Raw genomic sequence first — 57,115 nt, 5'->3', positions numbered from 1 at the left:
GCGTTGCAAGGCCTGACCGACGACCGTGCGGATCGCCGCATCATCGTCGACGACCAGGATCCGGCCCGTCCGGTTCATGCCCGACCGCGCGGGAGCATGATACGAAACACGGTCATCGGTGGTGTTCCTTCCCGCGCATATTGGACGATCCCGCCCATGTCGCGCACCAGCTTGTCGACGAGCGCGAGGCCAAGTCCCTGCCCCTCCGGCTTCCCCGAGATGAACGGGTCGAACAGATGGTCGGCGATGTCCGGTGGCGCGCCGGGGCCATTGTCGATCACGCAGATCTCGATCGGCAGCGGCCGCCGCGGGCGACCCGGCGCGGGCGCGATCGCCATGCCGTGGCGGTATGCGGTCGCCAGCGTGATGCGGGCATCGGCCTGTTCCCGCATCGCCTCGCTCGCATTCTTGAGCAGGTTGAGCACCACCTGCAGGATCGAATCGCGGTCCAGCTGCGCGGGCGGCAGCGATGGGTCGAACCGTTCCTCGATCTTCACATGCTGCGCAAAGCCGGCGAGCGCGACGCGACGCGCATGGTCGAGCAACGGGTAGACGTTCTCGGATATCAGGTTGAGCGGACGCGTATCGGTGAAGTCCTGCATCCGGTCGATCAACGCGGCGACCCGATCGACTTCGGTGGTGATCAGCGTCGTCAGCTCGGCGGCGCCCTTGGCCTTGGACAAGAGTTGCGCCGCCCCCCGGATCCCCGACAACGGGTTCTTGATCTCGTGCGCGAGCATTGCCGCCGCGCCGATCGCCGCGCGCGCGGCGGCGGCGCGGTCCGCACTGTGCCCCATGCGTCGCGTCGCGGCGGCGTGATGAAGCGTGATCGTCCGCCAGCCTGGATGATCCGCGATCAGCGTCTCGACATAATCGACGCGCACGCTGCCCCCGCGTGCCAACAGGATCTCGGTGTCGAACGCCGACAGGCCATGATCTTCGCGCGGGTTGTCGACGTCGGGCCGCTGCAGCACCGACGCCAAGGGCTGCCCCTCCATCGTGCGCTCGGACAGATTGAGCAACGTCTCGGATTCGGCATTGGCATGCATGATCCGCGACCCCGGGTCGACGACCAGCACCGCGACCGGCAGCGCCGCGAAAAGCTCGGCGAAGCCCGGCCCTGGCTCCTGCCCCGCGCGGGTCACGCGGCGGCGCGGCTGCGCCACGGGGCGTAGAACTCGGCAAGCATCGCCTGTACGACCTTGGGGTCCGGGATCTGGTTGACCTTGTTTCGAAACTCGGCCGAGCCGTGGAGGCCGCGGGTGTACCAGCCGATATGCTTGCGCGCCATGTTGACGCCCGTCTCGGTCCCATAGTGCGTCAGCATCGCATCGTAATGCTCTGCAATAACGGTATATTGTTCGTCCAGCGACGGATCGTCGCGACGCCGTCCGTGCGCGAACCATTCCATCACCTGCCCGAGCAACCACGGCCGGCCATAGGCCCCGCGTCCGATCATGATCCCGTCCGCGCACGATTGCTCCAGCGCGGCCTCGGCATCCTCGATCGAGCAGATGTCGCCATTGGCGATGACCGGAATCGACACGGCGTCCTTGACCGAGCGAATGAACGCCCAATCGGCGCTGCCCTTGTACATCTGGTTGCGCGTCCGACCGTGGACCGTCACCAGCTTGCAGCCGAGGTCCTGCGCGATTCGCGCGAGTTGCGGCGCGTTGAGCGTATCGTGGTCCCACCCCATCCGCATCTTGAGCGTGACGGGCACGGTGACCGCGTCGACCACGCCCCGGATGATCGCGGCGGCATTATCGAGGTCGCGCATCAGCGCAGAACCCGCGTCGCCATTGGTCACCTTGCGCACCGGGCAGCCCATGTTGATGTCGACGATCGCGGCACCGCGGTCCTCGCTCAGCTTGGCGGCCTCCCCCATCTCATAAGGCGTGCAACCGACCAGCTGCATCGACACCGGATCCTCGATCGGATGCCAAGCCGCCTTCTGGATCGACTGGCGCGTCTCGCGGATCGCGGCCTGGCTCGCGACCATCTCGGTGACGTTCAGGCCCGAGCCGTAGCGACGGACCAGCGTGCGGAACGGCATGTCGGTGACGCCGGTCATGGGCGCCAGGATGACCGGGGAGGCGATCGTCACGGGGCCGATCTGCAAGGGGGTAAGCGTGCGCGGGGTCACGGGAGCCTAATCTGCGAGGGGGGAGCGGCGTCTGCCTCAAAAACAGGCAGTCTATAGCCGGGACAGGCGCTTGCGGCAAGGCTGGCGGGACGGCGCGGCATGGTCTAGGCGCGCCGCATGCCATCGACCAAGACCGCCGCCATCATCGTCGCCGCCGGAACCGGCGTACGCTCGGGAAGCGCCGTCCCCAAACAATATGCGCCGCTTGGCGGGCGCGCGATCCTCGCGCACAGTTACGAAGCATTGCAGCGCCATCCGGCAATCGGTCGCGTCATCGTGGTGATCGGTGCCGGACAGGAAGCGGCGCTCGCCGACGCTCTGGGCGATGTCGAGTTCGTGATTGGCGGGGCCACCCGTCGGCGTTCGGTGCTGGCCGGTCTTGAGGCGCTCATCCGTCTTCCCGGCCCGGCCGTAACCGTCCCGCAGCCCGATGCGTTGTCGAATTCCGATCTGGTCGAGGGCCGTGCGACGGCCGAGGTCGAACGCGTGCTGATCCATGATGCCGCCCGCCCGTTCCTCGGCGCGACCGTCATCGACGCGCTGATCGCTGCGCTGGATACGCGGGACGGCGCGGTCCCTGCCCTTCCCGTTGCTGACACGCTCGCGCGCGATACCGCGCTCAGCGGCACGCTGCTCGGCGGAACGGTTGCGCGTGACGGACTGCACCGGATCCAGACACCACAGGCTTTTCGCTTTCCCGTCGTGCTCGCCGCGCATCGCGGCTGGCGCGGCGACGAACCCACCGACGATGCCCAGATGGTCCGCTTGGCCGGTGGCACAGTGGCGCTTGTCCCAGGAGATCCCATGCTCGAGAAGATTACCCATCCCGCCGATTTCGCCGCCGCCGAGGCGCGCCTCGAGACCACGCTGCGCACGCGCATGGCGACCGGGTTCGACGTCCACCGGCTCGAGGTCGGCGAGGAATTGTGGCTCGGCGGCGTCCTGATCCCGCACGACAAGGGCCTGTCGGGGCATAGCGACGCCGATGTCGCGCTTCATGCCATCACCGACGCGCTGCTCGGCACGATCGCCGCGGGCGACATCGGCACGCATTTCCCGCCGAGCGACCCGCAGTGGCGCGGCGCCGAATCGGCGCAGTTCCTGCAGCATGCCGCCGGCCTCATCACCGAGCGCGGCGGGATCATCGACTTCATCGACCTCACGCTGATCTGCGAGGAACCCAAGGTCGGCCCGCACCGCGTGGCGATGCGCGACCGGATCGCTGATCTGTTGCAGCTCCGCCCGGGACAGGTCAGTATCAAGGCGACCACGACCGAGCGACTTGGCTTCACCGGGCGCGGCGAAGGGATTGCGGCGCAGGCGGCCGCGACGGTACGGGTTCCGGAGGATCAGGCGCGATGATGAAGCGGGTGATCGCGGCAACGTGGCTGGCGCTGGCCGCTACGGCGTCCCAAGCGGCGCAACCGCAACAGGGCGCGTGCCTGACCTCGTCGGAGGTGTCGGATCTGGCGCAGGTGGTTCTGCCCGAGGCGATCGGGGCGGCGGGTGTCGCCTGCGCCTCGGTCCTCCCGGCAAGCGCAGCGATCCGCCAGACCAATGGCGTGATGCTCACCCGCTACCGCAGCGAGGCGGACCGCGCCTGGCCGCAGGCGAAACGCGCGATCGGCAAGATCGGCGGGGTCGAGGGCACCGCGATGCTCGATTCGGAACTTGTTCGCCCGTTGCTGACCACGATGCTGGTTGCCGAAGTGACCAAGACTATCCACATTCGGGATTGCGCATCGATCGAACGGATCGTCACCGCGCTCGCCCCGCTGCCGCCCCGCAACACCGCGGACGTGGCCGCGCAGATTTTAATGCTCACGATCCAGGCCAAGACGCGCAAGGGCGAAAAGATCGACCTGCCCGTCTGTTTTGAAACGGCACAATGACGATGGACACGATCCTTCCTACCGAACTGGTCGAGGCAGCGCGCAAAGTGGTCGAAGCCAATCTTGCCGCAGGGCGCCGCGTGGCGCTGGCCGAAAGCTGCACCGGCGGCCTCGTCGCGGCGGCGCTGACCGAGATCCCGGGATCGTCCGAGATGTTCGAATGCGGGTTCGTGACCTATTCCAACGACGCCAAGCTCTCAATGCTGCGAGTCAGCGCCGATGTGATCGAGACGTTCGGCGCGGTCTCGGTCGCGACCGCGTGGAGCATGGCGCAAGGCGCGCTCGAAGCGAGCGGCGCGGATATCGCGGTGGCGATCACCGGCGTTGCCGGTCCGGGCGGCGGATCCGAGAAGAAACCGGTCGGCACGGTCGTGTTCGCCCGCGCGGAGCGCGGGGCCGATCCCGGCCATGTCGTCGCCGACCGCAAGGACTTCGGTGATCTCGGTCGCGGTGGCGTCCGCCTTCAGGCGGCGCTGTGCGCGCTCGAACTGCTGCTGCCGCCCAGCGACGGCGACGACGCGCCGTAAAGCACCTTGGCGCGATCCTCGAACGCGCCGATCATCTTGCGCAACGCGGTACCGAACACCTGCCCCGCGAGCATCTCGAACACCCGGTTCTTGAACGCGAAGTCGACCGTGAAATCGACCGCACAGCCCTGCGGCTCCGGCCGGAAAACCCAGTCGTTGCGGAGATACTTCAGCGGCCCGTCCAGATAATCGACATGGATATGTCCGGGACGTTCCATCTCGACCTTCGAGGTGAACGTCTCGCGCAGGCCCTTGAACCCGACGATCATGTCCGCGACCAGCTGCGTCTCGCTACGCGAACGCACGCGGATCTGCGAGACCCACGGCAGGAACTCGGCATAGCGGCCGACGTCCGCAACCATGTCGAACATCTGCTCGGGCGTGTAAGGCAAATGCCGTGTTTCGGAATGACGGGGCATGTCAGGCGCGCGCCAGCTTCAGCTCCCGCGCAGCGCGCAGGCGGGCAAAGTCGTCCCCGGCATGGTAACTCGACCGGGTCAGCGGCGAACTCGCAACGAGCAGGAACCCCTTCGCGCGCGCGATCGCGGCGAATGCGTCGAACGCCTGCGGCTTGACGAAGTCCATCACCTTGGCATGGCGCGGGGTCGGCTGAAGATATTGCCCCATCGTCAGGAAATCGATGTCGGCCGAGCGCATGTCGTCCATCACCTGATGCACTTCGAGCCGCTCCTCACCAAGCCCAAGCATCACGCCCGACTTGGTGAAGATCGACGGATCGTGCCGCTTGACCGATTCGAGCAGCCGCAACGATGCATAATAGCGCGCGCCCGGACGGATCGTCGGATACAGCCGCGGGACCGTCTCGAGATTGTGGTTGTAGACGTCCGGCCGCGCCGCGACGATCGACTCGACCGCCGCCTGCGTCTTGTTGCGGAAGTCGGGGGTAAGAATCTCGATCGTCGTGTTGGGCGTGGTGCGGCGCAACGCCTCGATCACCTTGACGAATTGCGAGGCACCACCGTCCGGAAGGTCGTCACGATCGACCGAGGTGATGACGATATGCTCGAGGCCCAGCTCGGCGGCGGCATCTGCGGTATGCTGCGGTTCCAGCGCGTCGACCGCGCGCGGCATTCCGGTCTTGACGTTGCAGAAGGCGCACGCCCGCGTGCAGGTGTCACCGAGGATCATCACGGTCGCGTGTTTCTTTGTCCAGCACTCGCCGATGTTGGGGCAGGCCGCCTCTTCGCAGACGGTGGCGAGGTTGAGGCGGCGCATCAGCGCCTTGGTCTCGGCGAAGGCGGTACCGCCGGGCGCCTTGACGCGGATCCAGTCGGGCTTGCGTTCACGTGCGGGACGGACCGGCGCCTGGACCGAGGGCGCTATCGTTAGCGGCAATGCGAGCGGGGACTTCTCGTTCATGGGTGGCAGATAGCGACTGCACCGCGCGCTTGCCACCCCCTGCATGATCGCTTTACAGAAGCGCCATGGCTGATTTTTCCGAGCTCGTCAGCGGCTATCACCGCTTCCGCACCACCGACTGGACTCGCCAGCGCGATCGCTGGTCGGAACTGTCCAGAGGCCAGAGCCCGCAAGTGATGGTGATCGCCTGCTCCGACAGCCGGGTCGATCCGGCACAGGTGTTCGATACGTCGCCCGGCGAGATCTTCGTGGTTCGCAACGTCGCCAATCTTGTCCCCCCGTTCGAGAATGACAGCGCGCGCCACGGCGTTTCGGCGGCGCTCGAATTCGCGGTGACGCAGCTGAAGGTGTCCGAAATCGTCGTCATGGGGCATGGCTCGTGCGGCGGCGTCAGTGCTGCGCTGACCAACGCGTTCGAGGGCAAGGCTCCCGGTGAAGGCGGGTTCATCGCGCACTGGGTCGACATGCTTGATGCGGCGCGTGACCGGATCGTCGCCGAACATGGCACCGGGCCTGCCGCCGTGCGCGTGATGGAGCACGAAACCGTCCGGGTCAGCCTCGCGAATCTGCGGACCTTTCCGTTCGTCCAGGCGGCAGAGGCGGACGGCACGCTCAAGCTGCGCGGTGCCTATTTCGCGATTGCCGACGGCGTGCTGCACGTCATGGGCGACGACGGCGCGTTCGCGGCCGCGTAAGCGCCCGGCGTTGCTTGCACACCGTTCCGGTCGTACGCTCGGATGATGAGACCGAACACCCTGCGCGCCCTGCGGCGATACCATAGCTATATCGGGCTGTTCTTCGCGCCGATGATCATAGTGTTCGCGGTCAGTGGCGCGTTGCAGACTTTTCGGTTGCAGGAAACCAACGGGTATGGCGGTCCGCCGCCCACCTGGATCGTCTGGCTTGCCAGCGTCCACAAGGATCAGGCGCCACCCCGCGCGCCGCGTGCGGAGCGACCGAAGGCCGCCGCACCGGCGGTCGCTGGGGAAAGGCCTGAACGGCGGCCGATGGGCGAGGCGAAACGGCCCTCGCCGCTGCCGCTCAAGATCTTCGTCGCGCTGCTTTCGATCGCTCTTGCGGGATCGACCGTGCTCGGCGTGGTGATCGCCTTGTCGAACAGGAGCGCGGGGCGGGTGTCGCTCGCCCTGCTGGCGCTCGGGGCGGTGGTGCCGATCGTGCTGTTGTGGATTTGAGGGGGCGACGGGCGGCAGCGACGCCGAACGAAGCTGCCCTTCTTCTTCCTTTTGCTTCCCCGGCGAAGGCCGGGGCCCAGAAGCGCGGACGGATGTAACGACGCGCACCGCCCGAGAAACTTCTGTTCCTCGCTTGGGCCCCGGCCTTCGCCGGGGAAGGGAAAGTGGGGGGGCGGGATCCCGGCTACTTCCCCAGCGCCTCGCGCGCGACCTTTTCGATCTCCGGGTCGAGCGCGGGCGGGGTCATGTCGACATTCGCCTCGAGCGCCTTGATGATCGCGGTCAGCGCGGCGATCCGTCCTGCCTTCTTGTCGTTGCCGTCGATGATCGTCCACGGCGCCGCCTTGGTATCGGTCCGCTTGAACATGTCGTGCATCGCGTCGAGATAGGCGTCGCGCTTGTCGCGGTTGCGATAATCCTCGATCCCGGTCTTCCAGCGTTTCCACGGATGGTCCAGCCGGTCTTCGAGCCGCTTGTCCTGTTCCTTCTGGGAGACATGGACGAACAGCTTGACGATCGTCGTGCCCGCATCGACCTGTTGCGCCTCGAATGCGTTGATCTCGTCGAAGCCCTTCTTCCACTCGGGCTTTTCGGCATAGCCCTCGACTCGCTCGACCAGCACGCGACCGTACCAGCTGCGGTCGAACACCGCGATGTTCCCGCAGGCGGGCAGCTTCTTCCAGAAGCGCCACAGGAAGTGATGGTCGAGTTCGTCGGGGGTCGGGCTCTTGATCGGCCAGACCTGGAAATTGCGGGGGTCCCATTCGGCGCACAGCCGCTTTATGATCCCGCCCTTGCCGGCGGCATCCCAGCCTTCGAACAGCACGATCGCGCGCTGCTTGTGGACGATGTGCGCTACCTGGATATGCGCGAGCCGCTCCTGCAGCGCGTCCAGATCGTCGCCGTAATCGCCGTGATATTTCTTGCCGGCTTCGTAATCAGCAAGGTGTAGCGTCATCGGATCTGGCCCTCGGGGTTGGAACGCGGCGGGGGATGCCGCCAAATCATACGCGCCATCCCCCCGTTCGATCCTCCGAGCGGCCTCAGTTCGCGGCTTCCGCCGCCTTCGCGCCGTCGCCGACGACCTTGAGGTTGAGTTCCTTGAGCTGCTTGGGCGTCGCGAAGTTGGGCGCGCCCATCATCAGATCCTCGGCCTTCTGCGTCATCGGGAAGGTGATGACCTCGCGGATGTTGGGCTCGTCGGCGAGCAGCATCACGATCCGGTCGACGCCCGGTGCGGAGCCGCCGTGCGGCGGGGCACCGCACTTGAACGCGTTGATCATGCCGGCGAAGTTCGTGTCGACGTCGTCCTGCGTATAGCCGGCGATCTCGAACGCCTTGTACATGATCTCGGGCTTGTGGTTCCGGATCGCGCCCGACGACAGCTCGATCCCGTTGCAGACGATGTCATACTGGAACGCGAGGATATCGAGCGGGTCCATCGTCTCGAGCGCTTCCATCTCGCCCTGCGGCATCGAGAAGGGGTTGTGGCTGAAGTCGACCTTCTTCGCGTCCTCGTCATATTCAAACATCGGGAAATCGACGATCCAGCAGAATTCGAACTTCTTGTCGTCGATCAGCCCGAGCTGGTCGGCAACCCGCGTCCGCGCGAGCCCCGCCAGCTTGGCCGCTGAGGCTTCCTTGCCCGCCGAGAAGAAGATGCCGTCGTTCGGGCCCAGACCGAGCGCCTCGGCGATCGCCTTCATCCCGTCCTGCCCGTGGTTGTTGGCGATCGGCCCGCCGAACACGCCGTCCTTCTGCGTCGCATAGCCGAGACCCGGGAAGCCTTCGCTCTGTGCCCAGCTGTTCATCTCGTCGAAAAATTTCCGCGACTTCTCGTGCGTGTTGGGTGCCGCCAGCGCGCGGACGACGTCGCCGCCCTCGACCATCGACGCGAAGCGCCCGAAGCCCGAGCCGCGGAAATGCTTGGACACGTCGGTGATGACGATCGGGTTGCGCAGATCGGGCTTGTCGTTGCCGTATTTGAGCATCGATTCGCGGTACGGGATCCGCTTGAACGGCAGCGGCGAGACGGTGCGGCCCTTGCCCTGCCAGTCGGCGAACTGCTCGAACACGCCGTGCAGCACCGGCTCGATCGCCGCGAACACGTCGTCCTGCGTCACGAAGCTCATCTCGAAATCGAGCTGGTAGAATTCGCCCGGCGAACGATCGGCGCGCGCATCCTCGTCGCGGAAGCACGGCGCGATCTGGAAATAGCGGTCGAACCCCGCCACCATCAGCAGCTGCTTGAACATCTGCGGCGCCTGCGGCAGCGCGTAGAACTTGCCCGGATGCACCCGGCTCGGCACCAGATAATCGCGCGCGCCCTCGGGCGACGAGGCGGTCAGGATCGGGGTCTGGAATTCGGTGAACCCCTGGTCGATCATCCGCTTGCGCAGCGATGCGATGACGTTCGAGCGCAGCAGGATATTCGCGTGCAACCGCTCGCGCCGGAGATCGAGGAAGCGATAGCGCAGGCGGATATCCTCGGGATATTCGTTCTCGCCGAACACCGGCATCGGCAGTTCGTGCGCCGAGGACTGCACCGTCACTTCGCGCGCGCGCAGCTCGATCTCGCCCGAGGGGAGACCCGCGTTCACCGTCTCGGGCGAGCGCGCGACGACGTCGCCCACGACGGTGACGACCGACTCGGGCCGCGCCTTGTCTAGCATCGCATGCGTCGGGCTGTCGCTGTCGGTAACGATCTGAGTGATGCCGTAATGGTCGCGCAGGTCGACGAACAGCAGATTGCCGTGGTCGCGCTTGCGGTGAACCCAGCCCGACAGCTTGACCGAGGTGCCGACGTCGGCGGCGCGCAGCTGGGCGCAGGTGTGCGTGCGATAAGCGTGCATGGCTTTTCTTCTTGCTTCGTCATCCCGGCGGAGGCCGGAGCCGCTGTCCGTCGAGCGGACGCCCGTCGTTCAGCGGTCCCGGCCTGCGCCGGGACGACGGTGAATTGATGGTCCGCGCTTCCCTTTCCAGCCCGCCTTTGTCAAGCCGCCGTCACATGGCTATGGGGGGATGATGCATATCCATCCGCTCATCACCGACACCGCTACGCTCGCGAATCTGTGTACCCGACTGGCCGAGGCCGACTTCGTCTGCATCGATACCGAGTTCATGCGCGAGAACACGTTCTGGCCGGAACTCTGCCTGATCCAGATCGCCGACACCAACGAGGCCGCCGCGATCGACCCGATGGCGCCGGGGCTCGACCTGGCCCCCCTCCTCCAGCTGATGGTCAACAATGACGACGTGCTGAAGGTCTTCCACGCGGGCGGGCAGGATCTGGAGATCATCTACAACCTGACCGGCAAGACCCCCTACCCATTGTTCGACACGCAGGTCGCCGCGATGGCGCTCGGGCAGGGCGAGCAGATCGGCTATTCCAATCTCGTCGACGCCTGGCTCGGCCTGACGATCGACAAGGGCGCGCGGTTCACCGACTGGAGCCGTCGGCCGCTCGATTCGCGGCAGATCGAATATGCGATTGGCGACGTGACGCATCTTGCCGAAATCTTTCCGAAGATGCTGGCGCGGCTGCGCAAGACCGGTCGCGGCGCGTGGCTGGACCAGGAAATGGAACGCATCGGCGATCCGGCGAATTACGCCAACGATCCCGAAGAGGCATGGCGTCGCATCCGCATCCCCAGCCGCAAGCCGGAGGTGCTCGGTCGCCTGAAGGCGCTCGCCCGGTGGCGCGAGATCGAAGCGCGCGCGAAGGATCTGCCGCGCGGCCGCATCGTCAAGGACGAGACGATCGCCGACCTGGCCGGACACGCCCCGCGCAAGCAGGCGGATCTCGCAAAGGTTCGGGGCCTGTCGACGACCTGGGCGCAGAACGACATCGGTGCCCGCCTGATGTCGGCGATCGAGGCGGCCACGCCGATGTCGGCCGATGACATGCCCGCGCGCGACGATCGCAAGCCGGGTCTTGGCAAGGATGGCGCGCTCGTCGCCGACCTGCTCAAACTGCTGCTCAAGATCCGCTCGAAGGAAATCGACGTCGCGGCCCGCTTGCTTGCGCGGACCGATGATCTCGATGCCCTGGCAGCGGGGCAACGGGAAAACCTGTCGATCCTCCAGGGCTGGCGGTTCGACCAGTTCGGCCGGGACGCGCTCGACCTGGTCGAGGGGCGGCTTGCCTTCGCCGTCGTCGGCGGAAAGCTGAAAATGACGCGCACCGAAGACGTTACCTGAAGTTCCCGACCGTCATTGCGAGGTCGGAGCAAGGCCGGCGGCCCGATCGGGAGGCACCTGCCCGGTGCTCCCTCGCCGGGTCGCCGGCGAACCGGCCCGCCGCCCGCGCGGCCGTCGTTACCGACGCTTCCGCCACGTGAAGATCGACGACATGGAGTAATTCCATACCGTCGTGACGGCGATCCCCGCCAGCGCCGACAGGATCAGGTAATTGTGGCGCTGGTACAGCCACCGCGCGATGCCGACATTGGCGAACAGCCCGACTCCGCAGACGAGGTTGAACGTCACCCAGCCCCACGCCAACCGGCGCCCCTTGAGACGTTGATCGCTGTAGGTCAGGATATTGTTCAGGAAAAAATTGCTGGACGTCGCGACCAGCGTGGCGACGGCCTGCGCGATCGCGAACCAGCGGGACTCCCCCCGCGCGCCGAACGCCGCGAGCAGACCTTCCAGCACGGCGGTCAGCACGACGAAGTGCACGACCACCCCCGACCCGCCGACCAGCGCAAAGCTGACGAGCCGGATCGGGACCAGATGCCCCAGCGTCTTGTCGAGCAGGAGCTGCACGTACTCCCACAACACCAGCCCATCGAGCTTGCTTTCGCCGTGCTGGCGGGTGCGGAAGGTAAAGGGCACCTCGGCCACACGCAGCGGGATCGGCGATGACGCGGCAATATCGAGCAGGATCTTGAACCCGACCGACGACAGCCCAGGCAAGGAGGCCATGAACGCGTCTCGGGTAAGCATGAAGAACCCGCTCATCGGATCGCCGATCGCGGTCTTGGTCAACGTGTTGGCCAGCAGCGTCGCGAACCGGCTCATCGCGATGCGTCGCTTGGTCCAGTCCCCCATGCCGCCACCCGCGACATAGCGGCTGCCGACCACGAGATCGACGTCCCCGCGTCGTAGCCGTCCCAGCATGTCGAGCAGAATGGTTTCATCATGCTGCATGTCCCCGTCCATGACCGCGACATAGGGAGATGAGGACGCAAGGATCCCCTCGACGCACGCCGACGCAAGCCCGCGCCGATCGTAGCGGTGGACCACGCGGACGCGGGGATCCTGCAGGGCGAGCGACCGCACGCGGTCGGCCGTGCCGTCCCGCGAATTGTCATCGACGAAGATGACCTCCCATCGCGTCTCGCCGAGCGCGCTGCGCAACGCCTCGACCAGCAAGGGGACGTTGCGGGCCTCGTTGAACGTGGGAACGATGATCGTCAGTTCTGCCGGTAGCTGCCAACTGTCTCCGCGAACGATGTCGGCGACCAGGACGGGTGCCGCACGTTCCGGGATCGATGGGATCATCGATAACCTCCTGGGTGGCGATACAAGCGGCCACCAGAGACAGCGTTAGCCGACTTTCCGATCAAAACAATCTCGGCGATAGGAGGAAAACGGGCAAATGGAATCCGTGTGCCGGTGACGTCAGGACGACGCGATCCGGCTTACCCCCGCCTTGCGCGCCAAGGCGGTCGCCAGCGCGGCGTGACGCCGCTCGACCGTCTCGCTGTACAGGGCGCGGTCGGCGTCCGCCACGCACAAGGTCAGCACGGCTCCGTCGTCGAGCAGCCGGGTTCGCTGCAACGGTCCTTCCAGTCCGCCGCTCATCCGCTGCCCCAATCGCATCGCGAGGCCCCACAACACCGCCCGCTTGAGGTCGGCGGCCGGCGCAAGCATGGCGAGCGGTGCGGGCGTATCAGTGCCACCGCCAAGGCTCGTGAACAGCGCTTGCGCCATCAGCGCGCGCCCGCGTGCGTCGACGGCGATCCAGTTGCCGTGCAGTGCGATTTCGACCCCGCGTTCCGCGCGGAATTCCGGATTGGCGCGCCATCCGACGTCGGCGAGCAGACAAGCCGCCAGCCGCAGTCGGGCCAGGTCGGCCGTATCGCGTGCGAAGAGCGGCCGGATCCAGCTATCGAGCAAGTCCCCGTGTTCGGGGAAACGCCCGTGTCGCTGCCCCTCGTCGCGCGTCGCGACGATGAGCGGGTCCTGCGCGCGGATGACGGGATCCAGCGCGCCATAGAGCAGCCCCTCGCGCAGCCCGAACGCCGATACGATCGTCGTCTCGGTGCCCAGATGCTTGAGCAACACCCCCAGCAACGCCCCGGCATCGCCGAGCGTCGCGGCACGCCCGGCCGACAGACCGGGAACGGCGCGTAGCCATGCCTTGTTGACGTGGCTAATCGTGCGGCCCAGCCGCTCGATCGCACTGCGCGACATGGCGTATTGATGGATGACCGGCAGTGGGTAGCTGTTGATGTGCATGTCGAGCCGGGCCAGCGCCCGCCAAGATCCGCCAACGAGATAGAGCGGCAAGCCGGCCCCCTTCCCCGACCAGCCCGACGTCCGCAAGGCCTGCTCCACCACCCGTTGCAGCGCGCCCGGCCCCTTTGCGCGGATTGCCGCGATCCGCAGGACGCCGAGGGGAAAGGATATGCGGTCGAGGACCTCGCCCCGCGCGACGCGGATCAGTTCGAGGCTGCCGCCGCCGAGGTCGCCGACGATGCCGTCGGCGTCGGGAATGGCGGACAGGACGCCGTATCCGGCGCCGGACGCTTCCTGCTCGCCCGACAGCAGTTCCACCTCCAGCCCCAGCGCCGCCGCGGTGCCGAGCAGTTCGGCCCCGTTGCTGGCGTCGCGGACCGCGGCAGTGGCGACAGTCCGCAACCGAGTCACTTCCATCTCGCGTGCGACGGCGGCGAAGCGGGCAAGCGCCACCGATCCCGTCGCGAGCGCCTCGCGCGCGATCGCGCCGGTCTCGGCCAGGCCGCGCCCCAAGCCGGCCATCACCTTTTCATTGAACAGCGTCGCGGGAAGCCGGTCGGGCCCCTGGTACACGACCAGCCGGATCGAGTTGGACCCGATATCGATGATGCCGGTCCGCTCCGCGCCATTGGCGGCGGGGGGCGGAACAGGGCCGCCGACGGGCTTCGGCTTGCGAAAGATGATGGTGGCCATGATGCGATCAACGCCGCCGACGCAGCGAGAGTTTCGGGACCGACCCGCTTGCCGCGAGCGCGGCTCCGCGGCCGGAAAGCGAGGGGTTGGTCATGAAATACCGGTGCAGGTTGAACGGACGGTCACCCGGCACCACCCGGACGTAGCTTCCATCCGCCTGCAATTCCCAGCTTTGCTCGTCGTCGATCAGATTGGCGACCATGACCTGGCCAAGGATTTGGTCATGCACGGTCCGGTTCTCGATCGGCAGCATATATTCGATCCGGCGATCGAAATTGCGCTGCATCCAGTCCGCCGACGTGATGAACACCTTGGCATCGGGATTGGGAAGATCCTTGCCGTTGCCGAACGCCCAGATCCGGCTATGCTCGAGGAACCGGCCGACCACCGACTTGACGCGGATATTTTCGGACAGGCCCGCAACCCCAGGCTTGAGGCAGCAGATGCCGCGGATGATCAGGTCGATCTGCACGCCGGCATCACTGGCTTCGTACAATTTGTCGATCGTCTCGGGGTCGACGACCGAGTTCATCTTGGCCCAGATCGCGGCAGGCTTGCCGTCGCGGGCATTCGCGATCTCGGCGTCGATCAACGCCATCAGCCGGGGCCGCATGTCCCGTGGTGACAGGCTCACCAACGCCATGTTTTCGGGCTCGACATAGCCCGTTACGTAATTGAACATTTGCGCCGCATCGCGGCCCAGCCGCGGATCGGCGGTGAAGAAGCTGAGGTCGGTATAGATCTTGGCGGTGATCGGGTGGTAATTGCCCGTGCCGAAGTGGCAATAGGTGCGATATTGCCCGGTCTCGCGGCGGACCACCATCGATACCTTCGCGTGCGTCTTCCAGTCGATGAAACCATAGACCACCTGCACGCCCGCGCGCTCCAGGGCCGATGCCCAGAGCAGATTCTGCTCCTCGTCGAACCGCGCCTTGAGCTCGACCACGGCGGTGACCGACTTGCCCGCCTCGGCCGCGGCGATCAGCGCGTTGATGACGGCGGATTGCTTGCCCGCGCGATACAGCGTCTGCTTGATCGCGACGACGTCGGGGTCGGCGGCGGCCTGCTTGAGGAACGCCAGCACCACGTCGAAGGTCTCGTAGGGGTGGTGGACGACGATGTCCTTCGCGCTGATCGCCGCAAAGCAGTCCCCGCCATATTCCCGGATCCGTTCCGGAAACCGCGGCGAGAACGGCGGAAACTTCAGGTCGGGCCGGTCCTCGTCGACGATCGCCTCGAGGTCCCCGACACCGAGGAACGCGCCGCTCTCCGTGACGAAACAGTCCGGCCCGCCCAGCTCGTCGCGCAACACCGCGCCGAGCCGCTCCGGCATGCCGCTCTCCAGTTCGAGCCGGATCACGCGCCCGCGCCGGCGCCGCTTGATCGCATTCGCGAAGTAGCGGACCAGATCCTCGGCCTCCTCCTCGATCTCGATGTCGCTGTCGCGCAGTACCCGGAATTCGGCGGCGCCCAGAACACGGTAGCCGGGAAAGATCAGCGGCGCGAACCGCTTCACCAGCGATTCGACCGCGACGTAGCGCGCCTGAGTCCCCGGCAAGCGTACGAACCGTGGCATCGGCGCCGGCAATAGGACGAGCTCGCGGATCGGCTGGTCGTCCGAGATCCGGACGAGGTCGAACATCACCGCGAGGCCCTTGTTCGAAATGAACGGAAACGGATGCGCGGGGTCGAGGGCCTGGGGGGTCAGGATCGGGAAGATCTGTTCGCGGAACTGCGTTTCGAGCCAGAAAAGCTCCTCCCCACTCAACGCCTCGTCGATCGTGCGCGAGCTGAGCACGCCGATCCCGGTCTCGGCAAGGAGACGCCGCAATTCGCGCCAGACGGTGCGCTGGCTGTCGATCAGCGCATCGGCCTCCGCGACGATCGCGGTCAATTGCTGGCCCGACGTAAGGCCATCGGTCGACCGCCGATCGACGTCCTGCAGTTGCTGCCCCTTCAGGCCGGCCACGCGGACCATGAAGAATTCGTCGAGGTTGGATCCCGAGATCGACAGGAAGCGGAGCCGTTCCAGCAACGGGTGCGCGGCGTTGGTTGCTTCCTCCAGCACGCGCCGGTTGAACGCGAGCCAGGACAGCTCGCGATTGAAGTAGCGATCGCTGCCCTCGCTGCCGGCGAACGGATCGTCGTCGCGACCGAGGATCGCGATATGGGCGGGTCTCGTCATGATGGCTCTGCCGGGTCTGGAGCGCGGCCGCCGATCAGCCCCGCCTCTTGCAATGTTGCCCGCGCGAGCGGGATCGACAAGCGTTTGCGGCGCTCTAGCACGACCTGGTCGAGCAGGTCGACCGCGCGCAGCAGCGCGACGTGCGTCCGCTCGACTCGCATCACCAGCCACTGGATGAGGTCGGGCCGCGCGTCCATGCCGCGCCGCAGGAACTGGCGTTCGAACAGCGCCGCCATCAGCGCTTCGTCCGGATCGCCGATCCGCACGGTGGGGCTGGCCATCAGGCGGGACCGCAGGTCCGGCAGCTTGATGTCCCATTCGGGCGGCGGCGCATCGGCGACGACGACGACCGGACGACGCTCTTCCTGCGCGCGGTTCCAAGCGTGGAAAATCGCCACCTCGTTCTGACGTTCGGCGTCGTCGATCAGCCCGCCACCGGTCTTCGCGGCAAAGATCCGCGCGATCAGGCTTCGGCCCGACTTGCGCGGACCGGTCACCACGACCGCCATTACGGGCCAGGTGCTCCAGTGTTCCAGCTGCTGCACCGCGCGGGCATTGGAGGTCCCGATCAGGAATTCGTCATCGCGCGGGTCGGCCGGCCAATCGAACGGCAGCGCCATTTGCGCGGAGGGGCTCATGGGTGCCGCGTCTGACATCGGTGAATCACCCGGTCGTGTTGTCGGCGGACCCGACCTGGCTGTTCGCGCCGGCCGGCGCCGCGCGACGGATCCGCAAGGTCGTGCCGCTGCCCACGACGGTCCATCCGCGCGACTCCAGTGCGGTTCTGAGCCCGGCGGGCTCCCCCTCCAGCTGTACGCGCACGACCGACACGCCCCCTAGTGCGAGACTGGTGGTGACGGCCGACTGGACGCCGGGGATCGCCTGCAAGGCGGATTCAGTGCTGGTGACGGACGCGGCGTTCGGCGTGTCCACCTGAACCGTGACGACCGAACCGGCGGTCGCCCCCGTTCCTCCGGCGATCCCGTCCAGCCCGGGGCTCGCCAGATCGGTTGGCTGCTCCAGCGGAGTCGGCGTCGCGACGGGTGCGACATAGGCAAGACCGGCATCCCCCATCAGCGCGCCATTACGCAACGCGGCCTGATAGGCATCGTCCAGCCGCTTGACGCCGGCATCGAGCAGCACCGGCAAGGCGTCGCCATTATCGACGCGCAGCGTGAATTGCGCGATCAAGCGATTGTCCGGGCCGTGGCGCGCCTGGAAGGTCCCGATGATCGGACCGCCTGGCCACTCGCGCCGCAGCGTTACGGTCGGGATCAGCACGTCGGTCGCGCCATATTGGTCGAGGACGACTCGCCACCACCCGCGTCCCCGCCGCTCGGTCTGGCCAAAGTTCAACAGCAAGGGATCGGTGCCCGTCCCCGTCGGACGGATATAGTCGATCAGGCTGTTACCGGTGCGATAGCGGAGCCACGCGTCCTGCCACGCCGTCTTCTGTTCGAATCCGACCGCCGCACCGCCGCTGATTTCGATCGGAATCGTCAGCATCGGGGGGGACCGCGTCGCTTCGGCCGCAACGCCCAGGATCGATCCGGCGCGCGCGCGGCTGAACAGGACGCCCAGCCGTGCGACGTAGCGGTTCGGACCGATCTGTTCGTTTTCGACGACGATGCCCGATACCATCCCGTCGAGCGTTCCATCCGACAGCAGCGCGCCGCCGCCGCCGAGCCGCCGCGACAGGATCTGCCAACCCTTGCGCTGGGCGACCCGCCAGCCGGCATAGCGCGCCTGGTCGGCCGACTTCCCGGTGACGTCAACTTCGACGCCGCTCACTTCGTAGCTGCCGGACCCATCTGCCGGGGCCAGCCCCTGAGTCGGATTGTCGCCCTGCGCGAGCACGAACCCGCCCGTCGCCGCCAGCCCCAGAACGGCGGCAAGCCCCAGCGGGCGAAAAATGCGATGGATCGACATGTCGGCGCCCTTTTGGCGAAGGAGGCGTGGAAATCCAAGCGCGATATGGCTAGGCGGGCAGGATGAGCGAAAACGAAGCGGACACGGCGTCCTACACATATGCCCAGGCGGGCGTCTCGATTGCGGCCGGTAATGCGCTGGTCCGTGCGATTGGTCCGATGGCCAAGGCCACGCGCCGCGCGGGCGCCGACGCGGATCTGGGCGGTTTCGGCGGCTTCTTCGACCTGAAGGCGGCGGGTTTTGTCGATCCGCTGCTCGTCGCGGCCAATGACGGGGTCGGCACCAAGCTGAAGCTCGCGATCGAACAGGACGCGCATGACGGGGTCGGGATCGATCTGGTTGCGATGTGCGCCAACGATCTGATCGTCCAGGGTGCCGAGCCGCTCTTCTTCCTCGATTATTATGCGACGGCGAAAATCGACCCGGCGGTCGCCGAGCGGGTGATCGCGTCGATCGCCGAGGGGTGCCTCCAGGCCGGCTGCGCGCTGATCGGTGGCGAAACCGCCGAGATGCCGGGCATGTATGCGCCGGACGATTACGATCTCGCGGGCTTCTGCGTCGGCGCAGTCGAGCGGGACCGGGTGCTGACCGGACGCGAGATCGCGGCCGGGGACGTCCTGCTCGGCCTGGCGTCGTCGGGCGTCCATTCCAACGGTTTCTCGCTCGTGCGCAGGCTTGCCGCCGACAAGGGCTGGAAGCTCGACCGCCCGGCCTTGTTCGACAATGAGGTGCGGCTGATCGACGCGCTGATGGCGCCGACCCGCATCTATGTGAAGTCGCTGCTCCCCCTGCTCCGCGAGCAGCGAATCAAGGGGCTCGCGCACATCACCGGTGGCGGGTTGCTCGAAAACATCCCGCGCGTCCTGCCGGAGGGCGTACATGCGCACGTCGACGCCGATGCGTGGCAGCAGCCACGGCTGATGGCGTTCCTCCAGGCGCAGGGCAACATCGAGCCGGAGGAAATGGCACGGACCTTCAACTGCGGCGTCGGCATGGCGGTGATCGTCGCGGCCGACCAGGTCGGACCAGTGACGGCCGCCCTGCAGGCGGCTGGCGAGACGGTCCTGTCGATCGGGACGCTCGAAGCCGGGCAGCGCGGGTGCACCGTGTCGGGCTCGACCGAGACCTGGGGCGGCAAGGCCGACTGGACCGCCACGCACAATCATGAGTGAGCGGATGACGGCCTCGACCAGCCACGCAAACGTCCGCGCCCGAGCGGGAGCCGCCTAGATGGCGCCGCGAAAGGTCAGGGTCGGCATCCTGCTATCGGGTCGTGGGTCGAACATGACCGCGCTGGTCGAGGCATCCCGCGACCCCGCCTGCCCCTATGAGGTCGTCCTCGTCGCATCCGACAAACCCGCGGCACCGGGCCTTGCCTGGGCGATGGACCAGGGCATCGCCACCTGGAGCCTTTCGCCGAAGGGCATCGGCAAGCCCGCATACGAAGCCGCGCTCCAGACGGCGCTGCGCGATGCGCAGGTCGAGACGATCGCGCTGGCCGGGTACATGCGGCTGATTTCGGACACGTTCGTGGCGGCATGGCGGGGCGGCATCCTCAACATCCACCCCTCGCTGCTCCCCAAATACAAGGGTCTCGACACCCATGCTCGCGCGATCGCCGCGGGCGATCCGGTCGGCGGTTGCTCGGTCCATATCGTGACGGAGGAACTGGATGGCGGCGAAGTGCTCGGCCAGTCCGAGGTCGCGATCGTCCCGGGCGATACGGCGGAAACGCTTGCCGCGCGCGTGCTCGAGGCCGAGCATCGCCTTTACCCCCGCATTTTGGCAGAGTTCGTCGCACGATGAGTCCAGATCCCGCTCCCCTGCTCGACCGCATCCGGTCCCTATGCCTGGCGTTGCCGGAAACGGCCGAACGCGCATCGCACGGTGCCCCCGGCTTTCTTGTCGCCGATGGAAAGTTCTTCGCCTATTTCTGGCATAATCATCACGACGACGGCGAGACCGTGGTGATCGTGAAGACCACGGGCGACGACGAGCAGGCGCAGCTGATCGATCTCGACCCCGCCTGTTATTTCAAACCGGCCTATCTTGGGCCGTCGGGCTGGATCGCGCTGCGGCTCGACGGAGACACCGTCGATTGGGACCGCGTCGGCGACCGGATCGCGATCAGCTGGGAACTGGCGGCGCCACAGCGGCTGCTGGAGGCGGGTGGCCGGTGACCGACCTGCCGCCGCCATCGGACCCCGTCGCCACACCAGCCGAAAAGGCCGAAGCCGCCGCCATCCGACGCCGCTGGGTTTCGCTGGCGGAGATCGTCAGCGTGGCGGGCGTCGCGATTGCGGGGCTCGGACTGTGGCTGACCTGGTCAGACCATCGCAGCGAACAGGCGGAAAAACAGACGCAGTCAGTCACGGAAAGCCGTGAACACGCCCGCTATGTCGTCAAAGCCAGCGTCGCGCGCAATGGCGACATCCTGATCGAGCGCGACGACCGGCATCCCCTGGGCGATGTCGCCGTGGTCTTCCCGGCCGCGCTCGGGATCCCTGCGCAGACGTCGCCGACCCAGACGATCAGTCGCAGCTGGTACGAACGCGCCCTGCTTGCGGCGACCGACGGCGGGGACGATCGCAAGGCGGGCAAGCTGCCCGTGCTGTTGACGGTGCACTATTGGAACGACGATGCGCCGCGCACGGTCAGCGGCATCTACGACATCGTATGGGCCACCAAGGGCCGCCTGCTGTTCGGTCGCGAGCTGAAGACCGAGGCGCTGCGGTTGAGGACGCCTGCCGCGACCAAAGCCGCCCTCGAAGCGGCCTGGGCGATCGAGCGACCGAAGGGCTGAGTGCGTTCGGAGGGACCGATGCCGGACGTGGTGGTCCTCATGCCGCCAGCACATGATCCCGATACGCCGCGCGCAACGCGGTCTTGAGCAGCTTCCCCGTGGCGGTATGGGGCAGCGATTCGACGAACAGGATCTCATCCGGCAGCCACCATTTGGCGACATGCGCGGCCAGATGCGCGGCGATCGCCTCCGCGGTGACCGTACTGCCCGCCTTGCGGACCACCAGCAGCAACGGGCGCTCGTCCCATTTGGGGTGATAGATGCCGATCGCCGCCGCTTCGGCCACGCCCGGGCAACCGACCGCGGCATTCTCCAGGTCGACCGACGAGATCCATTCGCCGCCCGACTTGATGACGTCCTTCGCGCGATCGGTGATCTGCATCGTCCCGTCGGGATGGAGCACGGCGACGTCCCCGGTATCGAACCACTGGTCGGCATCGACCGCATCGGCGTCCGCCTTGAAGTAGCGCTTGACCACCCACGGCCCGCGCACCTGCAGCCGCCCCGAACTGACGCCATCGCGTGGCAGCACCGCATCGGCGTCGTCGCCGATCCGCAGCTCGATCCCGAACGGGATCTGGCCCTGCTTGCAGGCGTGGTCGAGCTGCGCGTCGCGGCTCATCGTGTCCCAATGCGGCGGGTAACAGCCTGCGGTCCCGATCGGCGAGGTCTCGGTCATGCCCCACAGATGCTTGACCGTCGCGCCCATCCCCATGATCCGGTCGATCATCGCGCGCGGCGCGGCCGAGCCACCGATCGTGACCTGGCGCAGGTGTCGCGGCGCCTCGCCGCTCACGTCCATATATTGGAACATCGCGAGCCATACCGTCGGCACCCCGGCGGAATGCGTCACCTTCTCGTCGTTCATCAGTCGGCAGAGCACCTTCGGCTCGTTGACCGCCGAATAGACCACCTTCGCCCCCGCCAGCGCCGCCGCGAACGGCAGGCCCCAAGACGCGGCATGGAACATCGGCACGACCGGCAGGACGACCGACGCGGAGGACAGGTCGAACACCCAGGGCGCGACCTCGGCCATTGCGTGGATCACGGTCGAGCGATGCTCGTACAGCACGCCCTTCGGGTTGCCGGTCGTCCCGCTGGTATAGCAGAGCATGCAAGGGTCGCGTTCGGGGCCCTCGACCCATTGGTAAGCGCCGTCCTCCGCCGCGATCAGCGCTTCGAACGCGCCGTCGTCCATGCAGACATACTGCTCGATCGATGGCCATTGGGACTTGAGCCGGTCAACGATCGGCTGGAACTGCCGATCGTAGAACAGCACGCGATCCTCGGCATGGTTGGCGATGAAGACGAGTTGCTCGTCGAACAGCCGCGGGTTGATCGTGTGCACCACGCCGCCCATCCCGATCACGCCGTACCACGCGACCAGATGGTGCGCATGGTTCATCGCCAGCGTCGCGACGCGATCACCAGGCTTGATACCCATTTTCTCAAGCGCCTGCGCAAGTTTGCGTGCGTCGATTGCGATGCCTGACCAGTCGGTTCGCGTCTCGCTGCCGTCCGCCCAATAGGTGACGACCTCGCGCCCGCCGTGCTCGCGCGCGGCGTGGTCGATCAGGCGCGGGACGCGCAATTCGAAATCCTGCATTCCGCCGAGCATCGTCTCTCCCATCATCGAGATGGGGCAGCACTCACCCCACCAGAGCCAGCCGCGCTTCGGCGGTCTTGAGCTCCACGTCGCTGACATCCTGCAAGCCTTCGATCCGCTCGGCAAGCTCCCCGTCGAGCAAAAAGTCGCGGCCTAGCAGGACGCGGGCGTGTCCGCCGCCCGCGACCGGGACCTTTGCCCACACCTCGCCGCGGGCGCCGCGGACGTCCTGGAGGAGGGCCGCGAGTGCGGCCATGCCGGCGGGGCTTGCCACGCTCAGCTCGAGCGCGAAGCGGGCGCTGTTGGCGAGTTGCTCGAACGGCTGGATTCGCTTGATCGAGACGCGCGGCGTTTCCTCGCCCGGGCGGCGGTCGAGCTCGACCGTCAGCAGCCCGCAGCCGTTGTTGCGCGCGGCTTCCTCGAGGTCGGCGGCGACGCCGTCGTCGAAGCAGGTCGCGATGAACTGGCCCGAGGGATCGGAACAGGTCGCCATCAGGTAGCGCTTGCCGCGCGCCGAGGTGCGCCAGCGCGCGTCCTCCACTAAAGCGGCCATCGTTGCACCTGCGCGCGTCCCGTCGTCGGGGATCGACAGCTCGCCCAAGGCGGCGAAGCTGCGGGCGCCGTGCATCTTGGCGAGGTGGCCGTGGCGGTCGACCGGGTGGGCGGAGAGGTAGAAGCCGAACGCGTCCTTCTCCTGGTCCATCCGCTGCGCGACCGACCAGTGCGCCGAGCGGGGGAGCTTGATCGGGGGTTCGGCGGCGTCGGCGGTGCCGAAGAGGCCGCCCTGCCCGCTGGTCTTCTGGTCGTGGATGCGGGCGGCGGTCGCCAAAATCGTTTCGGAACAAGCATATAGACCGGCGCGGTTCTCATCGAGGCAGTCGAATGCCCCCGCGGACGCAAGCGTCTCGACTTGGCGCTTGTTCATCAGGCGCGGGTCGACGCGGCGGGCGAGATCGTCGATCGACTCGAACTTGCCGTTCGCCTCGCGCTCCAGCACGAGCTTCTCCATCGCGCCCTCGCCGACCGATTTCAGCGCGGCCAAAGCATAGCGTACGCCGAGGCCGTCGCCTGTATCCTCGACCGTGAACTCGGCCTCGCTGCGGTTGATGTCGGGGGGGAGCAACGCGACGTCCAACCGTCGCATATCGTCCACGAAGATGCTCAGTTTGTCCGTGAGCGTCATGTCGAAACACATTGAGGCGGCGTAGAATTCGTGCGGGTGGTGCGCCTTCAGCCACGCGGTCTGGTACGACAGCAAGGCATAGGCCGCAGCGTGCGACTTGTTAAAGCCGTAGCCGGCGAACTTGTCGATCAAGTCGAACAGTTCGTTCGCCTTGGCCTTCTCGATCCCGTTGATCGTCTTGCAGCCCTCGACGAACCCGGCGCGCTGCGCGTCCATCTCGGCCTTGACCTTCTTGCCCATCGCGCGGCGCAACAGATCCGCTTGCCCCAGCGAATAGCCCGCGAGGATCTGCGCGGCCTGCATGACCTGTTCCTGGTACACGAAAATCCCGTAGGTCTCCGACAGGATCCCCTCGAGCAACGCGTGCGGATAGACGATCGGCTCCAACCCGTTCTTGCGCTTGCCGAACATCGGGATGTTGTCCATCGGGCCCGGGCGATACAGCGAGACGAGCGCGATGATGTCGCCGAAATTCGACGGCCGAACGGCGGACAGCGTGCGTCGCATCCCCTCCGATTCGAGCTGGAAGACGCCGACCGTGTCGCCTTTTTGCAGCAACTTGTAGACACCCTCATCGTCCCATTCGAGCGCGTCGAGATCGAGCACGACCCCGCGCTGCGCGAGCAGGTCGATCGCCTTCTTCAGAACCGAAAGCGTCTTCAGCCCGAGGAAATCGAACTTAACCAGCCCCGCGCCCTCGACATATTTCATGTCGAACTGCGTGACCGGCATGTCCGAACGCGGATCGCGGTACAAAGGCACCAGCTCGGCGAGCGGACGGTCGCCGATCACCACGCCCGCGGCATGGGTCGAGCTGTGGCGCGGCAGCCCCTCGAGCTTCATCGCGAGATCGAGCAGATGGCGGACGTTGCCGTCCTGCTTATACTCGCTGTGAAGCTCGGACACGCCGTCGATCGCGCGCTTCAGCGTCCACGGGTCGGCGGGGAGATTGGGGACGAGCTTCGCCAGCCGGTCGATCTGGCCATAGCCCATCTGGAGCACGCGCCCGGTGTCCTTCAACACCGCGCGCGCCTTCAGCTTCCCGAAGGTGATGATCTGCGCGACCTGATCGCGGCCGTATTTCTGCTGGACGTAGCGGATCACCTCGCTGCGGCGGGTTTCGCAGAAATCGATGTCGAAGTCGGGCATCGACACGCGTTCCGGGTTGAGGAAGCGTTCGAACAGCAGCCCCAATTTCATCGGATCGAGATCGGTGATGGTCAACGCCCAGGCGACGACCGAGCCCGCACCCGAACCACGGCCCGGGCCGACGGGGATATCGTGATCCTTCGCCCATTTGATGAAGTCCGCGACGATCAGGAAGTAGCCGGGGAAGCCCATCTGGATGATGACATCGAGCTCGAATTCGAGGCGCTCGCGGTAGGGGGTGCGCCAGTCGGTCGGGGTGGAGGCGCCCTCACCTTCTTCGCTTCCGCCTTCTTCGCTTCCCCGGCGTAGGCCGGGGCCCAGTTGTGGCGCAGAAGTAGTCGGAGCGCCGTCCTCACCGATCTTCTGTTCCTCTCCTGGGCCCCGGCCTTCGCCGGGGAGGGGAACAGAAGAGGAGGAAGGGGAAGCCGCGGAAACGCGCGCCCCACTCCCCGACAACACCCCCAACGCCGCAATCCGGTCGAGCCGCCGCTCCAGCCCCGCGCGCGCATCGACCCGCAGCTTTTCCGCCTCAGCCTCGCGGTCGCCCGCCAGGCTCGGCAAGATCGGTTTGCGCTTGGGCGCCGCCACGCCGCAACGCTGCGCGACGATCATGGTGTTGTCGATCGCCTCGGGGAGATCGGCGAACAGCGCCTTCATCTCCCTGGCGGGCTTCATCCACGCATCGGGCGAGCTGCGCGGGCGGTCGTCGCTCGCGATATAGGTCGAGTTGGCGATGCACAGCAAAGCGTCATGCGCCTCGCTGAAATCCTCTTCCGCGAAACAGCACGGGTTGGTCGCGACCAGCGGGAGGTTCCGGTCATAGGCGAGGTCGAGCAGCAGCGGCTCGGCCTTGCCCTCGATCTCGCACTGGCGGCGCGTGAGCTCGATATACAGCCGGTCGGGAAACAGCGCCTGCAACCGGTCGGCATAGGCGAACGCGCGGTCGGGCTGATCCTCCGCGAACAGCCGCGCGAGCCCGCCCTCGCGCCCCGCGGTGAGCGCGATCAGCCCGTCCGAACACGCCGCCAGCGCCTCGAAATCGACATGCGCGGCGAGTTCGAGCGGGCGATCGAGATGCGCGCGCGAGACGAGCTTGCACAGATTGTCATAGCCCGTCTTGTCCTGCGCATAGAGCGCGATCCAGTCGATCACCGGGGTCGCGGTCTCGGGCATGTCGGGGCGGCAGAGCCCGAGCATCGTCCCGATCACCGGCTGGACCCCCGCCGCCATCGCCGCGTCGGAGAAGGCCATCGCGGCGTAGAGCCCGTTGCGATCGGTCAGCGCGGCAGCGGGAAAACCGAGCTGCTGCGCGTGCTTGGCAATCGCCTTGGGCTCGATCGCGCCGTCGAGCATGGTGTAGGACGAGAAGATTCGGAGGGGCACGAAGCCAGTATGAGACATGGGGGGCTTATGCGCCGGGGGAGCGATTCTGGGAACCGGGCACGGGGGTTTTTTGAGGGGAGTGCCTAACGCTGGATCACATTGTAGGGCCGATCATAAGGCGCGCATTCGCAGCGCTGTCTTTTTGTACCGGAGCGTCGGGATTTGCTAACTTTGCTCCCTAACGAACGACGATCTTTTTGCGCATTTGTCTCAGGAGGAGACGGTATGGCACCCACGCCGTAGTTGTAGGTGACTTTATTTTGAATACTGAACGGTTGTAACTTAGGCTTATCGCTAGCGGGCTTCTTGAAATATGAGCCAAACAATATTGCAACTATCGAAGCCAGAACGACAATCGCTGCTACATATTTTGCAAACGAAAATATTGGCTCTCCTTTTTTTACTCTATTCCATTCGTACTTAAGCAATTCCTTTGACGATCTCAAAAACTCTATCTCAATTGGTCTAATGTTCACACCGATCATTTGACTGTCGTCTAACGCTAAGGACTTCAAGCGCCCCATGCAAGATATTACGTCCTTGGAACGGTCTTCGTTTGGATTAAGTCCAAGAGTTATAGCAAAGTCGGCCGCATTGAAGTTCGAGTAAAGGGGGCCAACGGCTTTTACTTTATCAGCATGACTGGAGTAGTTGACTTGCAAGCCGTCTGCGATGGCATTAAACGAAGTTAGATAAGCAGTTATTTCTGAACGCAATGCGTCGACCCAAGCCTGACGGAACTCAGAAGTTTTCTGCTCTTTGCTTATAATGAGGCCGACAAGGGAAACTGCCCCCCCGATGAGGGCAACGCTGACGGCTCCAATGTCCAGACCCTCAAGCATACAAACCATTCGTTCCCATGTGATATTCCTTGACTGCCACTGGTCTAGGACGGACCTTGAAATTGTAAATATGACAGTATGTGGGGGGCTATGCCTGTAATCGTACCATTTCGCCTGACGCTAACTGGTGACACCGCTGATGACCATCAGTTTCAAGGCTATGATGGATATATGGCGTTAGCAGGGTTCGCTTGGACGCTTTCACTGATTGCAAACTACGCAGATACCGGAAAAATAAGGCAGCGCGGAGATTTTGATGGCAGGCATGCCGTCAGAGCAAACGCGCTCGAAGAAGGCAGCGTCATTGCTGACTTTTTTGTAAATCTACGAAACGATCCAGCTGACATATTCGGCGTCGCAGCTGCCGCTATCCCTAGTGGACGTTTTTTGGATGCACTAGTTCGCCGCGTAATCAATCGGAACCTAGGCCAAAACACGAGTGACGACGCTATCGCTCAACTTCTCGAAAATCGTTCGACAACTGGTGATGTAGAAGCGTTAGTTGCCATCGCCGAAGCTCCAATCCGTCAGGCGCATGGCGTTATCGGTGCGGGTGCCGACGAAATTCTCATTTCCGGCGGGATTAATATCAATCCGATCAGCAAGTTTACTCACGAGACAAAGGAGTACGTCAAACAGAATATTGAGGACAACACACTTACCAGCAAATTACTAACTGTCTCGGCATTCAATGCAAACTCGGGATATGGAAGCGTTTTTGACCATGACGAAGGGCATGTGATACCGTTTAGCATGAGACGTGAAACATTGGGACAAGTACGCCAAGTATTTTCTTGGGGCCTTGATCAGTATGCAAACAGAACGGGAGGAAGAATTAACGCCACCTTCACCCGCATACTTGCGATGGATAAACGACCTAAGCGATACGTGATCGTTCGCGCTGAACCAGTTGTGAACAAGTAGACTTACTATAACTTGATCTATTCAGACCGTGACATGAATAACTATTTATTAAAAAGACATAAGCTTACAGCAGCCTAGCAATATCCGCCTCGATCGCCTCAGGCTTGGTCGTCGGCGCATAGCGCTCCACCACTTTACCGCCGCGATCCACCAGGAACTTGGTGAAGTTCCACTTGATCCCCCCGGTGCCGAGAAACCCCGGTGCCTGCTTCTTGAGCGCGGTGAACAAAGGGGCGGCGTCCGCGCTGTTGACGTCGACCTTGGCGAACATCGGGAAGGTGACGTCATAGGTCAGCGAGCAGAAATTGCGGATCTCCTCGGCGTCGCCGGGTTCCTGCGCGCCGAACTGGTTGCACGGGAAGCCGAGCACCGCGAAGCCCTTGTCGGCGAAGCGGCGTTGCAATGCCTCCAGCCCGGCATATTGCGGGGTGAAGCCGCATTTGGACGCGGTGTTGACGATCAGCAGCACCTTGCCGGCATAGGCCGACAGATCGACCGGCTTGCCGTCCGCGCCCGTCACGATGTGGTCCGTGATCGCGTTCATGCCGTCTTCCCTTCGCCCCGCGCGAGCAGGAAGCGGAGGTTGCGCTCGACCCCCGCCCATTCACTCGCGATGATCGAATAGACCACGAGATCGCGGATCCGGCCATCCATCAGTTGATGATTGCGCAGCACGCCGTCGCGCTTCGCGCCGAGCCGCTCGATCGCCTTTTGCGAGGCCTTGTTGAACCAGTCGGTGCGGATCTGGACCGCGTTGCAGTCCAGCACCTCGAACGCGTGTTTGAGCAGGAGCAGCTTCGCCTCGGTATTGACCCCGCTGCGCTGGACCGACTTTGCGTAGAAGGTGCCGCCGATCTCGAGCCGGCGGTGCGCGGGGTTCATCCGCATGTAGCGGGTGAGGCCGACGATGCGGGGGGCTTGCCCACCCTCCGTTCGGGCTGAGCGCAGTCGAAGCCCCTGCGCTGTGCCCGGCCCTTCGACTTCGCTCAGGGTGAACGGAGGGGGTGTGGGTGCGGGTTCGGTGGGCGTCGCGATCCCGGTCTCGGAACCTGCCCCAACTTCCGTTCGGGCTGAGCGCAGTCGAAGCCGCTGCGCTGTGCCTGGCCCTTCGACTTCGCTCAGGGCGAACGGAGGGGGGGTGGGTGCGGGTTCTGCGTCCGTTGCGATCCCGATCTCCGACCCGGCCCCACCTTCCGTTCGGGCTGAGCGTAGTCGAAGCCCTTGCGTGGTGCCTGGCCCTTCGACTTCGCTCAGGGCGAACGGAGGGGGTGTGGGTGCGAGTTCGGTGGGCGTCGCGATCCCGGTCTCCGACCCGGCCCCAACTTCCGTTCGGGCTGAGCGTAGTCGAAGCCCCTGCGTTGTGCCTGGCCCTTCGACTTCGCTCAGGGCGAACGGCGGGGGTGTGGGCTCCACGGCGGGCAGGCACACCGTGAACGGCATCGACCGCCCGTAGTCGCGCTCCTGGAACAGCGCCGCCATGAACGCCGCCGGGTCGGTCAGCGTCGAGACGTTGGTAAAGAACATCTCGCTGATCTTCCCGTCCGCCGCCGCCGCGACGAGGCCGTCGCGGTCCTCGTGGACCGTCGGGCGAAGGATGACATGCTGGCCGACCAGCGTCGGCGGGTCGGTCCAGGCTGTCATGCAAGCCGTCCTTCGTGGAGCCGGACGACGCGGTCCATCTTGGCCGCGATCCGTTCGTTGTGGGTGGCGACCAGCGCCGCCGATCCTTCGCCGCGCACCAGCCGGAGGAACTCGGCGAGCACGATGTCCGCGGTGCCCTCGTCGAGGTTGCCGGTCGGTTCGTCCGCGAGCACCAAGGCAGGCCGGTTGGCGAGCGCACGCGCGACCGCGACACGCTGCTGCTCGCCGCCCGAAAGCTGGTTGGGGCGATGCGTCAAGCGATGCCCGAGCCCGAGCGCGGTGAGCAATGCGGCGGCGCGTTCGTCCGCCTCGGCGCGCGGGCGGTCCTGGATCATCTGGGGGAGGACGACATTCTCGGTCGCGTTGAAATCGGGGAGGAGATGGTGGAACTGATAGACGAAGCCCAATTGGTCGCGCCGCACCCGCGTCCGCCCGTCGGCGTTGAGCCGTGCGGCTTCCTCGCCCGCGATCCGGATCGACCCGCCGAACCCGCCCTCGAGCAGCCCGACCGCCTGGAGCATCGTTGACTTGCCCGAGCCCGAAGGGCCGAGCAACGCGACGATCTCGCCCGCGCCGACGGTGAGGTCGACGCTGCGGAGCACTTCGATCGTCGCGCCGCCTTGCGCGAAGCTGCGCGACAGGCCGGTGACGACCAGAACGGGTTCATTCATAGCGGAGCACCTGGACTGGATCGGTGCTCGCCGCCTTGAGCGCGGGGTAGAGCGTGGCGAGGAAGCTGAAGACGAGTGCCATGAGGGCGATGACGGTGACTTCGACCGGATCGGTCTTGGACGGGAGTTCGCTCAGGAACCGGACCGAGGGATCCCACAGGTTCTGACCCGTCGCCCATTGCACCGCGTTGACGACATCCTGCCGGAACCACAGGAAGACGAAGCCGAGCAGCAGCCCCGCGACCACGCCGAGCGCGCCGATCGTCGTGCCGACGACCATGAAGATGCGGATCATCGCCCCCCTGCTCGCCCCCATCGTCCGCAGGATCGCGATGTCGCGGGTCTTGGCGCGGACCAGCATGATCAGCGAGGACAGGATGTTGAAGACGGCGACGAGGATGATGATCGACAGCACCGTGAACATCGCGACCCGCTCGACGCCCAAGGCCTCGAACAATTGCGCGTTCATCTGGCGCCAGTCCTGGATCGTCCCGGTCCGCCCGATCTTGTCGACCAGCGGCGCGAGGATCTGCCCGACGCGGTCGGGGTCGGTCGTCTGTAACTCGACCATGCCGACCGAATCCCCCATCATCAGCAGCGTCTGCGCATCCTGCATCGGCATGATGACATAGGCCTTGTCGAAATCGTACACGCCGATCGTGAACACCGCGCCGACGGTATAGTTGACGATCCGCGGCACCGTGCCGAACGGGGTCGATTGCCCCTGCGGGCTGATCAACTGGATCTGGCTGCCGACCACCGCGCCGAGCGCATCCGCCAGCCCCGAGCCGATCGCGACCGTCCCGCTGCCCGGGGTCAGGCTGCTCAGCGACCCCATCACGACCTTGCTGCCGATCGTCTTGTTCGACCGGATGTCGGACACGCGCATCCCGCGCAGCAGCACGCCTTCGACCCGGCCATTATAGGTCGTCATCAGCGGCTGCTCGATCAGCGGGATCGCGCTCGTCACGCCGGGGGTGGTTTCCGCCTGCCCGACGATCCGGCGCCAGTCGGGGATCTGGCCGCCATAGCCCTGCACCACCGCATGACCGTTCAAGCCGACGATCTTGTCGAACAGCTCGGCGCGGAAGCCGTTCATCACGCTCATCACGATGACGAGCGCGGCGACGCCAAGCATTACCGCGACCAGGCTGATCCCGGCGACGAGGAAGATGAACGCCTCGCCCTTGCCCGGCAGCAAATAGCGCCGGGCGATCATGCGTTCGTATCGGGATAGGATCATAGGGTTCGGTCTGCCCGCCCATAGGGGTGCTGATCCGGTCGCTCTAGGCGGCGGGTGCGTCACTGGCAACTGTTGCGACGTGTTGCGCAATCGCCACAGCGCCGCCGCAATCGGTACGGCGCGGCCACATTCCCGGTGACAAGCCCCGGTAACAAACCTAACGCTTTTGTCACTGACACACAGGCAACGGCCGTGGTTCGGGGATGCTTTCAGCGCCGCCCAAAAGGGCTGGCTGCGAAGGCTATTTGGGGGCTGACGAGCGATCGTCACGCAGGCGCCCGGGTCGGAAACGGCCCGGGCGTTTGCTTTTGGGGGAAGGCGCACGCGCCGGGCTGATCCGCAAGGCGGATCGCCCGAACCGGACGGCGGGCGCGGAGCGACCCGGCCGACGGCGGCTTTGCCGACCGGCGCTTCTCGCTTCTTCGGTTTCGCGCTTCGGCGGGGGATGCTCCGCTGGACTTCCCCACCCCAACCCCTCCCCTGAAGGGGAGGGGCTAGAGAGAAGCGTTCGCCCGAGAAAGCCCCTCCCTTTCAGGGGGTGGGGTGGGGTGGGGCCGAGCCTTGCAGAGACCAGCTCCCGCCTGAGCCCCCCCCAAACCTCAGAACGACTTGCTCACGGTCACCCCGTAAGTCCGCGGGTCGCCCGGTTGCCCGATGACCAACCCGGTGTTGCCCGACTGCGTCGTCAGCACCTCATAGTAATTCTGGTCGAACGCGTTGCGGACCCAGCCGAAGACGTTGAAGTCATCCTTCGCCTTGAACCCGAGGCGGAAGTTGCTGAGCGCATAGCCATCGATGTTGGTATAGGCCGAGGCCGAGGGATTGGACGAGAAGCGCGACCGGTAGCTGCCGTCGTAGCCGAGATAGAATTGCCCCGATACGCGACCGATCTGCGTTGGCACGTCATATTCGGCGCCATAGCTGAACGCCCATTTCGAAACGCCCGGCAATACCTGCCCCGAGATGTTGCAGCTCGCCGGGCTGATCCCCCCCGGGGTGCCCGGCGCGCTTGGCACCTGGCCCGCCGTCGCGGTCGTGCCGCCCGACAGTTCGGGCGGGCACGGCGCGTCGACGAAGCGCGCATATTTGGCGTCGGTGTACGCGCCATTGGCATAGACGTTGAACCGCGCGGTCGGGCGGAAGGCGGAGTCGATCTCTATCCCGCGAGTCCGCACATGCCCCGCATTGGCGAGATAACCGCGCAGCACGCCCAATTGCCCGTTGTTCACGCTCGCCTGGTAATCGAAGATATCGGTCCAGAAGGCCGCCAGGTTCACGGTCGCGCGACGGTCGAGGAACTGCGTCTTGAGCCCGAGCTCGTAATGATTGACCGCCTCGGGCTTGACCGTCGACGCCGAATAGAGCGGCTGGTTCGCCGCATCGAGCGGCAGGCCCGACAGGTTGACGCCCCCCGATTTGTAGCTGCGCGCATAGGTCGCATACGCATGCAGATCGCGTGAGATCGTCCAGGCGGCGGTAACGTCACCCGACAGGTTCCACTTGCTAAGATGTGCGGGATAGCTTTGCGGCGGCAGCGTCGTACACTGGTCGCGGAGCACCGCGGCGGTCGGCGCCGGGGTGCAGCGGATCACGGTCCCTGCCCCGGTCGTCACCACCGCATCATATTGCGCGTCCTTCTTGTCATAATTGAGCCGCGCGCCCGGCGCGATCGAGAAGCGGTCGCTGACATGCCAGGTGAGCTTACCGAACAACGCCGCGCTGGTGTTGCCGAGATGGCTGCGCAACGTCGAGGTGAGCCCGTTGAGGACCGCCGGGTTGCTTGCGTTGGCGCCGCTGAGCAGATAGCGGCTCGCGGCCGATCCCTGCACCTGCAGCCCCTCCACGTCGACGGCCTGGTAGAAATAGAACAGCCCGGCGAGGTAATCGATCTTATGGGTGCCGTTCGAAGCGACCCGCAGTTCCTGGCTCAACTGATATTGCTGCGACGTATTCGCCGATACGGTGGTGATCGGCAGTCCGGTGAAATCGCGGTCGCTGTTCGGGACCCAGTCCCAGAAGCGATAGGCGCTAACCGACGTCAGCGTCGCGCCGCCCAGATCGAGATTGCCGACGAGCGACGTCCCGCCGATCTTCTGCTTCGCGCGCGGCACCGCATCCAGATCGGTCACGCGGTCGAACGCGTTGGTCGAGGGCGCGGCATAGCCGAACGCCGCCGCCAACGCGGCATATTGCCGCGCGACCGGCCGCTGTGTCGCGCCGGTCCGGACGTAATATTGCACGCAACATTTGGGGTCTTGCGCATTGTAATCCCCGTACAATGTCAGGTCGAGGGTATCGGTCGGTTTCCACAGCAACTGGCCGCGAAAGCTCTTGTTGTCCTGGCTGTTCTGATAGTCGTTGAGGCGCGTGTTATAGATCGTGCCCCGCCGCGTCGTGATCGAGGTCGACAGCCGGATCGCGAGCTTGTCGTCGATCAGCGGACCCGAAACCGACGCCTTGCCCTGGAAGAAATCGTAATTGCCGCCGGTCACCTCGACCCGCGCTTCGGGCGTGAAGCTGGGCTTGCGGGTCGAGATGTTGATTGCGCCGGCGGTCGTGTTCTTGCCGTAGAGCGTGCCCTGTGGACCGCGTAACACCTCGATCCGCTCGGTATCCGTGAAGTCGAACGTCGCCGATGCGATCCGGCTGTAATAGACCTGATCGACGTAGATGCCGACGCCCTGCTCGATCCCGTCGTTGGTCAGCCCGAACGGCGCGCCGAGCCCGCGGATGTTCGCGGCGGAATTGCGCGGGTTGGTCGAGTAGAATTGCAGGCTGGGTTGCAGCTGGGTCAGCCGGTTGACGTTGTAGGTCCCGGTTTCCGCGAGCGCGGTGCCGCCGATCACCGAGATCGCGATCGGGACCGACTGGATCGTCTCGACCCGTCGGCGCGCGGTGACGACGATGTCGCCCCCGCCCTGTTGCGCGGTTCCGAGGCGACCTTCGCTCTGGTCGGTCGGCGCGGGTGAGACGGCGGGCGGAACCTGCGGTTCGACCGCTGTCTGAGCGAGCAGGATAAGCGGCAGGTGAGCAAGCATGTACGTCCCCTTTACGCCCGGTGATGCCGAGTCGCCGGTACAATGCCTATCAACTGGGGGGATTATCACGCCGGATTGTTCTTTGCGGTCCGATAGTCCGGCTTTAGCCATGCCGAAATTGCGCAAGGCACCTCTTGAACCGGCGATGGAACGCCCCAGATTTCTGCTGTGCGGTGCCACTCACGGGCCGCATCGGGCCGGGTCGCACCTGCGTGGACCGGGCTTGCACACCAACGATGTATCTCGCTTTTTTAGGAGCTCATCATGCGTCAATTCGATCTTACCCCCTTCCGCCGCTCGACCGTCGGCTTCGACCGGCTGTTCGACATGCTCGAGGCCAATGCGCGCCAGGCGAGCGCGGACAATTATCCCCCCTTCAACCTTGAGCGGCTCGATACCGATCGCTATCGCATCACGATTGCTGTCGCCGGCTTCGGCCGCGACGACATCGAGATCACCGCGCAGCAGAACCTGTTGCAGGTGAAAGGGCGCAAGGATGACAAGGACGCCGCTGCCGCATCCTTCCTCCATCTCGGCATCGCCAACCGCAGCTTCGAGCGGCGTTTCGAACTCGCCGATTTCGTGCGGGTCGAGGATGCCCGGCTGAACGACGGGCTGCTCGTCGTGGATCTCGTCCGCGAAGTGCCTGAGGCGATGAAGCCCAAGACGATCGCGATCAAGACCGGCGCACCGCTGGTCGCGGTCGAGGACAAGAAGGACTCGGCGCAGGCTGCGTAACGGCTGTCGCTTGGACTAAGGTTGGGGCGTCCGGACTTCGGTCCGGGCGCCCTTTCTCGTTCCTTACATCATGCCGTAACACCTCCCCGGCGAAGGCCGGGGCCCAGTAGTGATACGGAAGAAAGCGAGCGACTGCGCTTCGTTTTCGCAACCTGCGCTACTGGGCCCCGGCCTTCGCCGGGGAGGGTAGTAGAGAGCGGTTCGCTTCCCAGCAAAGTCCGTGTCCCGCAGTAGCGCTGCCACCGCCGGACGACGACCGTCACACCAGCCGCGACTGCCGTACCGCCGCCGCGATGAAGCTCGCGAACAGCGGATGCGGATCGAACGGCTTGCTCTTGAGCTCGGGATGGAACTGGACACCGACGAACCATGGATGGTCCGGCCGCTCGACGATCTCGGGCAGCATCCCGTCGGGCGACATCCCGCTGAACACGAGGCCACCTTGTTCCAGCCGCTCGCGGTACGCTGTGTTCACCTCGTAGCGATGCCGATGCCGCTCCGAAATGTCGCTGTCGCCGTAGATCGTCGAGACGACCGAATTGCCGTCGAGCTTCGCCGGATACGCACCGAGACGCATCGTCCCGCCAAGATCGCCACCGGCTTCGCGCTTTTCGAGCCCGCCGGTGCTCATCCATTCGGTGATCATGCCGACCACGGGTTCCTCGGTCGGGCCGAACTCGGTCGAGCTCGCGGCCGTGATCCCCGCTAGATCGCGCGCGCCTTCGACGCATGCCATCTGCATCCCGAAGCAGATGCCGAAATACGGAATGTCGCGTTCACGCGCGAAGCGGACGCTGGCGATCTTGCCTTCCGCGCCCCGCTCGCCGAACGCGCCGGGAACGAGGATCGCGTGCATCGGCTCGAGCCGCGCGGCGATGTCGGCATCGTCCGCCTCGAACAGCTCGGCGTCGATCCACTCGACGTTGACCTTGACCTTGTTGGCGATCCCGCCGTGGACGAGCGCCTCGTTGAGCGACTTGTACGCATCCTGCAAGCCGACATATTTGCCGACCACGCCGATCGTGACCTCGCCCTCGGGGTTGGTCAGCCGGTCCATGATATTGGTCCAGCGCGACAGGTCGGGTGCGCTGCCGGGCAGGATCCCGAACGCGTTGAGGACCGCGTCGTCGAGGCCCTCGTTATGGTACTGGACCGGGACCGCGTAGATGCTCTTGGCGTCGAGCGCGGGGATGACCGCGGACTTGGGGACGTTGCAGAACAGCGCGATCTTGGCGCGGTCGCTTTCCGGCAGAGGTTGCTCGCAGCGGCACACCAGCACGTCGGGCTGGACGCCGAGTGCGGCGAGTTCGCGGACCGAATGCTGCGTCGGCTTGGTCTTCAGCTCGCCTGCGGCAGCGATGTACGGCACCAGCGTGACGTGGATGCTGACCGAATTGCCGCGGCCAAGATCGTTGCGGAGCTGGCGGATCGCCTCGATGAACGGGAGCGATTCGATGTCGCCGACCGTCCCGCCGATCTCGCACAGCACGAAGTCGAGATCGTCGATCTCTGCCTGCGCGAAGTCCTTGATCGCATCGGTGACGTGCGGGATGACCTGCACGGTTGCGCCGAGATAATCGCCGCGGCGTTCGCGCGCGATGATCTGCTGGTAGATCCGGCCCGACGTGACGTTGTCGCTCTGCCGTGAGGGCACGCCGGTGAAGCGTTCGTAATGGCCGAGGTCGAGATCGGTCTCGGCGCCGTCGTCGGTCACATAGACTTCGCCGTGCTGGTAGGGCGACATCGTGCCGGGATCGACGTTGAGATAGGGATCGAACTTGCGGATCCGCACGCGATAGCCACGGGCCTGGAGCAGGGCCGCGAGGCTCGCTGCCATGAGACCCTTGCCGAGCGAGGAGACCACGCCGCCGGTGATAAAGATGAACCGCGCCATGGGAGCAAAGGCCTAGCGTCATCCGGGGTGGCGCGACAAGCGCGCGACTCCGGGAAAGTTTCAGGAAAGTACGAAGCCGGCCGCTTGGCCGGTCCGCGGCTTACGGTGCGGTCGGGGCCGCGCCGTTGGCGGGAGCCGCCGTGTTGCCGGTCGGCTCGATCGCGCTGCGCGCGCCGCTGGCGAACGGATTGTTCGGATCGGTCTGGACCGGCGGTGCAACCGGCGCCGGCGCCGTTGCTGCGCCGCGCGCCAGCGTCGGATCGACCTTGGCGACGCGGTTCTGTGCGGCCAGCACCGCGAGCAGGATGCTGAGCGCGATGAACACCGCCCCCAGCGTCGAGGTGGCGCGCGTCAGGAAATCCGCCGCGCCGCGGGCCGACATCAGCCCCGACGGCGATCCGCCCATGCCAAGACCGCCACCTTCGGACTTCTGCACGAGAATCACCGAGACCAGCGCCGCAGCGACGCAGAAGTGGACGACGAGGAGGAACTGGAACAGAAACATGTTGCGGGTTGATCCTTGAGCGGCGGTCGGCGGCTGCGTTGCGGGGCACATAGGCGAGGTCTTCGGTCTGATCAACCGCGCCGGTACCGAAGCCCGGTGTGGCGACCATAGAGTTGCGCGCTTTGGGGCCGAACGGGCCGCGATGGCGGGGCGGGATTGCGCTACATTTCGCCATCGAACTGAAACCTAGCGGGGGGCAAAGGCGTTAAGTTGTTCAGGAATATCCCCGATCGTCGGGGGTTGCCGAGTAATTTGCGGGTATTTTGCCGTGGCAGTTCAAACCGATACCTCTCTGAGCGAATGGATGCAGGCGCTTGTCGACTATGTTCGGTCGGGCGAGCCCGATCTGACGAACCGGCAAATGGCGCTGCTGCTGGTCGTCTATCTCAAACCCGGGCCGCATACGGTGCGCGGGCTGGCGGCCATGCTCAACGTATCGAAACCCGTCGTGACACGCGCCTTGAACAGGCTTGGCACCCTGGGCTATCTGCGCCGTCAACGCGACGATAACGACAAGCGTAATATCTTCGTCGCACGTACCTCCGAAGGGGCAGGGTTTCTTGAAGATTTCGGCCAGTTCATCGGCGGGGGCACGCCGCAACCCGTTGCCCGCCGCGCTACCGCGTAAGAGTTTTTCGTTGCTCGGCCAGTCGGTTGCGCTGGATCCGCGGCAATATGCTGTGCGTCGCGATCTTGCCGACATCCGGCTTGCCGACCGAGTGTTTGCGCCACACTATGCAGCCGCGGTGTTGCGCGTGGTCGTCACGGCCACAGAGCTGCGCGAAAAGCCGGAAACCGATTCGGCGGTGATCGCGGATCTGCCGGAAGGTGCCCCGTTCGAGGTCCTCGAGTTCGTCGCGGGGCGCGCATGGGGGAGCGCACCTTCGGTCAACCTGGTTGGCTATGTCGATACCCGCGCGCTTTCGTGGCCGACGTCATGACCGTCAGCGTCTTCATCGACGGGGCCGCCGGGACGACCGGGCTCGAAATTCGCGATCGGCTCGCCGACCGTGCGGACGTTGCGCTCGTCGCGCTCGATGACGCCGTCCGAAAGGATCCTGCTGCTCGGCGTGCCGCGCTCAACGACAGCGATTTCGTCATTCTGTGTCTGCCGGACGACGCTGCGCGCGAGGCGGTTGCGCTGATCGACAACGACCATACCCGCATTATCGACGCGTCGACGGCGCATCGTACCGCCGATGGCTGGAGCTACGGTTTCCCCGAGCTCGAGCGTAGCCAGGCCGCGCTGATCGCCGAGTCGAAGCGCGTGACCAATCCCGGTTGTTACCCGACCGGCTTTCTGGCGCTGGTACGGCCATTGGTACGGGCGGGACTGGTGCCCTTCGACTGGCCGATCACCGTCAATGCGGTGTCGGGCTATTCGGGCGGCGGCAAGGCGATGATCGCGGAATATGAGGGCCCCAACCCGCCCCCGGCGGCCCGAGCCTATGCCTTGGGACTTGCGCACAAACATGTGCCCGAGATGCAGAAACATGCGCGGTTGGAACACCCGCCGATCTTCATGCCGTCGGTTGCCAATACCTATCGCGGCATGATCGTCGAAGTCCCGCTGCCGCTGGCAATGTTCAAACGTCGCCCGTCCCTGCAGGCGTGCGAAGCCGCACTGCGCGAGGCCTATGGCAACGACAGCCTGATCCGCGTCGCCGACGACGATGCTGCGACCGTACAGATCGAGGATGATGCCGGTACCGATCGGCTCACCTTGCGGGTATGCGGAAATGCTGAAGCGGGTCAGGTCCGCTTGATCGCAACGCTCGACAATCTCGGCAAGGGCGCTGCCGGCGCCGCGGTACAGAATTTGAACGTCATGGCCGGGTTCGATCCGCTCGCCGGACTGATCCGCTAATACGTCCAGCCCCCAAATGTTTTCCGGTTTCATCTTGGCGGCGCGGGTCTGGCCGCTTAGGTGACCCTTCCCCCCCAGGAGGTTAAAGTCGCATGCCAGCTCGCACGCCTGTCGGTAAACTCCTGTTGTTCGGCGCCACTGGCGATCTGGCGCAGCGCATGCTGCTGCCATCGCTCTATGGGCTTCATGCCGATGGACTGTTGCCCGAGGGGCTGACGATCACCGGCACCGCCCGGTCGGAACATGACGATGCGAGCTACCAGGCGTTCGCCAAGACCGCGCTCGAGAAATTCGTCCCGAAGGACCGGATGGACGAGAAGGCGATGGCGAGCTTCCTCGAGCGGGTCGGCTACCAGCCGCTCGATGCGACCGACCTCGATCATTACAAACAGCTCGGCAACAAGGTCGGCGACGTCTCGGGCGGGCTCGCGATCTTCCTCTCGACTGCGCCGTCGCTGTTCGAGGCGGTGATCCGCGGGCTCGAATCCGCGGGTCTGGCGGGCGAAACCGTCCGGATCGGGCTCGAGAAGCCGCTCGGCTACGACCTAGCGTCGAGCCGTGAGATCAACGACACCGTCGCGACTGCCTTCTCCGAGGAGCGGACCTTCCGGATCGACCATTATCTCGGCAAGGAAACCGTCCAGAACATCCTCGCGCTGCGCTTCGGCAACTCGTTCTTCGAGCCGGTGTGGAATGCGCGCGGGATCGACAATATCCAGATCACGATCTCCGAAACGGTCGGGCTGGAAGAACGCGCCGCTTACTATGACGGCGCGGGCGCGCTGCGCGACATGGTCGCCAACCATATGCTCCAGTTGCTCGCACTCGTCGCGATGGAGCCCCCTGCCCGCTTCGACGGCAATGCGATCCGCGACGAGAAGGCCAAGGTCTTCCGCTCGCTCCGCACGATCAAGCCCGAGGAAGCGCCGCGCGACACCGTCACCGGCCAATATGCCGCGGGCGCTAGCGGGGGCGAGATCGTCAAGGGCTATGCCGACGAGCTCGGCAAGGCCTCCACCACCGAGACGTTCGTCGCGATCAAGGCGCATGTCGACAACTGGCGCTGGCAGGGCGTGCCCTTCTATTTGCGCACCGGCAAGCGCATGCCGACGCGGCGGAGCGAGATCGCGATCCAGTTCAAGCCGGTGCCGCACTCGATGTTCTCGAACCGTGGCGGCTTGCTCCAGCCCAACGTGCTGATCATCCGCCTGCAGCCCGAGGAATATATCCAGTTGCTGGTGATGGCGAAGGAGCCGGGGCTCGACCGCGACGGGATCCGTTTGCGCGAGGTGCCGCTAAACCTCAGCCTCGATTCGGAATTCGCGGGCACGCGCCGGCGCATCGCCTATGAGCGGTTGCTGCTCGATCTGATCGAGGGCGACCAGACGCTGTTCGTCCGGCGCGACGAGGTCGAGGCGCAGTGGACGTGGATCGATGCGATCCGCGAGGGCTGGGTCGCGAACGACATGAAGCCCAAGAGCTATCCTTCGGGGAGCTGGGGGCCGAGTGCTGCGGTCGCGCTGACCGAGCGCGATGGCGTGACCTGGCAGGACGATTAGAAATCTCCCGCTCCCGCTTGCGGGAGAGGGTGGCCAAGCGAAGCGAGGACGGGAGAGGGCAGTTACGCGGACCTGCGTTTCTGACTGCCCCTCTCCCCGACCCTCTCCCCGCAAGCGGGGAGAGGGAGAACAAGAGAGAAGAGACATGAGCGACGAACACGAAATCGAATGGTGGGATTATGAGGGCGCCGACGAGATGGCGGATGCCGTCGCGGGCGACATCGGCTTCATCATCGACGCGGCGATCGACGCGCGCGGCGCGGCGGTGATCGCGCTGGCGGGGGGCAAGACCCCGGTGCCGATCTACGAACGGCTCGCCAAGGCGAAGATCGACTGGAAGCGCGTGACGATCGTGCCGACCGACGAGCGCGTGGTGCCGCTGGGCGACGCGCTGTCGAACGTCACGATGATCGCCAAGACGTTCCTGCCCAAGGGCGCGCGCGTGATGCCGATCGTTCCCAACGCGACCGCGGACTACAAGGCTGCCGGCCGTTCGGCGGATGCGCTGATGCAGGACCTGCACTGGCCGCTCGACCTGTGCCTGCTCGGTGTGGGGGCTGATGGCCACACTGCGTCGATCTTCCCCGGTCCCGACTTCGACGAGGCATTGTCCGGCCCGGTCGAGCGCCGCGCGCTCGGCGTGATGCCCGATCCGCTCCCCAAGGAAGCACCGGTCGCGCGCGTCACGCTCAGCCGCGCCGCGATCGTCTCGGCGCGCGCGCTAATCATCGCGGTGACGGGCGATGCCAAGAAGAAGGTGATCGAACAGGCGATCAAGCAGGGCCCGTCGTCATCCTACCCGATCGGACGGGTGCTTGCGGATGCGGAATTACCGGTAGATATTCATTGGGCCGCCGAATGATCTCCAACCCCTCCCCGGGAAGATTGTCGTGACCCTTCATCCTGAAATTGCCGCCGTAACCGACCGCGTCATCACGCGGTCAAGGCCGACGCGCGACGCGTACCTCAAGCTGATCGGGCGTGCGCGCGATTCGCATATCGAGCGGCCCGCGATGGGCTGCGCGAACGCCGCGCACGCCTATGCCGGGACCGAGGAGGATCGCCCCGCGCTGACCGGTGGCAAGGCGATGAACATCGGGATCGTCACGTCGTATAACGACATGCTCTCGGCACACGCGCCTTACTATCGCTACCCCGAGCAGATGAAGATCTGGGCGCGCGAAGCGGGTGCGACCGCGCAGGTCGCGGGCGGTGTCCCCGCGATGTGCGATGGCGTGACGCAGGGCTATCCCGGCATGGAGCTGTCGCTGTTCAGCCGCGACACGATTGCGCTGTCGACCGCGATCGCGCTCAGCCACGGGATGTTCGAGGGCGCGGCGCTGCTCGGGATCTGCGACAAGATCGTCCCCGGGCTGCTGATGGGGGCGCTCCGCTTCGGGCATCTGCCGATGGTGCTGATCCCCGCGGGGCCGATGCCCTCGGGGCTGCCCAACAAGGAGAAGGCAGCGGTCCGCGAGGCATTCGCCGAAGGCAAGGTCGGGCGCGACGCGCTGCTCGAGGCCGAGATCGGCGCGTATCATTCCAAGGGCACCTGCACCTTCTATGGCACCGCCAACTCCAACCAGATGATGATGGAGATGATGGGGCTCCACATGCCGGGGGCGGCCTTCATCAATCCAGGCACCAAGCTGCGGCAGGAACTGACGCGCGGTGCGGTCCACCGTCTCGCGGCGAACGGCTGGCATGGCGACTCCTATCGTCCGCTTGGGCTGTGCGTCGATGAGAAGGCGATCGTCAACGCGGCGATCGGGTTGCTCGCCACCGGAGGCTCGACCAACCATCTGCTGCATCTGCCCGCGATCGCGGCGTGTGCGGGGATCGTCATCGACTGGGAGGACTTCGACCGCTTGTCCAAGGCGATCCCGCTGATCGCGCGAGTCTATCCGAACGGTTCTGCCGACGTGAACGGGTTCGAGGCGGCGGGCGGAATGCCGTTCGTGATCCGCGAACTGATCGCGGCGGGGATGCTTCACGGCGACCTCATGACGGTCGCGGGCGACAGCCTCGAGGCTTATGGCCGCAAGCCGGTGCTCGAGGGCGACCATCTCAATTGGATCGATCCCGGCCCGAGCGGCGACGAGACGATCCTGCGCCCCCCCGCCGCGCCGTTCGCGCCCGAGGGCGGGTTCCGCATCCTGACGGGCAACCTCGGTCGCGCGTGCATCAAGGTTTCGGCGGTCGAGCGCGATCGCTGGACGATCGAGGCGCCCGCGCGGGTGTTCCATGACCAGGCATCGGTGCAGGCGGCGTTCCAGGCAGGCGAACTCGACCGCGACGTCGTCGTCGTCGTGCGCTTCCAGGGGCCGCGCGCGAACGGCATGCCCGAGCTGCACAAGCTCACCCCGCCGCTCGGCGTGCTCCAGAACCGCGGGTTCCGCGTCGCGCTCGTGACCGACGGGCGGATGTCGGGGGCGAGCGGCAAGGTGCCGTGCGCGATCCATATCTCGCCCGAGGCGCTGGGTGACGGTCCGTTGTCGCGGGTGCGCGATGGCGACGTGATCCGGGTCGATGCGGAGACCGGCGAATTGTTCGCGCGGGTCGATCCGGCGGAATGGGCGGCGCGCACGCCGGTCACGATGCCGACCGAGATCGACGGGATGGGCCGCGAATTGTTCGGCCTGTTCCGCGCCAACGCGAACGAGGCGGAGCGCGGTGCTTCGCCGTTGCTGACGGGGATGGGCTGGTAACACCGCAACGTGCTCCTGCGCAGGCAGGAGCCCAGGGTTACGTATGGGACGCTTGTTGCTCTGGGCTCCTGCCTTCGCAGGAGAACAGCGCGCAAGCCTGAGGGGAATGGAATGCAGGTCGTTGCAGTGGATATCGGCGGTACGCACGCCCGCTTCGCATTGGCGGAGGTCGAGAATGGCCGTGTCGTCTCACTCGGCGAGCCGGTAACGCTCAAGACCGCCGAATATGGCGGGTTCCAGACCGCTTGGGAGGCGTTCGGAGCCCGCATCGGCCAGCCGCTGCCGCGCGCGGCGGCAATCGCGGTCGCCTCGCCGATCAGTGGCGACGTGATCAAGCTGACCAACAACCCCTGGGTGATCCGCCCGCCGCTGATCAAGGAGCGGCTCAAGGTCGACAATTTCGTCCTGATCAACGATTTCGGCGCGGTCGGCCAGGCGGTGGCGCAGGTCCCCGAAACCGAGTTCCTCCATATCGGCGGGCCGGACATCCCCTTCCCTACCAACGGCGTCATCACCGTCTGTGGTCCGGGCACCGGGCTCGGCGTCGCGCAGGTCTTGCGCGCGCATGACCGCTATCACGTGATCGAGACCGAAGGCGGTCACATCGACTTCGCGCCGCTCGACGCGCTCGAGGATGCGATGGTGAAGCGGTTGCGCAAGGCGTACACGCGCGTCTCCGCCGAGCGCGTGGTGTCGGGCCCCGGCATCGTCGCGATCTACGAGACGCTCGCCGACATCGAGCATCGCTCGATCACGCGGCTCGACGACAAGGCGATCTGGACCGCCGCGCTCGAGGACGGCGACAGCCTCGCCGTCACCGCGCTCGACCGGTTCTGCATGAGCCTTGGCGCGGTCGCGGGGGATCTGGCGCTCGCGCATGGGTCGAACGGCGTCGTGATCGCGGGCGGGCTCGGGCTTCGGCTCAAGGATCATTTCCGCAAGTCGGGCTTTGCCGAGCGGTTCGCCGCCAAGGGGCGGTTCCAGAACCGCATGTCGACGATCCCCGTCAAGCTCATCACTTATCCGCAGCCCGGCCTGTTCGGCGCGGCGGCCGCCTATGCGCAGGAGTATACCCAATGACCGTCACCATCGCCGATATCATGCAGACCAGCGCGGTCATTCCGGTGCTGGTGATCGACGACGCCGCGACCGCGCGTCCGCTCGCCGAGGCGCTCGTCGCGGGTGGCCTGCGCGTGCTCGAAGTCACGATGCGGACCCCCGCCGCGCTCGACGCGATTCGCGAGATGAAGCAGGTGCCGGGCGCGATCGTGGGCGCCGGGACAGTCGTCAACACCGACCAGTTTCGCCAGGTGATGGATGCAGGGGCGGAGTTCATCGTCTCCCCGGGCCTGACCGAACGGCTTGCGCGCCCGATCATCGACAGTGGCGTACCGTTCCTGCCCGGCATTGCGAATGCCGCCGATATCATGACCGGGCTCGATCTCGGCTTGACGCATTTCAAGTTTTTCCCGGCCGAGGCGAACGGCGGCCTGAAAGCCCTGAAGGCGCTTGCCGCACCGTTCTATCAGTGCAGCTTCTGCCCGACGGGTGGCATTACCGAGGCGTCGGCAGGCGAATGGCTCGCGTTCAAGCCTGTCCTATGCGTCGGTGGCAGTTGGGTGACCCCGAAGGGCGCGTCGATGGCCGAGGTCGAGACCATCGCCCGGGCCGCCAACAGCCTGCGCGCCTGACCAGACCACGGTCGGGGCCGATGATTTCGGCCGCCGTACCCTTCATGGCGGAGGCATTGTCGTTGCTGCTGCGTCGCAGCAATAAAAACTAACGCGTTGGTTAAACACTGGCTTTCCGACCGCGTTACGTTGGCATTCCCCTTCAAGGAGAGTGCCCATGTCCCGACCGACCGATAACGACCGTCAAGCTCCGGGTGAAACGCTGCGCGGATCGCTGCTGTTTCTCGGGTTCGGAATGACGATGCTGGCCTTCCTGGTTGCGATCGATCGGCCGGAATGGTTCGTCTTGCGCCCCGCAACCGGCACCGCGGTGGCCATGTCGGCCGCGCCCACGGTACCGGCGCGAGAATTGCGGGCGGCGCGCGACGAACAGCCGCTTCGCCACCGCTGATCCGTTCGTGGTTGACGCCGATCGTCAGACGGCCGTCTTGCCATACTCCTGCTTGGTGACGGGGTGGCTGCTCGATAGCCCCCCGTCGACAGCGATCGCCTGCCCGTTGACGTAGCTTGCCGCGTCGGACGCAAGAAAGGCCGCGACCTCGGCCAGCTCCTCGGGCTGCGCGCCGCGCCGCAACGGGTTGAGCCGCCCGACCCGGTCGATCTTCCCCGCCTCGCGGGCATAGTCGAAGGTCGGCTTGGTCATGCCGGTCTCGGTCAACCCGGGGCAGATCGCGTTCACCCGCACGTTCGACCCCGACAGTTGCTGCGCCGACACCATCGCGAGGTTGATGACGCCAGCCTTGGAGGCCGAATACGCCGGCGACCCCGCCCCCGAGCGAATCCCCGCGACGCTCGCGGTCAGCACGATCGCGCCACCGCCGCGTTCGGCGATCCTGGGCGCGGCATGCTTGATCGCGAGATACGGGCCGATCAGGTTGACGCGCAGCACCTCGGTGATCAGCGCGACGTCCGTGTCGAAGATGTTCGCCATTCCGCCCGAGATGCCGGCATTGGCGAACATCACGTCGAGCCCGCCATAATATTCGGTCGCGACGTGGACGGCGCGAATGACGTCCTGTTCGTTTCCAGCGTCGATCTGGATCGCATGCGCGGTGCCGCCGCCCTGTTCGATCAGCGCAGCGGTTTCATGCACGGCGTCGGCCAGGTCGGCAACGATCACCGATCCCCCCTCGCGCGCGAACAACAGGGCGCTCGCGCGGCCGATGCCCGATCCCGCACCGGTGACGATGATCGACTTGCCCGTGAACCGCTGCGTCATGGCCTTCTCCCCTGTTTCAAATCGTCACGCCGCCATCCAGCACGATCGTCTGGCCGGTCATGAAGCTGCTCGCCTGGCTCGCGAGGAACACGACCGCGCCTGCGATCTCCTCGGGCTCGCCGATCCGGCGAAGCGGCACGGTCGCGTTTGCCGCCGCGATCCGTTCGGGGTCCTCCCACAGCGCGCGTGCGAAGTCGGTCTTGATCAGCCCCGGCGCGATGCAGTTGACGCGGACATTGTCGGGGCCGAATTCATGCGCGAGGTTGCGCGCGAGTTGCATGTCGGCGGCCTTGGAGATGCAATAAGCCCCGATGATCGTCGAGCCACGCAGGCCCCCGATCGACGAGACGATGATGATCGACCCCGCCCGGCGCTCGCGCATTTCGGGGGCGACCATCGTGATCAGCCAGTGGTTCGAGACGATGTTGTTGTCGAGGATCTTGCGAAACTGGTCGTCGGCAATGCCCGCCTGCGGGCCGTAATAGGGATTGGATGCCGCGTTGCAGACCAGCACGTCGATCTGGCCGAACGCAGCGCGGGTCGCGTCGACCAGATGCTGCAAACCCGCCTTGTCCGAGATGTTGGCGGCGACCGCGATCGCAGTGCGGTCCCCGTACCGGGCGTTGATCTCTGCCGCGACCCCGTCGCAGGCGTCCTGCTTGCGGCTGGAGATGACGACCTTCGCGCCATGCTCGGCAAGCTCGAACGCGCTCGCCTTGCCGATCCCGCGGGAGGACCCGGTGACGATCGCCACGTTGCCGGTCAGATCGAATTGCGACATTTTGTACCCCTCCCCGTCACCCCGGCGGAGGCCGGGGCCGCCATGTCATACGCCAAGGTCAGACGTCATACCCATCAACGTGGCGGCCCCGGCCTCCGCCGGGGGGACGGGAGAAGACGTTTGCTCCACCAAGCCACCGACTTCCACCCTACGCTCCCGCTTTCTGCGCGAAACTCCACGCCGCGTCCGCCAGCCGATACACCCCCGCCGCGGACTTTTCCGCCTGCGCGCTGGATGCGGTTCCCTCGACGATCCGTTTCTTGATGCCCTGAACGATGCCGGTCAGCCGAAACAGATTATACGCGAAATACCAGTTGAGGTCGGGCACCCCGTCGCGTCCGGTCGCGGCGCAGTAGCGCTCGACCATATCCTCGATCGTCGGGATCCCCGTTTCAGGCCCGGTATGCCCGAGCACGCCGGAACGCCCCTCGGGCGCGGTTACCCAGCTCATCAGGAAATAGCTGAAGTCCGCCAGCGGATCGCCGAGCGTCGACAACTCCCAGTCGAGCAGCGCGATCACGCGTGGCTCGGTCTTGTGGAAGATCATGTTGTCGATCCGGTAATCGCCGTGAACGATCGACGTCCGGGTCTGCGCGGGAACGGTCCGCCCGAGATAATCGATCAGCCGCTCGACCGTCTCCATCCGCTCGGTCTCGGACGCGCGATACTGTTTGGTCCAGCGCGCGACCTGGCGTTCGAAATAATTACCCGGACGCCCATACTCGCCGAGCCCCGCCGCTTCGTGGTCGGTGGTATGGAGCGCCGCGAGCGTATCGCACATCGCGTTGTAGATGCCGGTCCGATCGGCAGGCGCGAACCCGGGCAGCGTTCCATCCCAAAGGTTGCGCCCGTCGGCGAAGCCCATGACGTAGAAGTCGGTCCCGATCACCGCAGGGTCGGTGCACAGGCCATAAGGCCGCGCAACCGGGAACCCTGTCGGATACAGGCCCGCGATCACGCGATATTCTCGGTCGACTGCATGCGCCGACGGAAGCAAATTCCCGAATGGCTTGCGGCGGAGCACATAGTCGCCCGAGGGTGCGCTGATCTTGAAGGTCGGGTTGGACTGCCCGCCCGAGAATTTCGAGTAGCGCAGCGGGCCTGCGAACCCGTCGACATGCTCCGACATCCACGCGGTCAGCCGCGCTTCGTCGAGCCGGTCCTTTTCGGGAACGTCCATCGTCTGGGGGGCGAAATCCATCACGCGAACTCGATCACCGAACGGACCGTATCGCCGGTGCGCAGCTTGGCAAACGCATCGTTGATGTCCTCGAGCTGGATCCGCTCGGCGACCATCGTGTCGAGGTCGAGCTTGCCGTCGAGATACAGCCGCACCAGCCGCGGCATGTCGATCGGGAAGCGGGTCGATCCGAGCAGCGAGCCTTGCAGCTTCTTGCCCGTCAGGAAGGTCGGTCCCGCGATCTTCACGTCGTTGCCGGGAGCGATCATCCCGAGGATCGTCGCGGTGCCGCCGCGGCGGAGAATCGTCCAGGCAAGCTCGGCGGTATTGGATCGTCCGACTGCTTCGATCGCATAATGCACCCCGCCTCCGGTCAGCGCCGCCACCTGCTTGGCGAGGTCGGGCGCATTGGCGTCAAACACATGCGTCGCGCCCAGCTTCTCGGCGAGCGCACGCTTGTCCGCGACCGGATCGATCGCAAGGATCATCCCCGCGCCCGCGATCTTGGCAGCGTTGATCGCGGCAAGCCCGATCCCGCCGCAGCCGATCACCGCGACGGTTTCGCCCGGGCGCAACCGGCTGTCGTTGAAGATCGATCCCGCCCCCGTGATGACCGCGCAGCCAAGCAAGGCGGCACGGTCGAGCGGCATCGCCTTGTCGATCGCGACGCAGGCGTTTTCGTGGACGAGCATCATCTCGGCGAAAGCGGAGAGGTTGAGGAACGGCGCGAGCGGAGTCCCGTCGGCAAGGCTCAGCCGGGGCGGCGCGCCCTTCGGCCGACGCGTCGAGGGATCGACGCAGAGCGATGGCCGCCCGGTAACGCACATTTCGCACGCGCCGCAGAACACCGTGAAGAAGGTGATGACGTGATCACCGACCTTGAGATGCGCCACGTCCGAGCCGACCGCCTCGACGATCCCGGCGGCTTCGTGGCCCGGCACCGTCGGCATCGGATGCGGGAATGCGCCATCGACGAAATGCAGGTCGGAGCGGCACACGCCGCACGCGACGGTGCGGATCAGCACCTCGCGCGGGGCGGGATCGGCGACGCGGATATCCTCGATCACCAGATCGGTGTTGGGCGCGTGGAGGACGGCTGCTTTCACGAAACTTCCTTTCCTTACGGCTCCCCGGCGCAGACCGGGGCCGTCCTTCCTTGCGTCACCCCGGCGAAAGCCAGGGCCGTTGGGTAATTGACCCGACCTGCGCATCACAACCTCGCGGCCCCGGCCTCCGCCGGGGTGACGGGTGTGTTACCGCCGCATAGCGTCCTTCGCCGCGACCGCCGCGGGCAGCTCGGCATATTTGCCGAACTCGTTGCGCGCGATCGCGCGGTTGTGGACTTCGTCGGGGCCATCCGCGAAGCGCAGCGTCCGCATCGCCGCCCAGTCATGCGCGAGATGGAAGTCGCCCGACACGCCGCCGCCTCCGTGCGCCTGAACCGCGTCGTCGAGGATCTGGAGCGCCATGTTGGGCGCCTGCACCTTGATCATCGCGATCTCGAGCTGCGCGGACTTGTTGCCCGCCTTGTCCATCATGTCCGCGGCTTTCAGGCACAGGAGCCGCGTCATTTCGATATCGATCCGCGCCTTGGCGATCCGTTGCTCCCATACCGACTGGTCCGCGATCCGCTTGCCGAACGCGACGCGACTGAGGAGGCGTTTGGCCATCGCCTCGATCCCGGTCTCGGCGACGCCGATCGTGCGCATGCAGTGATGGATCCGCCCCGGCCCGAGCCGCCCCTGCGCGATCTCGAAGCCACGGCCCTCGCCCAGCAGGATATTCTCCGCCGGAACCCGCACATTCTCGAGCACGACTTCGCCATGCCCGTGCGGCGCATGGTCGTAGCCATAGACCGACAGCATCCGCTTGATCGTTACGCCGGGGGCATCCATCGGCACGAGGATCATGCTCTGCTGGCTGTGGCGCGAGGCGTCGGGGTTGGTCTTGCCCATCGTGATCGCGACCTTGCAGCGCGGATCGCCGACGCCCGAAGACCACCATTTGGTCCCGTTGATCACATAATCGTCGCCGTCACGGACGATCGACGTCTCGATGTTGGTCGCATCCGACGATGCCACCGCCGGCTCGGTCATCAGGAAGGCGGAGCGGATCTCGCCATGCATCAGCGGACGGAGCCACTGCTCCTTCTGCTCGAGCGTGCCGTAGCGGTGAAATACCTCCATGTTGCCGGTGTCGGGCGCCGAACAGTTGAAACATTCGCTCGCCCAGCCGACCTTGCCCATCTCCTCGGCACATAACGCATATTCGAGATTGCTCAGCTGCGTGCCTTCGAACGCGAAGCTGTCGTCGACATGGTTCTGCCCCGAATGCGGTGGCATGAAGAAATTCCACAGACCCGCCGCCTTGGTTTTCTCCTTCATCTCCTCGATGACCGGAATCACCTTCCAGCGCTCGCCCTCGTGCGCCTGCGCGTCGTAATCGGCCTGGCGGGGGCGGATCTGTTCGTCGATGAAAGCCTTCACACGGTCCCGGAAATAGGTCTCGCGTTCGGTGAAGCTGAAGTCCATCGCATCTCTCCAAGGGTGGCCGTGCACGGCCTTCACCACGGCTGGGTATACCGTACCGGGTTTTCGGTAAAGCCGGTTCGCGCGCGAAAATGCCGCTGTACGGCGTCATTCGAAAAATGACTGTTTCTTCTAAAAGATGCTGTTACAGTTTCCGGCATGGAGGAAGCAGCAACCGTACAGCCCGGCGAACCCGCAGAGTCGGGCACCAGCACCAAACGTTTCCGGGCCAAGCGTGACGCCATCCTGGCCGCCGCTGCCGAAGCGATCAACGAGCAGAGTGCCAAGGGCATGACGTTCGCCGACGTCGCGCGCCGGGTCGGGTTGAACACGACCAGCGTCACCTATTATTTCAAGCGCAAGGAAGACCTTGCCGCCGCCTGTTTCGAGCAGACCCTCGATCGGCTGCAAGCGATGCTCGACGATTCGCTCGCATTGCCGACGCCGCGCGAGCGTGTCGCACGCTACCTCGCGCTCAACTTCGATCGGCTCGCCGCGATCCAGCGCGGTGAGGAAACTGCGTTCGCCGTTCTCTCGGATCTGCGTGCGATGGAAGAGCCGGTCCTCGGCCGGCTGATGGCGGGCTGGCGCGAAGTGTTCCGCAAGACCCGCAGCCTGTGGGGAAACCCGGCCAATCGCGCCGAAACCGACCTGTTCGGCGCGCGGGCACACGTCTTGCTCGAGAATACCTTCTGGTTGCCGGTGTGGTTGGTCCGCTACGAACCGGACCAATACGCCCGGATCGAAGAACGGCTGATGGATGTGTTCGCGCACGGCATCGCCGCGCGCGGTGCTGGCTGGTCGCCCGAGTTGATCGACCTTGCGCATGAAGAACCCGAGCCCGGGCGCGAGGCGTTCCTGCTTGCGGCGACGCGGCTGATCAACGAGCTCGGCTATCGCGGCGCTTCGGTCCAGCGGATCGCGTCGCAGCTCAACGTCACCAAGGGCAGCTTCTACCACCATCTCGATGCCAAGGACGATCTGGTGCTGGCGTGCTACAAGCGCAGCCTCGACATGATCGCCGACGCGCAGCAGCTCGCCGACGAACGCGGCGGCCCGCAGTGGGAGCGGCTGTCCGGAACGATCGCGACCTTGCTCGACGTGCAGTTCTCCGAACGCGGACCGTTGTTGCGGACCACGGCCCTGTCGGGCCTTCCCGCCGACGCGCGCCGCGCGATGGTGGACCGCTCGAACCGGATCGCGCGGCGCTACGCCGGCACGATCAGCGATGGTGTGGCGGAGGGGTCGATCCGTGCGGTCGACCCGCTGATTGCGGCGCAGGCGCTGATGGCGCTGCAGAACGCCGCGTTCGACATGCGTAAATGGGCGGGAACGATGCCGCGCGATCGTGCGATCGCTTATTATGCATCCACCATCGTGTTCGGGTTGTTCGATGATCGGGTCTTGCGCACGTAATTTTATCTGCCACATCCCCGGCGAAGGCCGGGGCCCAACGGCGATGGCACCGTTTCCGAAGACATCTGCCGCGCTACTGGTCCCCGGCCGACGCCGGGGTGGTACTGAATTCACTATCGGAGTTTCACATGGCCGAGATGGCACGTTTCGATTGGGCTGACCCCTTCTTCCTCGACGACCAGCTCGAGGATGACGAGCGGATGATCCGCGACACCGCGCGCGCATATGCGCAGGACAAGCTCGCGCCCCGGATCGTCGATGCGTTCCAGCATGAGACGACCGATCCCGAGATCTTCCGCGAGATGGGTGCGCTCGGGCTGCTCGGCCCGACGGTGCCTGAGGAATATGGCGGCGTCGGCGCATCCTACGTCGCTTACGGCCTCGTCGCGCGCGAAGTGGAGCGGATCGACTCGGGGTATCGCTCGATGATGTCGGTCCAGTCGAGCCTCGTGATGTACCCGATCCTCGCCTATGGATCCGAGGAGCAGAAACGGAAGTATCTGCCGAAGCTGGCGACCGGCGAATGGATCGGCTGCTTCGGGCTGACCGAACCCGATGCGGGATCGGACCCCGGCGGGATGACGACGCGCGCGAAGAAGGTCGACGGCGGGTATCTGCTGTCGGGCGCGAAGACGTGGATCTCCAATTCCCCGATCGCCGACGTCTTCGTCATCTGGGCAAAGTCGGACGCGCATGGTGACGGCATTCGCGGCTTCATCGTCGAAAAGGGCGCCAAGGGGCTCACCGCACCCAAGATCGAAGGCAAGCTCAGCCTGCGCGCCTCGATCACCGGCATGATCCTGATGGACGAAATCGAGCTTTCCGAGGACGCGCTGCTTCCCAACGTGCAGGGGCTCAAGGGCCCGTTCGGCTGCCTCAACCGCGCGCGCTACGGGATCAGCTGGGGGTCGCTCGGCGCTGCGGAGTTCTGCTTCCATGCCGCGCGGCAATATGGGCTCGACCGCCAGCAGTTCGGCACGCCGCTCGCCGGGCGGCAGCTGTTTCAGAAGAAGCTCGCAGACATGGAGACCGAGATCGCACTCGGCCTGCAGGCATCGCTCCGCGTCGGCCGGTTGATGGACCAGGGCCGGTTCGCGCCCGAGATGATCTCGATCGTCAAGCGCAACAACGTCGGCAAGGCGCTCGATATCGCGCGGATGGCGCGTGACATGCACGGCGGCAACGGCATCTCGGGCGAATATCAGGTTATGCGCCACATGATGAACCTCGAGACGGTCAACACCTATGAGGGCGCGCACGACGTCCACGCGCTGATCCTCGGCCGCGCGATCACCGGCATCGCGGCCTTCTGATGCACACCGCCCCGCCGCTCGCTGGATTACGCATCCTCGAGATGGCGGGGATCGGGCCGGGGCCGTTCTGCGGGATGATGCTGGCGGACCATGGCGCGGAGGTGATCCGGGTCGAGCGACCGTCGCGTGGCGGGATGACCGATCCGGCGCGTGACCCGCTGCTCCGCTCGCGACGGACGATCGTGCTCGATCTCAAGCGGCCCGAGGCGGTCGCCGCGGTGCGCCACCTGGCAGCAACCTGCGACGGGCTGATCGAAGGCTATCGCCCGGGCGTGATGGAGCGGCTGGGTCTCGGTCCGGACCTGTTGCTCGCGGACAATCCGCGGCTCGTCTATGGGCGCATGACCGGCTGGGGGCAGACCGGGCCGCTCGCCGACGAACCCGGGCACGACATCGATTACCTCGCGATCTCGGGAACACTCCACGCGCTGGGCGAAGCCGGACGCAAGCCCAACGCACCGATCAACCTGGCGGCGGATTTCGGCGGCGGGGGTATGATGCTCGCGTTCGGGATGCTCGCGGCGATCCTCCACGTGAAGGCGACGGGCGAGGGTCAGGTCGTCGATGCGGCGATGACTGACGGATCGGCGGTGCTTTCGAGCATGATCTGGGGCTTCCGCGCAATGGGCCAGTGGCGCGACGAACGCGGGACCAACCTGCTCGACGGCGGTGCGCCCTTTTACGACACGTATGAAACCGCCGACGGCAAATGGATCGCGGTCGGCGCAATCGAGCCGCAATTCTATGCCGCCCTACGCGGCGTGATGGCGCTGGATGGTTCCGAATGGGATACTCAGTTCGTTCCGTCGGCCTGGCCCGCCCTGAAACAGGAACTGGCAACACGGTTCAAGGCGCGACCGCGCGACGCTTGGGTCGCGGCCTTTGCCGGGCACGAGGCATGCATCGCGCCGGTGCTCGGCTTCGACGAGGCTGTCGCGCATCCACACAACGTCGCGCGTGGAACCTTCGTTACCGCAGGCAGCGTGGTCCAGCCGGCCCCCGCTCCGCGTTATTCGGCCAGCACGACCGTTGCGCCCCGTATGGCTGGCAGAACCGAGGGCGCTGCGATTCTCGCGGAAGCAGGGTTCGACGCGGACGCAATTGCGGCGCTCCTGTGATTTGCGCCGCCATACCGATCATGCGATAAACCGTCCAAAGACGATCGAGGAGACGATCCATGGCCACTGCCGCACTGCGTAACGCACAGATGTCCGAAGCCGAATGGGAAACCCGGCAGGAGCTCGCCGCCTGCTACCGCGTTTTCGCGATGTTGGGTTGGTCGGAGATGATCTACAACCATATCACGCTGAAAATCCCCGACGAGGACGGCGCTTTCCTGATCAACCCGTTCGGCCTGCACTTCAGCGAAGTCACGGCCTCAAGCCTCGTCAAGATCGATATCGACGGCAACAAGCTCGACGAGAGCCCTTACCCGGTCAATCGCGCCGGCTTTGTCCAGCATGCGCTGTTCCATCGCCACTTGCCCGACGCGCATTGCATCATGCACACGCACACGACCGCCGGAATGGCGGTCAGCTCGGTCGAAGGCGGTCTGCGTCCTACCAATTTCTACGCCTGCAATTTTGCCGGGCAGATCGCGTACCATGATTTCGAAGGCGTCACCGTGCGCGACGAGGAAGGCGCGCGGCTGCTCGAGCATCTTGGCAACAAGCGCGTGATGCTGCTGAAGAATCACGGTATCCTGGTGATGGGCCGGACCCTGCCCGAGGCTTTTATCAAGCATTGGTCGCTGCAACGCGCCTGCGAGATCCAGATCGCGACCGCAAGCATGGGTAAACCGCTGGAGGTCTCCCCCGAGGTTGTCGCCGTGCATCAACGCGACCTGCACATGGCACAGGTTCCCGGCGGCCCCGGCACGGCCGACTTCGCGGCCATGGTCCGGCTGGTCGACAAGATTGACACGGGTTGGCGGAACTGAGGACCAGCCGGGCGACGGATGACCGCCGCCCGGCCGGATTGGCGTCCTACCGTGCCCGCCACGTCGCGGGCAGGACGCTTGCGGGCACCGTGACCGTCACCGTCTGCTTCACGTCCATCGCCGAATCCGCGAGCGTCACACGGTAAGCGCCACCTGCGATACGCCACTGATGGCCGGCCTCGTCCCAGGTCGCGAGCAGTCGCGGATCCACGTTGACCGATACCGTCCGGCTCGCGCCCGCCGCCAGGTCGACCTTGGCAAAGCCACCGAGCCGTTTGGGCGCCTCCCAGCCGCCGGCGACCGGCGCGACATAGATTTGCGCGACGCTGGCGCCGGCGCGTGGACCGGTATTGCGGACCGTGAAGCTCGCCGCGATCGCCCCGTTCGCGACGCTAGCCTTCAGGCCGCCGCTGGCGAAGCGCGTATAGGACAGCCCGTGACCGAACGCGAACAGAGGCTTGATCGCCTTGGCATCGAACCATTTGTAGCCAACCGCCGCGCCCTCGCGATACCGCACATCGCCGCTATGCGGCAGCGCCGGATCCGGGAGCTGGTCAACGCTCCGGGGGAAGGTCACGGGCAGACGTCCCGAAGGATTGACCTTCCCCGTCAGGACGTTGGCGATGGCGGCACCACCAGCGGTGCCGGGGTACCATGCTTCGACCACGGCACCGACGCGGTCGATCCACGGCATCGCAACGGGACCACCGGTTTCCAGGACGACCACAGTATCGCGGTTGGCAGACCCGACCGCAGCGATCAGCGCGTCCTGCTGCCCGTCCAGCCCCATCGGTACGTCGAACGATTCGCCGGCCCATTGCGTGGCGAAGACGATCACGACATCGCTGTCCCGCGCCAAGGCGGCGGCCGCAACGGGATCGCTG

53 protein-coding genes (2 of these 53 cut by a window edge) are annotated in these 57,115 nt (G+C 65.6%); 25 read left to right on the top strand and 28 right to left on the bottom strand.

Features of this window, described 5'->3' with window-relative positions; translation table 11 throughout:
• The 3 genes in view from ntrC to dusB are tightly spaced (each overlapping or abutting the next) and all read right to left on the bottom strand, a layout consistent with a single transcriptional unit that may run on beyond the window.
• Positions 1-78, bottom strand: the start of a protein-coding gene (gene ntrC / locus L8K25_RS11360) for a nitrogen regulation protein NR(I) (protein WP_242139024.1). It extends 1,338 nt beyond the left edge of the window; 78 of the gene's 1,416 nt are visible here — the first part of the coding sequence; it begins with the start codon at positions 76-78; its stop codon lies off the left edge, out of view.
• Positions 75-1,166 carry an ATP-binding protein gene (locus L8K25_RS11355; RefSeq protein ID WP_242139023.1) on the bottom strand — a complete coding sequence of 364 codons (1,092 nt, stop codon included), beginning with the start codon at positions 1,164-1,166 and terminating at the stop codon, positions 75-77. The genes ntrC and L8K25_RS11355 overlap by 4 nt, the downstream gene beginning before the upstream one ends.
• The gene (gene dusB, locus L8K25_RS11350) at positions 1,142-2,146 is read right to left on the bottom strand and encodes a tRNA dihydrouridine synthase DusB (protein WP_347341151.1); all 1,005 of its coding nucleotides are present in this window, start codon (positions 2,144-2,146) and stop codon (positions 1,142-1,144) included. Before dusB ends, L8K25_RS11355 begins: the two co-directional genes overlap by 25 nt.
• A gap of 117 nt (positions 2,147-2,263) precedes the next feature.
• On the opposite strand from dusB, the gene ispF reads away from it, so the two are divergent.
• From ispF to L8K25_RS11335, 3 genes are read left to right on the top strand one after another with little or no spacing between them, the layout of a single operon-like run.
• On the top strand, positions 2,264-3,508 hold the full coding sequence (gene ispF / locus L8K25_RS11345; protein WP_242139022.1) for a 2-C-methyl-D-erythritol 2,4-cyclodiphosphate synthase: 1,245 nt from the start codon (positions 2,264-2,266) through the stop codon (positions 3,506-3,508).
• Positions 3,505-4,038, top strand: a complete 534-nt coding sequence (locus L8K25_RS11340; RefSeq protein WP_242139021.1) for a hypothetical protein — start codon at positions 3,505-3,507, stop codon at positions 4,036-4,038. Before ispF ends, L8K25_RS11340 begins: the two co-directional genes overlap by 4 nt.
• Complete coding sequence (locus L8K25_RS11335) at positions 4,035-4,565, top strand: CinA family protein (RefSeq protein ID WP_242139020.1); 531 nt, start codon at positions 4,035-4,037, stop codon at positions 4,563-4,565. The genes L8K25_RS11340 and L8K25_RS11335 overlap by 4 nt, the downstream gene beginning before the upstream one ends.
• Here the strand turns inward: L8K25_RS11335 and L8K25_RS11330 are convergent.
• A complete protein-coding gene (locus L8K25_RS11330; protein WP_242139019.1) occupies positions 4,502-4,984 on the bottom strand; it encodes a type II toxin-antitoxin system RatA family toxin in 483 nt (160 codons plus the stop codon). The two genes, L8K25_RS11335 and L8K25_RS11330, sit on opposite strands and share 64 nt — an antisense overlap.
• A gap of 1 nt (position 4,985) precedes the next feature.
• Positions 4,986-5,945 (bottom strand): lipoyl synthase, encoded by a 960-nt coding sequence (gene lipA, locus L8K25_RS11325; RefSeq protein WP_242139018.1) that lies wholly within the window; start codon positions 5,943-5,945, stop codon positions 4,986-4,988.
• 65 nt (positions 5,946-6,010) lie between these two features.
• Between lipA and L8K25_RS11320 the strand changes: the two genes are divergently transcribed.
• Positions 6,011-6,640 (top strand): carbonic anhydrase, encoded by a 630-nt coding sequence (locus L8K25_RS11320; RefSeq protein ID WP_242139017.1) that lies wholly within the window; start codon positions 6,011-6,013, stop codon positions 6,638-6,640.
• 42 nt (positions 6,641-6,682) lie between these two features.
• The gene (locus tag L8K25_RS11315; protein ID WP_242139016.1) at positions 6,683-7,138 is read left to right on the top strand and encodes a hypothetical protein; all 456 of its coding nucleotides are present in this window, start codon (positions 6,683-6,685) and stop codon (positions 7,136-7,138) included.
• 184 nt (positions 7,139-7,322) lie between these two features.
• Here L8K25_RS11315 and L8K25_RS11310 read toward each other — a convergent pair whose 3' ends face one another.
• Both L8K25_RS11310 and aspS read right to left on the bottom strand, forming a co-directional pair.
• Positions 7,323-8,096 (bottom strand): polyphosphate kinase, encoded by a 774-nt coding sequence (locus L8K25_RS11310; RefSeq protein WP_242139015.1) that lies wholly within the window; start codon positions 8,094-8,096, stop codon positions 7,323-7,325.
• A gap of 85 nt (positions 8,097-8,181) precedes the next feature.
• Positions 8,182-9,990 (bottom strand): aspartate--tRNA ligase, encoded by a 1,809-nt coding sequence (gene aspS, locus L8K25_RS11305; RefSeq protein ID WP_242139014.1) that lies wholly within the window; start codon positions 9,988-9,990, stop codon positions 8,182-8,184.
• A 172-nt stretch (positions 9,991-10,162) separates the two neighbouring features.
• Here aspS and rnd point away from each other — a divergent pair, with 172 nt between their 5' ends.
• Positions 10,163-11,338, top strand: coding sequence for a ribonuclease D (gene rnd, locus L8K25_RS11300; protein WP_242139268.1), 1,176 nt, complete (start codon positions 10,163-10,165; stop codon positions 11,336-11,338).
• Positions 11,339-11,455: 117 nt separating this feature from the next.
• On the opposite strand, the gene L8K25_RS11295 is transcribed toward rnd, so the two are convergent.
• The 5 genes from L8K25_RS11295 to L8K25_RS11275 form a co-directional block, all read right to left on the bottom strand.
• Positions 11,456-12,643, bottom strand: a complete 1,188-nt coding sequence (locus L8K25_RS11295; RefSeq protein ID WP_242139013.1) for a glycosyltransferase family 2 protein — start codon at positions 12,641-12,643, stop codon at positions 11,456-11,458.
• A 120-nt stretch (positions 12,644-12,763) separates the two neighbouring features.
• A complete protein-coding gene (locus tag L8K25_RS11290; RefSeq protein WP_242139012.1) occupies positions 12,764-14,296 on the bottom strand; it encodes a Ppx/GppA family phosphatase in 1,533 nt (510 codons plus the stop codon).
• A 7-nt stretch (positions 14,297-14,303) separates the two neighbouring features.
• Positions 14,304-16,481 (bottom strand): RNA degradosome polyphosphate kinase, encoded by a 2,178-nt coding sequence (locus L8K25_RS11285; RefSeq protein ID WP_242139011.1) that lies wholly within the window; start codon positions 16,479-16,481, stop codon positions 14,304-14,306.
• Positions 16,478-17,101, bottom strand: a complete 624-nt coding sequence (locus L8K25_RS11280) for a DnaA/Hda family protein (protein ID WP_242139267.1) — start codon at positions 17,099-17,101, stop codon at positions 16,478-16,480. Before L8K25_RS11280 ends, L8K25_RS11285 begins: the two co-directional genes overlap by 4 nt.
• A gap of 43 nt (positions 17,102-17,144) precedes the next feature.
• Positions 17,145-18,410 (bottom strand): heavy-metal-associated domain-containing protein, encoded by a 1,266-nt coding sequence (locus tag L8K25_RS11275; RefSeq protein WP_242139010.1) that lies wholly within the window; start codon positions 18,408-18,410, stop codon positions 17,145-17,147.
• Between the two features lie 62 nt (positions 18,411-18,472).
• Between L8K25_RS11275 and purM the strand changes: the two genes are divergently transcribed.
• From purM to L8K25_RS11255, 4 genes are read left to right on the top strand one after another with little or no spacing between them, the layout of a single operon-like run.
• Positions 18,473-19,582: a phosphoribosylformylglycinamidine cyclo-ligase gene (gene purM / locus L8K25_RS11270; RefSeq protein WP_242139009.1), complete on the top strand. Its 1,110-nt coding sequence runs from the start codon at positions 18,473-18,475 to the stop codon at positions 19,580-19,582.
• A gap of 58 nt (positions 19,583-19,640) precedes the next feature.
• Positions 19,641-20,216, top strand: coding sequence for a phosphoribosylglycinamide formyltransferase (gene purN / locus L8K25_RS11265; protein WP_242139008.1), 576 nt, complete (start codon positions 19,641-19,643; stop codon positions 20,214-20,216).
• Positions 20,213-20,590, top strand: coding sequence for an MmcQ/YjbR family DNA-binding protein (locus tag L8K25_RS11260; protein WP_242139007.1), 378 nt, complete (start codon positions 20,213-20,215; stop codon positions 20,588-20,590). Before purN ends, L8K25_RS11260 begins: the two co-directional genes overlap by 4 nt.
• Positions 20,587-21,213: a hypothetical protein gene (locus L8K25_RS11255; RefSeq protein WP_242139006.1), complete on the top strand. Its 627-nt coding sequence runs from the start codon at positions 20,587-20,589 to the stop codon at positions 21,211-21,213. The genes L8K25_RS11260 and L8K25_RS11255 overlap by 4 nt, the downstream gene beginning before the upstream one ends.
• A 37-nt stretch (positions 21,214-21,250) precedes the next feature.
• Here the strand turns inward: L8K25_RS11255 and L8K25_RS11250 are convergent, their stop codons facing one another.
• From L8K25_RS11250 to L8K25_RS11240, 3 genes are all read right to left on the bottom strand, one after another.
• Entirely contained in the window at positions 21,251-22,831 is a 1,581-nt protein-coding gene (locus L8K25_RS11250; RefSeq protein ID WP_242139005.1) for a long-chain fatty acid--CoA ligase, read from the bottom strand.
• Between the two features lie 31 nt (positions 22,832-22,862).
• Positions 22,863-26,552 carry a DNA polymerase III subunit alpha gene (gene dnaE, locus L8K25_RS11245; RefSeq protein ID WP_242139004.1) on the bottom strand — a complete coding sequence of 1,230 codons (3,690 nt, stop codon included), beginning with the start codon at positions 26,550-26,552 and terminating at the stop codon, positions 22,863-22,865.
• A gap of 65 nt (positions 26,553-26,617) precedes the next feature.
• Positions 26,618-27,376, bottom strand: a complete 759-nt coding sequence (locus tag L8K25_RS11240; RefSeq protein ID WP_242139003.1) for a hypothetical protein — start codon at positions 27,374-27,376, stop codon at positions 26,618-26,620.
• Between the two features lie 90 nt (positions 27,377-27,466).
• Between L8K25_RS11240 and L8K25_RS11235 the strand changes: the two genes are divergently transcribed.
• Positions 27,467-28,300, top strand: a complete 834-nt coding sequence (locus L8K25_RS11235; RefSeq protein WP_242139002.1) for a hypothetical protein — start codon at positions 27,467-27,469, stop codon at positions 28,298-28,300.
• Between the two features lie 64 nt (positions 28,301-28,364).
• Here L8K25_RS11235 and L8K25_RS11230 read toward each other — a convergent pair whose 3' ends face one another.
• From L8K25_RS11230 to L8K25_RS11210, 5 genes are all read right to left on the bottom strand, one after another.
• Positions 28,365-28,844, bottom strand: a complete 480-nt coding sequence (locus tag L8K25_RS11230; RefSeq protein WP_242139001.1) for a glutathione peroxidase — start codon at positions 28,842-28,844, stop codon at positions 28,365-28,367.
• Positions 28,841-29,941, bottom strand: a complete 1,101-nt coding sequence (locus tag L8K25_RS11225) for a GNAT family N-acetyltransferase (RefSeq protein ID WP_242139000.1) — start codon at positions 29,939-29,941, stop codon at positions 28,841-28,843. Before L8K25_RS11225 ends, L8K25_RS11230 begins: the two co-directional genes overlap by 4 nt.
• Positions 29,938-30,612 carry an ABC transporter ATP-binding protein gene (locus L8K25_RS11220; protein ID WP_242138999.1) on the bottom strand — a complete coding sequence of 225 codons (675 nt, stop codon included), beginning with the start codon at positions 30,610-30,612 and terminating at the stop codon, positions 29,938-29,940. Before L8K25_RS11220 ends, L8K25_RS11225 begins: the two co-directional genes overlap by 4 nt.
• A complete protein-coding gene (locus tag L8K25_RS11215; protein ID WP_242138998.1) occupies positions 30,605-31,855 on the bottom strand; it encodes a lipoprotein-releasing ABC transporter permease subunit in 1,251 nt (416 codons plus the stop codon). Before L8K25_RS11215 ends, L8K25_RS11220 begins: the two co-directional genes overlap by 8 nt.
• 599 nt (positions 31,856-32,454) lie before the next feature.
• Positions 32,455-34,893: a TonB-dependent receptor gene (locus L8K25_RS11210; protein WP_242138997.1), complete on the bottom strand. Its 2,439-nt coding sequence runs from the start codon at positions 34,891-34,893 to the stop codon at positions 32,455-32,457.
• Between the two features lie 264 nt (positions 34,894-35,157).
• Here L8K25_RS11210 and L8K25_RS11205 point away from each other — a divergent pair, with 264 nt between their 5' ends.
• Positions 35,158-35,631 (top strand): Hsp20 family protein, encoded by a 474-nt coding sequence (locus L8K25_RS11205; protein ID WP_242138996.1) that lies wholly within the window; start codon positions 35,158-35,160, stop codon positions 35,629-35,631.
• Between the two features lie 259 nt (positions 35,632-35,890).
• Here the strand turns inward: L8K25_RS11205 and L8K25_RS11200 are convergent, their stop codons facing one another.
• A complete protein-coding gene (locus tag L8K25_RS11200) occupies positions 35,891-37,525 on the bottom strand; it encodes a CTP synthase (RefSeq protein WP_242138995.1) in 1,635 nt (544 codons plus the stop codon).
• A 100-nt stretch (positions 37,526-37,625) separates the two neighbouring features.
• Positions 37,626-38,030, bottom strand: coding sequence for a preprotein translocase subunit SecG (gene secG / locus L8K25_RS11195; protein WP_242138994.1), 405 nt, complete (start codon positions 38,028-38,030; stop codon positions 37,626-37,628).
• Positions 38,031-38,334: 304 nt separating this feature from the next.
• On the opposite strand from secG, the gene L8K25_RS11190 reads away from it, so the two are divergent.
• From L8K25_RS11190 to L8K25_RS11150, 9 genes are all read left to right on the top strand, one after another.
• Positions 38,335-38,658 carry a MarR family transcriptional regulator gene (locus L8K25_RS11190; protein WP_242139266.1) on the top strand — a complete coding sequence of 108 codons (324 nt, stop codon included), beginning with the start codon at positions 38,335-38,337 and terminating at the stop codon, positions 38,656-38,658.
• 10 nt (positions 38,659-38,668) lie between these two features.
• Positions 38,669-38,971 (top strand): SH3 domain-containing protein, encoded by a 303-nt coding sequence (locus L8K25_RS11185; protein WP_242138993.1) that lies wholly within the window; start codon positions 38,669-38,671, stop codon positions 38,969-38,971.
• Positions 38,968-39,897 (top strand): N-acetyl-gamma-glutamyl-phosphate reductase, encoded by a 930-nt coding sequence (gene argC / locus L8K25_RS11180; protein WP_242138992.1) that lies wholly within the window; start codon positions 38,968-38,970, stop codon positions 39,895-39,897. The genes L8K25_RS11185 and argC overlap by 4 nt, the downstream gene beginning before the upstream one ends.
• Positions 39,898-39,989: 92 nt before the next feature.
• Positions 39,990-41,456, top strand: coding sequence for a glucose-6-phosphate dehydrogenase (gene zwf, locus L8K25_RS11175; RefSeq protein WP_242138991.1), 1,467 nt, complete (start codon positions 39,990-39,992; stop codon positions 41,454-41,456).
• 145 nt (positions 41,457-41,601) lie between these two features.
• Positions 41,602-42,318: a 6-phosphogluconolactonase gene (gene pgl, locus L8K25_RS11170; RefSeq protein ID WP_242138990.1), complete on the top strand. Its 717-nt coding sequence runs from the start codon at positions 41,602-41,604 to the stop codon at positions 42,316-42,318.
• A gap of 28 nt (positions 42,319-42,346) precedes the next feature.
• Positions 42,347-44,164 (top strand): phosphogluconate dehydratase, encoded by a 1,818-nt coding sequence (gene edd / locus L8K25_RS11165; protein WP_242138989.1) that lies wholly within the window; start codon positions 42,347-42,349, stop codon positions 44,162-44,164.
• A gap of 111 nt (positions 44,165-44,275) precedes the next feature.
• Positions 44,276-45,244: a glucokinase gene (gene glk, locus L8K25_RS11160; RefSeq protein ID WP_242138988.1), complete on the top strand. Its 969-nt coding sequence runs from the start codon at positions 44,276-44,278 to the stop codon at positions 45,242-45,244.
• The gene (gene eda, locus L8K25_RS11155; protein ID WP_242138987.1) at positions 45,241-45,855 is read left to right on the top strand and encodes a bifunctional 4-hydroxy-2-oxoglutarate aldolase/2-dehydro-3-deoxy-phosphogluconate aldolase; all 615 of its coding nucleotides are present in this window, start codon (positions 45,241-45,243) and stop codon (positions 45,853-45,855) included. Before glk ends, eda begins: the two co-directional genes overlap by 4 nt.
• A gap of 157 nt (positions 45,856-46,012) precedes the next feature.
• Complete coding sequence (locus tag L8K25_RS11150; RefSeq protein ID WP_242138986.1) at positions 46,013-46,246, top strand: hypothetical protein; 234 nt, start codon at positions 46,013-46,015, stop codon at positions 46,244-46,246.
• A gap of 24 nt (positions 46,247-46,270) precedes the next feature.
• Here L8K25_RS11150 and L8K25_RS11145 read toward each other — a convergent pair whose 3' ends face one another.
• The 5 genes from L8K25_RS11145 to L8K25_RS11125 all read right to left on the bottom strand — a co-directional run bounded on the left by L8K25_RS11145 (position 46,271) and on the right by L8K25_RS11125 (position 51,566).
• On the bottom strand, positions 46,271-47,074 hold the full coding sequence (locus L8K25_RS11145; protein WP_242138985.1) for an SDR family oxidoreductase: 804 nt from the start codon (positions 47,072-47,074) through the stop codon (positions 46,271-46,273).
• Between the two features lie 16 nt (positions 47,075-47,090).
• A complete protein-coding gene (locus tag L8K25_RS11140) occupies positions 47,091-47,855 on the bottom strand; it encodes an SDR family oxidoreductase (RefSeq protein ID WP_242138984.1) in 765 nt (254 codons plus the stop codon).
• Positions 47,856-48,003: 148 nt separating this feature from the next.
• A complete protein-coding gene (locus L8K25_RS11135; RefSeq protein WP_242138983.1) occupies positions 48,004-49,056 on the bottom strand; it encodes a phosphotransferase family protein in 1,053 nt (350 codons plus the stop codon).
• Complete coding sequence (locus L8K25_RS11130) at positions 49,056-50,141, bottom strand: Zn-dependent alcohol dehydrogenase (RefSeq protein ID WP_242138982.1); 1,086 nt, start codon at positions 50,139-50,141, stop codon at positions 49,056-49,058. The genes L8K25_RS11135 and L8K25_RS11130 overlap by 1 nt, the downstream gene beginning before the upstream one ends.
• A 147-nt stretch (positions 50,142-50,288) precedes the next feature.
• Positions 50,289-51,566, bottom strand: coding sequence for an acyl-CoA dehydrogenase family protein (locus L8K25_RS11125; RefSeq protein ID WP_242138981.1), 1,278 nt, complete (start codon positions 51,564-51,566; stop codon positions 50,289-50,291).
• Positions 51,567-51,722: 156 nt separating this feature from the next.
• On the opposite strand from L8K25_RS11125, the gene L8K25_RS11120 reads away from it, so the two are divergent.
• The 4 genes from L8K25_RS11120 to L8K25_RS11105 all read left to right on the top strand — a co-directional run bounded on the left by L8K25_RS11120 (position 51,723) and on the right by L8K25_RS11105 (position 56,231).
• A complete protein-coding gene (locus L8K25_RS11120; RefSeq protein ID WP_242138980.1) occupies positions 51,723-52,979 on the top strand; it encodes a TetR/AcrR family transcriptional regulator in 1,257 nt (418 codons plus the stop codon).
• Positions 52,980-53,107: 128 nt separating this feature from the next.
• Positions 53,108-54,292, top strand: a complete 1,185-nt coding sequence (locus L8K25_RS11115; protein ID WP_242138979.1) for an acyl-CoA dehydrogenase — start codon at positions 53,108-53,110, stop codon at positions 54,290-54,292.
• The gene (locus L8K25_RS11110) at positions 54,292-55,410 is read left to right on the top strand and encodes a CaiB/BaiF CoA-transferase family protein (protein ID WP_242138978.1); all 1,119 of its coding nucleotides are present in this window, start codon (positions 54,292-54,294) and stop codon (positions 55,408-55,410) included. Before L8K25_RS11115 ends, L8K25_RS11110 begins: the two co-directional genes overlap by 1 nt.
• Positions 55,411-55,469: 59 nt before the next feature.
• Positions 55,470-56,231, top strand: a complete 762-nt coding sequence (locus tag L8K25_RS11105) for a class II aldolase/adducin family protein (protein WP_242138977.1) — start codon at positions 55,470-55,472, stop codon at positions 56,229-56,231.
• Positions 56,232-56,277: 46 nt separating this feature from the next.
• On the opposite strand, the gene L8K25_RS11100 is transcribed toward L8K25_RS11105, so the two are convergent.
• A protein-coding gene (locus tag L8K25_RS11100; RefSeq protein WP_242138976.1) for a glycoside hydrolase family 3 C-terminal domain-containing protein crosses the window boundary here: on the bottom strand, positions 56,278-57,115 show its end. The gene runs 1,424 nt beyond the window's last position; only the last 838 of its 2,262 coding nucleotides appear in the window; its start codon lies beyond the right edge, outside the window; it ends in the stop codon at positions 56,278-56,280.

The sequence above is a fragment of the Sphingomonas sp. TREG-RG-20F-R18-01 genome (genome assembly GCF_022662475.1).
Taxonomy (GTDB): Bacteria; Pseudomonadota; Alphaproteobacteria; order Sphingomonadales; family Sphingomonadaceae; genus Sphingomonas.
The sequence above is the reverse complement of the archived record's forward strand: the minus strand, read 5'-3'. Positions and strand labels throughout refer to the sequence as shown.

Coding starts and splice junctions, on each gene's coding strand:
- ispF (WP_242139022.1), top strand. CDS start 2,264: ATGCCATCGACCAAGACCGCCGCCATCATCGTCGCCGCCGGAACCGGC.
- L8K25_RS11340 (WP_242139021.1), top strand. CDS start 3,505: ATGATGAAGCGGGTGATCGCGGCAACGTGGCTGGCGCTGGCCGCTACG.
- L8K25_RS11335 (WP_242139020.1), top strand. CDS start 4,035: ATGACGATGGACACGATCCTTCCTACCGAACTGGTCGAGGCAGCGCGC.
- L8K25_RS11330 (WP_242139019.1), bottom strand. CDS start 4,984: ATGCCCCGTCATTCCGAAACACGGCATTTGCCTTACACGCCCGAGCAG.
- lipA (WP_242139018.1), bottom strand. CDS start 5,945: ATGAACGAGAAGTCCCCGCTCGCATTGCCGCTAACGATAGCGCCCTCG.
- L8K25_RS11320 (WP_242139017.1), top strand. CDS start 6,011: ATGGCTGATTTTTCCGAGCTCGTCAGCGGCTATCACCGCTTCCGCACC.
- L8K25_RS11315 (WP_242139016.1), top strand. CDS start 6,683: ATGATGAGACCGAACACCCTGCGCGCCCTGCGGCGATACCATAGCTAT.
- L8K25_RS11310 (WP_242139015.1), bottom strand. CDS start 8,096: ATGACGCTACACCTTGCTGATTACGAAGCCGGCAAGAAATATCACGGC.
- aspS (WP_242139014.1), bottom strand. CDS start 9,990: ATGCACGCTTATCGCACGCACACCTGCGCCCAGCTGCGCGCCGCCGAC.
- rnd (WP_242139268.1), top strand. CDS start 10,163: ATGCATATCCATCCGCTCATCACCGACACCGCTACGCTCGCGAATCTG.
- L8K25_RS11295 (WP_242139013.1), bottom strand. CDS start 12,643: ATGATCCCATCGATCCCGGAACGTGCGGCACCCGTCCTGGTCGCCGAC.
- L8K25_RS11290 (WP_242139012.1), bottom strand. CDS start 14,296: ATGGCCACCATCATCTTTCGCAAGCCGAAGCCCGTCGGCGGCCCTGTT.
- L8K25_RS11285 (WP_242139011.1), bottom strand. CDS start 16,481: ATGACGAGACCCGCCCATATCGCGATCCTCGGTCGCGACGACGATCCG.
- L8K25_RS11280 (WP_242139267.1), bottom strand. CDS start 17,101: ATGGCGCTGCCGTTCGATTGGCCGGCCGACCCGCGCGATGACGAATTC.
- L8K25_RS11275 (WP_242139010.1), bottom strand. CDS start 18,410: ATGTCGATCCATCGCATTTTTCGCCCGCTGGGGCTTGCCGCCGTTCTG.
- purM (WP_242139009.1), top strand. CDS start 18,473: ATGAGCGAAAACGAAGCGGACACGGCGTCCTACACATATGCCCAGGCG.
- purN (WP_242139008.1), top strand. CDS start 19,641: ATGGCGCCGCGAAAGGTCAGGGTCGGCATCCTGCTATCGGGTCGTGGG.
- L8K25_RS11260 (WP_242139007.1), top strand. CDS start 20,213: ATGAGTCCAGATCCCGCTCCCCTGCTCGACCGCATCCGGTCCCTATGC.
- L8K25_RS11250 (WP_242139005.1), bottom strand. CDS start 22,831: ATGCTCGGCGGAATGCAGGATTTCGAATTGCGCGTCCCGCGCCTGATC.
- dnaE (WP_242139004.1), bottom strand. CDS start 26,552: ATGTCTCATACTGGCTTCGTGCCCCTCCGAATCTTCTCGTCCTACACC.
- L8K25_RS11240 (WP_242139003.1), bottom strand. CDS start 27,376: ATGCTTGAGGGTCTGGACATTGGAGCCGTCAGCGTTGCCCTCATCGGG.
- L8K25_RS11235 (WP_242139002.1), top strand. CDS start 27,467: ATGCCTGTAATCGTACCATTTCGCCTGACGCTAACTGGTGACACCGCT.
- L8K25_RS11230 (WP_242139001.1), bottom strand. CDS start 28,844: ATGAACGCGATCACGGACCACATCGTGACGGGCGCGGACGGCAAGCCG.
- L8K25_RS11225 (WP_242139000.1), bottom strand. CDS start 29,941: ATGACAGCCTGGACCGACCCGCCGACGCTGGTCGGCCAGCATGTCATC.
- L8K25_RS11220 (WP_242138999.1), bottom strand. CDS start 30,612: ATGAATGAACCCGTTCTGGTCGTCACCGGCCTGTCGCGCAGCTTCGCG.
- L8K25_RS11215 (WP_242138998.1), bottom strand. CDS start 31,855: ATGATCCTATCCCGATACGAACGCATGATCGCCCGGCGCTATTTGCTG.
- L8K25_RS11210 (WP_242138997.1), bottom strand. CDS start 34,893: ATGCTTGCTCACCTGCCGCTTATCCTGCTCGCTCAGACAGCGGTCGAA.
- L8K25_RS11205 (WP_242138996.1), top strand. CDS start 35,158: ATGCGTCAATTCGATCTTACCCCCTTCCGCCGCTCGACCGTCGGCTTC.
- L8K25_RS11200 (WP_242138995.1), bottom strand. CDS start 37,525: ATGGCGCGGTTCATCTTTATCACCGGCGGCGTGGTCTCCTCGCTCGGC.
- secG (WP_242138994.1), bottom strand. CDS start 38,030: ATGTTTCTGTTCCAGTTCCTCCTCGTCGTCCACTTCTGCGTCGCTGCG.
- L8K25_RS11190 (WP_242139266.1), top strand. CDS start 38,335: ATGCAGGCGCTTGTCGACTATGTTCGGTCGGGCGAGCCCGATCTGACG.
- argC (WP_242138992.1), top strand. CDS start 38,968: ATGACCGTCAGCGTCTTCATCGACGGGGCCGCCGGGACGACCGGGCTC.
- zwf (WP_242138991.1), top strand. CDS start 39,990: ATGCCAGCTCGCACGCCTGTCGGTAAACTCCTGTTGTTCGGCGCCACT.
- pgl (WP_242138990.1), top strand. CDS start 41,602: ATGAGCGACGAACACGAAATCGAATGGTGGGATTATGAGGGCGCCGAC.
- glk (WP_242138988.1), top strand. CDS start 44,276: ATGCAGGTCGTTGCAGTGGATATCGGCGGTACGCACGCCCGCTTCGCA.
- eda (WP_242138987.1), top strand. CDS start 45,241: ATGACCGTCACCATCGCCGATATCATGCAGACCAGCGCGGTCATTCCG.
- L8K25_RS11150 (WP_242138986.1), top strand. CDS start 46,013: ATGTCCCGACCGACCGATAACGACCGTCAAGCTCCGGGTGAAACGCTG.
- L8K25_RS11145 (WP_242138985.1), bottom strand. CDS start 47,074: ATGACGCAGCGGTTCACGGGCAAGTCGATCATCGTCACCGGTGCGGGA.
- L8K25_RS11140 (WP_242138984.1), bottom strand. CDS start 47,855: ATGTCGCAATTCGATCTGACCGGCAACGTGGCGATCGTCACCGGGTCC.
- L8K25_RS11135 (WP_242138983.1), bottom strand. CDS start 49,056: ATGGATTTCGCCCCCCAGACGATGGACGTTCCCGAAAAGGACCGGCTC.
- L8K25_RS11125 (WP_242138981.1), bottom strand. CDS start 51,566: ATGGACTTCAGCTTCACCGAACGCGAGACCTATTTCCGGGACCGTGTG.
- L8K25_RS11120 (WP_242138980.1), top strand. CDS start 51,723: ATGGAGGAAGCAGCAACCGTACAGCCCGGCGAACCCGCAGAGTCGGGC.
- L8K25_RS11115 (WP_242138979.1), top strand. CDS start 53,108: ATGGCCGAGATGGCACGTTTCGATTGGGCTGACCCCTTCTTCCTCGAC.
- L8K25_RS11110 (WP_242138978.1), top strand. CDS start 54,292: ATGCACACCGCCCCGCCGCTCGCTGGATTACGCATCCTCGAGATGGCG.
- L8K25_RS11105 (WP_242138977.1), top strand. CDS start 55,470: ATGGCCACTGCCGCACTGCGTAACGCACAGATGTCCGAAGCCGAATGG.